Raw genomic sequence first — 57,671 nt, forward strand, 5'->3', positions numbered from 1 at the left:
CGGCTAAATACCCTCGCTAATATAGCCGCACTTCGAACGAGACAGCATTGAGTTGTCAGTTTTAAGTAGTCAACTAACGCTTAGTTTAGTTGCCCGAATAGCTCAGTCGGTAGAGCAGAGGATTGAAAATCCTCGTGTCCCTGGTTCGATTCCGGGTTCGGGCACCATTATTCAGCAGTATAAGCCGGCATAGCTCAGTTGGTAGAGCAACTGACTTGTAATCAGTAGGTCCCGAGTTCGACTCTTGGTGCCGGCACCATAAAAAACAAAAAAGCCACTCATTGAGTGGCTTTTTTGTATCTGGGATTTCAATCAAATCATATAACTCCACTCTAAGTCACAGCCAACCTACTCTCGATAATTGCAGCGGTTTCCAAGCTCGACTTTTGCTCCTGAAACCTTCAAACAAATATTGATTTACGGCTTTACACTTAACTTTGCCAATTTTCAAAGTTCGGAGGCAGAGACTAAGGTGTTATTCGCGCCTCCCACTATTTAATTGTATTAAGCCATTGATAGTTAGGCTAAGTAAGCTTTGCACATTCAAGTAAAGCAATAAATATTGCGCATTTTGTTTAATACTTGGCCAGTCGAATTAAAAGGGCTTGCACACTGAAAGCGTGCACTATATGATACGCGCACTTCGAACGAATGGGGTGTTAAACTCACGATTTGAAGTAGACAACTAACGCTTAGTTTAGTTGCCCGAATAGCTCAGTCGGTAGAGCAGAGGATTGAAAATCCTCGTGTCCCTGGTTCGATTCCGGGTTCGGGCACCATTATTCAGCAGTAAAAGTTAAGCCGGCATAGCTCAGTTGGTAGAGCAACTGACTTGTAATCAGTAGGTCCCGAGTTCGACTCTTGGTGCCGGCACCATAAAAAACAAAAAAGCCACTCTTTGAGTGGCTTTTTTGTATCTGTGATTTTAGCAATTTACTTTATCAGCTCATGCACTATCGGCCTATCCCCCGTTTGGACTTGATGCTGCAAGTGTCGCCAACCATGAGTTAACTCGCTTAGCGGCTCTTTTCGCTCAGGAAAGTGCGAAGATAATTTGTCGATCACTTCAATTTGCATTTTACACAATAACGACCAACGGTCTGCATTTGATAGGTACATAGCGTTTTCCTTAACGAAGGGGATGATATTTCCTTAATTGATTAACACTAGGTCATAAACCTAACGTTGCCAAATTAAAATTGCGTGTTAGCGCACTGTTAAACATTGCTACTCCAGAGTATCTTTATTCTATAAACATAAGATAGGAGACATCATGACAGCTACGATTTTTAAACTTATTTTTATCGCAATTGGTTTGTTTCTGGTTTATAAGCTGATATTTGGTGGTAAGAAGGGATCGACTATTTTCGAAATGCACTTTAAAGACGGCCGTATGACTCACCACAAAGGCAAAATCCCCGAGCGTTTCGAGAAGGAATGTCGACATCTTGCTAAAGCAGATAAACTCACTTGTACTATCAGAGCCGAGAAAAATACCGACGTCCGACTACATATATCTGCCAATGTAAATGACAATCTACAACAAAGGATCCGTAATCAATTTCCCTTTGAGTATTACGATAAGAAGACAGTGGATAATAGTCGTCAAGCGGGTTAATTTTCCGAATCATCAGCCCTTATGTCAAAGTAAGGGCTGCACAATCCACTCAAACTCTATTGAGATTGATCAATCTTAGAATTTAATCGGATCCTTTGGCTCTAGCTTTCCATCTTCGCGCGCATCACGAACACGGCGCTCATTATCTTGCACCATAGGATCGCTACTCGATTGATGAGGATCTGCTTGTTCCTCTGAAGTGTCTTCGAAACGAAAATCAATGTTAGAACAAGCTGTTAATGAAATACTTGCTAACACAGCCAGTAACATCCAATACTTTTTCATTATATGATTCACGATAGATTGCTTTGAGCCAGTCTAGAGCAGTCAGAGAGCGATTATTAGCCAAGCCATACCGTTAACCATGGCAGCAAGCCGCTTAATCTAGCTTTTGGATCACTAAAGTCACCTTAGCAACGGTAACCCCCCACTTAATAATGTCGCTTTTATTGATGATGGTATTGTCATTAACTAAAAACATCCAATCATCAAAATGCACTTGGTATTCATCACCATCAACAGGCAATAACATATCGTAGCGCCAGCGCAGCGCGCTTCCCCTCGCCTCACCTACTGCAGTACCAATAATATCGCCTGCCGTGCCGGTATATTGTCCATCACCTAGGGAGGTTATACGCCAGATACGGGTTTGGGTTTCACCGTCATCATAGACAAACCATTCATCGATAACACCTTCGTTCCCTTGCCAACTCGCCTCCATAGTGACATTGAATTTACGGATCACTTTGCCACTAAAATCCTCAACGATGCCCGATGCCTTAAGCGGGCCATTAAAGAATTTTTCCAATACTAATGGTGGATTTGTACCTTGATAATCAGCTACTTCAACCGAGGAACAACTAGATAACAGGCTGAGCATCAATAAACTTAAGATGACATTTTTAGTCCAATTTAACTTTAACAATTGCATGATTTTTCTCCTAGTAATTGCGCTCGTAAACTTGGACGACTGGTTTTAGTCGATAACCAAATCGCTAAAAAAGCCTGTGCAAATTGTGGTTCTTGGATAAGCCCGAGGGGTTGTTGATTAAAATAAAATTGACTCTGGTTTGCATCGATAATCTTAAAACTTAAATGATCACCTGGCGTGACATCAGGCCAAATACCCTTTAGTAAATTAAGCCAGCGACCAATATCACTATCGGCATAACCTAGATGTCGCCATTGGTCGGCTGTGGCTTCCAGTAAATCTGCAGCATCAATATCACGATAATATTCAATATCTAACAGTTGCGGATACTCCCCCTGCTGATACTGACCGGTTGGCGTCATCAGACGAGCTTTATATAAGTTGAACCACAGCCAATCCATTTCGCCGCGCCCAACCTCAACAAGATCCTGGGTCACCGAGTTATCGACCGTAGCGGTTGAATTTGCATATCCAGGAAAAAGGAGTAACAACCCAAAGATGGCGCTAAGATAGGTTTTAGTCGATAGCATAGACATCCGATTCCTCCACTTGAAAATTAACGATCGCACAAGCGACGATGTTCAAGCCCATAACGCCTAACTGGCCTATAACTACGGGATATTTTGATAAACAGCGGCAATAAGATAGCCCAAACAACAGCAAGGATAATCATGGAAATACTTTCGCCAAAAGGAAGCGTCACCGCATTAAATTGCGCGCCCGCAATGTAGCTAAGACTGCCAAAAACACCACCCAATATAACCTGCAAAATAATAGGTAAAGCACGCATAAAAATGAGGCTATGGTGCAGGCTCAAGGCAAAATGCAGCCATAGACAAGCTAGCCACCAAGGTAAAACGGTAAACTCAAATACCCCGAACAAAGTGAGCAAGGTATCAATCACGATACCCAGCAATCCCACCTTAATCATGGTACTGAAGTCCCGAAGCACAGCTTGTCGGTTTTCAACCAAAGTCAACAGTAAAAAATGAATCAATAACAATGAGATATTGAGTAACAACACTCGATTGCCCCATAAGATGCTACTCCACCAAACACACTGAAAGCTCAAGGCGTTGTAGATAATAACCCCTTGAAGCTTAGACATATTTTGAATGTATCTGACCATAGGGAGCATCTCTGCGCGACGTTAACTACGGTTAATCGTATTAGGTAAACGATACCCGGGACGTACAGCCACTAAATGCACAGTGCTTGTGGTGCGCTCTAAAAATCCGCCTTCGCAGTAACTGAGGTAAAACTTCCACATGCGAATAAAATCTTCTCCATAACCAAGGGCTTGGATTTGGGCAACGGAACGATCAAAGTTGTCGTGCCAATCCTTTAAGGTTTTGGCGTAATCTAAGCCCATGTCATCAATCGACCAGACCTGCATATCGGTGCGCTTCGCCAAATGGCCAACCATTTGGTGAACCGAAGGCAAACAGCCACCAGGGAAAATATATCGCTGAATAAAATCAACGCTTTTACGATAACTATCGTAACGCTGATCTGAAATAGTGATTGCCTGTAATAACATCCGCCCTTCGGGTTTGAGCAATGATTCCAGCTTTTTAAAGAATCCAGGCAAATATTCATGACCTACGGCTTCAATCATCTCGATAGACACCAATCTATCGTATTGACCGCTAAGATTTCGATAATCCTCGGTCAGCAAAGTCACACTATCGCTTAGCCCTTCACGTTCGACCCGCGCTTTAGCATAGGCATATTGGGCATCGGAGATGGTAGTGGTCGTAACGTGCACGCCATAATGTTTAGCTGCGTAAATCGCCAAAGCGCCCCAACCAGTACCGATTTCTAATAGGGTTTGCCCCGGCTTTAAATCGAGCCGTTCACAAATGGTTTTGAGCTTATGTAGCTGCGCATCAGCAAGGCTTGCCTCGCTATGGGGATACAAGGCACTGGAGTACAGCATTTCACGGTCTAAAAACTGCTCATACAACGCATTGCCCAAATCGTAATGGGCAAGAATATTACGCTTAGAGCCCTGTTGAGAATTACGGTTAAGCAAGTGCTTAAAGCGATTAATCGAGCCAGTAAGCCAACTAAATTTAGCTTCAATCTGGTCAAGTAACGGCAAATTTCGAGCAAAAAGTTGCACGACTTTGGTTAAGTCAGGGCTGGTCCAATGGCCTTGAATATACCCCTCACCTGCACCGATGGAGCCTGAAAACATCACTTGACGATAAAAGCTCGGATGCTTCACGACTAGCGTTGCATGTAGCTCACTGTGGTGCTCACCAAAACGATAGCTTTTATCCCCCTCGACTAAGGTTAAACATCCGTTAGGGAGATTTTCTAAGGCCTTGAGCAGTAGCTTACGGGCAAGACTGTCAGGCAATTTTGCCGTAACAACTGAAGATTGCGATGCAGTGTTTTCCATATTATTTCTCCATTTGAGCAGGATGTGGCACAAAAGGCACTCGTTTGTAGAACAGCTTTAACGCCTGCCAGTAAATCCCACCGAAAATTTTCAACGTCATAAAAGGAAAGCGAAACAACAGCGTCCTAAGTGATGTGGCATTAATGTCTTGGCGAGTCATCGAAAGCGTTGCATTAAATAAACGCTTGCCTGAATGATTCGGCAGATTTTCTATACCAATATTTAAGCGTTCAGTGGGGGGGGCAACATGCCACTGGTAGCGCATATCAAGATTCATAAAAGGCGAAACATGGAACACTTTATCCGTTGTTTCAGGAGCCGATAAATCCACTAAATAGCAGTGGCGCTGATCCCACGGGGTGTTACTCACTTCGGCAAGCATGTATAAAGGCTGTTGATTTTGATAACAAAAATAGAAATTTACCGGGCTAAAATACACGCCAAAATGCCGAATTTGCCCAACAAATAGCACTCGATTACATCGCTCTTCACCGCCCAATTCTGCCAGTTGCTGAAGCACTCGGCTCTTGAGGGCTGAAGCACTCGGCTCCTCTATATCGAGTTTGCGGTTAAGATTGTCCTTTGAGGTAAACGTAGTGAGATAGTCCGCAGGATTAAATCTCAGCAAGGCGCGGCGCTGACTAGCAAATATCCGCCCCATACGACTGATAGAATCAACTTCATCCAAATCAATCGCCAGCAACGCCATTTGGTAGCTAAAGTGATGTTTTATTGGGGTAAAGCGACTATGCGTCACTGTGCCGTAGTAAATACCACTATTGAGCTCACTCATAGGCTGATCCCAAAATGGTCGCAAACATCTAACGCACTACGTACACCATCTTCATGGAAACCATTGTGCCAATAGGCCCCTGCAAAATGGGTGCGGTTTTTGCCAGAAATCTCCTCCCGCCTTGCCTGTGCCTGTAAACTACGTTCGTTAAAGACTGGATGAGCATAGTTGAAACGACGCAGAATTTTCGACTCATCAATGAGCTCACTCTGATTAAGCGTTACGCAAAAGGTTGGCGCGTCGCTAGGTAGGCGCTGCAGAATATTCATATTGTAAGTCACAGAGGCAGGGCGTTTTTTATCGCCATCTAAGCGATAATTCCAACTTGCCCAAGCCGCTTTACGCTTAGGTAAAATGCAGGTGTCCGTGTGCAGCACCACTTCATTATTTTGATACTGTAAGTCGCCCAAAATGGCTTTTTCAGCGGAGGTAGCATCGGTTAGCATCCCAAGCGCTTGATCGCTATGGCAAGCGAGAATCACTTCATCGAACACATGCCACTCTCCATTAACCTGAAGCTTGACGCAATCATCATGGCGTTCGATGGCACTGACTGGACTGTTTAAATGGAGGTTATCTTTAAATGGTGCAATTAAATCAGGAATATAACTGCGAGAGCCGCCCTTCAGCACATACCATTGTGGTCTATCAGTCACATTTAACAGCCCATGATGCTCGAAGAAACGAATAAAAAAGCGCAACGAAAAGGCACGCATATCTTCAATGCTCGATGACCAAATCGCCGCGCCCATTGGCAGAATGTAATGCTCAGCAAAAAAAGCTGAAAAACCTTCTCTGTCGAGGAAATTACCTAGGTTGGCTTCAGGATATTGATCCTGCTGATAAATAGCCTTGCAGCTTTTATTAAACCGAACAATTTCATTTAAAAAAGCCCAAAAGCGCGGATTCAGAAGGTTACGCTTTTGGGCAAACAAACTCGCAAAATGATGGCCATTGTATTCAAGCCCAGTGAGCGCATTGTGCACGCTAAAACTCATCTCTGTCGGCAAAATACTGACATTAAGGCGGGCTAACAACCGCTCAAAACGGGGATAAGTTCTATCGTTAAATACGATAAACCCAGTATCTATCGCATAGGTTTTACCTTGATAATCCACATCCACAGTGGCAGTGTGACCACCGATATAATCATTAGCCTCAAATACAGTCACTTTGTGTGACTGGCTCAATAGATGAGCGCAGGTCAGCCCTGAAATCCCAGTACCTACAATGGCAATATTTTTCATCTTCCGGTGTCCTTTAGCGCTTTTGCTTGGCTATCTCTTTGGATCATTTTTTGCCATACAAATGCTGGTAAAAATGACATCAATTTCAACAAATAAGTAAATCGTTTTGGAAAATGGATCTCTGCGTCGCCGCGTTCGATACCAACACGAATCGCCAACGAAGCTTCATGCACATCAATTTGCATTGGCATGGCAAAGTCATTTTTGGCGGTTAAGGGGGTTGCTACAAATCCAGGGCAAATCACGCTGACACGAATATCATCTTGCGCAACATCGAGTGACAGACTCGCAGCCAAGTACTTAACGCCCGCTTTAGATGCGCCGTAAGCCTCGGCACGGGGAAAGGGTAAATAAATCGCGCTGGAACTCATCAAGGCTAATTTCGATCCTTTTGGCATTAGAGGCAAAAATGCCCCTAAACAGTAGCCCATCGAAATCAAGTTAGTGTGAATGACTCGCTCAAAGAGCTGATCATCAAAATGTTTTGCATCGTCGATATACTCACAACTACCGGCGTTGAGGATCACGATATCCAATAGACATTCACTGCTCGAGAGCATATCGCCTAGCTCAGTAGCAGCCTGCTGGACTTGAACACGATCGCTAATATCAAAACTCAAGCAAGTGGCGCCTATCAATTCCTTCTGCGCCAACAAATCAAGTTTTGAGGCGTCACGGCCACAGGCAATCACATGCCAACCCAAGGCCAGATAATCCTTTGCTAACTGCAAACCGATACCTGAACTTGCCCCAGTTATCAGCACTGTATTGATTTTTTTGGTGAGCAAAGAGGTCATTACTTAGCCGCCCTATCTTTAAGCAAGCGAATAAGTCCGCCCATACAAGGCAAATGTTCATACAGCATTTGCCCGAGGTCGAAATAGTCCCGATGAAAATAAATGCGCTGATGAAACTTAAGCTGGCTCATCCCATCAACCCGAACTATCTCTCCTTTATTGAGCTTAGGATGACGATATTGCATTTGCCAAAACAGCGATGCTTGAGTGTCATCCTGTAATACTTCTTTGATTTCAAAATGAATATAGCCGATATTTTGATAAAGCTTGGCAAAATACTGTGTCAACGCGTTTAAGCCATTCACTTGATGCATAGGATCGATAAAACAAATATTGTCATCATAGACCTCTGCAAGTAGATGCAGATTATCCTTATTTAACGCTTGATAGAGGCTGATAAAATCATCTACTAATCCGCTATGCTCAATCTTCGCTTGGTTTATCATCCAGACACTCCCTAAGGGATAAGTATTAAGGTTGAACTTGTGGTCTAAGCCTTTTTCAGCACACCCAGTACCGTCAGCGCTCTTGCTCTTGCCGCATTGTGCTCAACAATCGCATAGGGATAATCCGCTTGCGATGCAAATAATGGTGCTTCAAACAACGAAGGCGTTTTTTGCTGATTCGGTTGATGCAATCGCTTAACGCCCCAAGATGCGAGTTCTGGTAAGTACTTACGAATAAAGCGGCCATCTGGATCAAACTTTTCGCTCTGGCTCATAGGATTAAAAATCCGAAAATACGGCTGCGCATCACAACCGCATCCTGCCGACCACTGCCAACCGCCGTTGTTAGCCGCCAGATCGCCGTCGATAAGATGCTGGCGGAAATACCGCTCGCCCCAACGCCAATCAATGAGCAGATGTTTGGTTAAAAAGCTCGCCACCACCATGCGTAAACGATTATGCATCCAGCCCGTTTGATTAAGTTGCCGCATAGCCGCATCCACTATCGGATAGCCGGTTTTGCCCTCGCACCAAGCTAAAAACTCATCGCGATTGTTGCGCCACGGCACATGATCGGCTTGGCGATTAAAATTGTGTCCCTTGGATAAATCAGGAAAAGCCACCAGCAAATGACGGTAGAACTCCCGCCAAATCAGCTCATTTAGCCATGTACGCCCGGGGCTAGTGTCATCAACCATTACCTCAGGGAAACGTTGTAAAAGCGCCGCGACACATTGCCTTGGGCTGAGTACACCAATCGCCAGATAAGGGGAGATAACACTGGTGCCATCAATGGCGGGGAAATCTCTATCTTGCTTATAGTCTTGCACTTTTTGCTGAATAAATTGATTAAGCAGCCGCTTGGCTTGCCCCTCACCTGCCGCCCACTGTTCACTCGAGATAAGCGGGGTTGATATGGTTTGATTTAAACCTGTTTCTGATGGCGTAGTGCCCTTGTTAGTCGGAGAATCAGCAAAGCCGATATTTTTAAAAAATAATGGCTTAAGCTCCGATAAGATAGGACCAAGTGGTGCTGGCACACCCAGCGGCACAATAGGCTGCTTTGCGGCAACCTCTCGCCACTTGCGGCTAAAAGGAGTAAACACCCGATACATGTCACCGCTTAAATTGAGCACAGTTCCCGGTGGTAATAAGCAATGTTCATCACTAAGCACCAAAGGAATCCCCGCCTCAATACAAGCTTGATCGCGCTTTTGCTCATTGATCTCAGGTTCTCGTCCTGCAAATACCCGTCCAATACTATGCTCTTCACAATAACCCGTTAAAAATGCGGGAATATCTTTAAAGCTATCAAGTTGAATGAGTTCAAATTCAACCCCTAAACTCGCCAGTCCTTGGGCCAGTAGATTCAAATGCCGCTGAATAAAGTCGAGTTGAATTGGCGCGATATCATGCCGACGCCATTGACTTGGGGTGGCAATGTAAATCGCTTTAAGCTTGGCGGCGTGATGTTGCCTTACCCAATCACAGGCGGCCGTAAACGCCTGATTATCGGTAAGGCGCAGATCTTGGCGAAACCACATTAACGCCTGTTTCTCCAAACCGCATTGATTAATGCTCATCGGCGCTCTCTCCTTCAATCAGTGCAGCATTAGCCTGGTTTTTCTGTCTACGATACTGTTTTTTATGTTGTTGCTTTGCGGTCGTTATTTGCAGAATGATCTCAGTAACGCTAGGGGCGATATAGTCCGATAAAGTGGTTAGTGTCGGCGCGAAAGGGCCAACGAGATAGCAAGCGAGTGACTTAGTTTCCAGCAACATTTGCAGCTCTGTCTGCTTTGATAGTGAGTGATTCGCCTCTGGCAATAACACTAACGCATCAACCTTAAGCCTGTTATTGATTAGCCCAAGACTGCAGATATGTTGCACGCCTAAGTTGACCACTGAGACTCTTAAATCGGCAAGTTCCAGTAATAGTGCAAGGCAATACAAACGGTTAGTAAGGCTTGAACTGGGCGCAAGCGTAGGCTCTGTATTTTTTTGCGATGTAACATAAGGCAAACGCACTAACGCAATCTGGGGCGAACTTGCTAGCCCCGCTACGCTTAAACGCCCACCGATACGGCTAGCTAACTCACTGTCTAACCAAGCAAGTAGCAGCTCCACATCTAAACGCGGCTCCAATAAAGGCATTAATTGTGCAAACCAAGCTTGTAGCAGTTTTTGTTTAACCAATTGAAATGGATATAAGCCCAAGGCTTCATCTAAGATTTGGTGAAACTTGAGCTGATCTAACTCAAAAAATGCAGTATTTAACGCCAATATCTGCTCATGCCAAAAATCAGACGATTGAGATTGCACACTCGCGACATCTATCGCTTTAGCCGAACTCATCAATAATGGCTTAACCTTACTGATGGCAACGCCTTTTGCTAACCATGCATTAATCTCATGGATTTGTTGAATATTTTCGGCAGTATACAGCCTGTGCCCCTTGGGAGTGCGCTCAGGGATAACAAGCCCAAAACGCCGCTGCCATGCCCTTAATGTCACCGCATTAACGCCAGTAAGCCGCGACACCTCACCGATCGGCAGCAATTCGCTACTGCTGGGATTATCAGCTGCAAGCTCTAAATTATGATCTTCCATTTTTGTCTCTTAACTCATGAATCAGATTGGTTGGCCTAAGCATGTTGTGCTAAACCATTTCGCCAATCGTGGTTTGTATCTGCTAAGCCATTTTTATCAAACGCACATATCAGCAAAAACCTAGTAGGCATAACGCAGTTTTAACTCCTCCGGATGGGGATTTAAGTACACTTGATCTTCAATATATGGCGTTGGGAATTGTCTTAAGTAATGGTTAATCAAGGTGATAGGCACTAACAGAGGCAAGAGTCCTTGACGATATTTCATAATCATTTCAGACAGTTCTTGTTTTTGCTCCTTAGTTAAGTGCTTTTTAAAATAGCCCTGAATATGCTGCAAGGTGCTGGTATGATTTCTACGGGTCGCATTGATTTTTAAGGCGGTCATAAAGCCTGTAAAATAGCGGTCAGCGGTCGCTTCAATATCCTCAATATTGGCCACAATCGGTCCAAGCTCGCGATACCATTTAGGACTGTGGGCCATTAATAAGTACTTATAACTGGAGTGAAACTTCACTAACTTATGCTTAGTCAGCCCCTCGTGACGCATTGTATGCCAGTCGTGATAGGCGTAGACCCGAGTAAAAAAGTTTTCCCGCAGCACCATATCGTGCAAACGCCCTTCTTCTTCAACCGGTAAATGGGGATAACGCTCCATTAATTTGCGGGCAAATACGCCAATACCGGATTTAGAGCCGTTATTGGTGCCAATCTTGTACTCTGTCACACGTTCCATACCGCAGGTTGGGGATTTAGCACATAGTAGATAACCGCCTAAAAAATCTAACTCTTCTACTTTGCGCTCACTGAAATCATTGAGTTTTTCGGTGACATCTAAACTTCCATCCGCGCTCTGTACCCGTATTTGTTCACCATCGCGTACTAAACGAATACTTTTACGAGGTGCGCCTAGGCCAATCGCCATTTCTGGGCAGATAGGAACATAATCAAAAAATGGGGCAATTTCTTGATTACAATAGGAGGAATTTTTATGACCACCGTCAAAACGTACCTTCTCCCCTAACAGGCACGCACTGATCCCTATTTGAATACGTTGCGGATTAAACTTGTACATAATGAGATTCCTTGTATCAATTTAGATACTATTACGGACCACTCTTGTACAAGGATCAAGTTTTTGTACAATTTTTTATAAAAATATTTTTCTACTAAAAATCCAACGAAAGTCGCCAGAGTTTGGCCTTGATATTGCTTAATTTATTTGCCCTATTGGCGCGGCATCTGAAAGTGAAAATCGACGAGGAAAAATAAGGAAATGACTGTCATCAATCCCAATAGCTATGCGGCCATCGCGTTGAACCAAGTAAAATCGTTGCAAACTCAGCAAACGCAAGGTGTATCAAGCCCTGCGGAAAATCCGAGAGCTCAAATGACAGCCCCGCAAGATACAGTCACCCTATCTGGCGGCGTGACTCGAGATGCTGAAAGCAGTGATACCTATAGTCAGCTTGCGCCTAATGCCAAACAACATTACACCGCTAATGTGCAACATATTGCCGGTACGGCAGAGACTGAAAAGCCGCATAATAGATTAGAAGACGCAATGCAGGCGATTCTCGATAAACGCACAGGCATTGATAGGGATAAGCTTAAACAGCTAGATGCGGAGATAGCAAAAATAGCCGGTGATGACAGCTTATCCGAAGAGGAAAAAGCAAAAAAAATTGAATTACTTCAAGCTCAAAAAGTGGAGCTAATTAAAGAAGCTACTGAGAAAAATGAAGAACGACAACGCAATAACCAGGCTGAAGTGTATTTTAGTTAATAACGCGAGCGGTATGGCGAGCACAACAAGCCCAACTTAATCATCATGCAAAGCCATTGGTGAAATGATTATCCGCCCTATCAAAGGGCGGCTCGCTATCAGAATAAAAGCTTAAATAACCTTGTCGCCTTAATTAGCGCTTTTTACCACCTAAGGCGCGTTTTTTAGCCCGTTGTTTTTGAGCAGCTTTGCTATTGCGCCTTGGCTCGGAGACCATTTTGTTAAAATCGGGTTCAAAGCCAGGATACCACTGCTGTGGCAAACGCTTATCGAGCAGTACCTCGACCTCTTCAAGTAATAGCGCATCCTCTTGGCTAAAAAGCGTAATGGCCATCCCGGCACTGCCAGCCCGACCTGTACGACCGATACGGTGAATATAATCTTCAGCAATAAACGGTAATTCGAAATTAATCACATACTGTAGCTCAGCAATATCAAGCCCACGAGCTGCCACATCGGTGGCAACTAAGACTTGCACTTGTCCTTGTTTAAACTCCTGCAATACCTTTTCCCGCGCACCTTGGGACAAGTCGCCATGGAAAGCTTGCGTTGCCACCCCGAGTTGATTGAGCTGAGTGGTCAGCTTATCGACTCCCTGTTTAGTGCGACTAAATATCAACACTTGCTGCCAATTTTTGCTACGGACTAAATGGCTGACAAACTCAGTTTTACGATCGCTATCTATCGCATAGACTCGCTGCTCTATCTGGGCCGCGGTCGTATTACGTTTAGCCACTTCAATCAGCTTGGGATTACGCAGAAGGTTTTTGCTGAAACTAAAAATCGAATCATCCAAAGTGGCGGAAAATAGCAGGGTTTGTCGGTGAGCGGGCACTTGCTTAAGCACGGCTTTGATTTCATCCATAAATCCCATATCAAGCATCCGGTCGGCTTCATCAAACACCAGTGTGTTCAATTGGTTAAGATTGAGTGCACCCTGACGTAAATGATCAAGCAAGCGGCCTGGGGTTGCAATCAACACATCAATCCCGGCGTTAAACACCGCTTGCTGCGCCTCGATGCTGACGCCACCGTAGGCTATGCCCACACGAATATCTGTGCCTTTCGCATATTTTACAAAGCTTTGCTGAACTTGTAGTGCCAGCTCCCTTGTTGGCACTAAAACTAAGGCGCGGATTTCTTTTGGCGCCTTAAGGTTTTGGTTATCAGCCATTAACAACTGCAGAATGGGTAAAGCAAAAGCAGCAGTTTTCCCCGTCCCCGTTTGAGCCCCCGCCATCACATCCTGTTTTGCTAAAATGGCGGGAATGGCTTCGACTTGAATAGGCGTGGGTTGTTGATAACCAAGTTCAGCTAAGGTGTTAACTAATTGGGTATTTAAGGAAAGCGCGCTAAAAGACATGAAACATCACCAAAAACAATCATGCCGCAATGTTAGCAGACCGGACGGACTGCGACCAGTTTACGCTCGCGCCTTTAATATCATGCTTATCGGTCACAGCCACACTACTACTTAGGTTTGGTAAACAATTACGCTTCAGTAAAAAAGGCCTCAACATCCGCTGGTAATTGTGGGCGGCTAAAGAGATATCCCTGTGCTTGGTCGCAAAAATTTTGAGTTAAAAACTCGGCTTGCTCGGTGGTTTCTACCCCTTCCGCAACAATATCTAATTTTAAGGCATGGCCAAGGGCAATCACAGCTTTAGCTATCGCGGTATTGTTGGTATCGAAGGGAATGTCTCGTACGAAAGACTGGTCGATTTTAAGCTTATGAATTGGAAGTTTTTTCAAATAATTCAGTGATGAATAACCCGTACCAAAATCATCGACCGAGAGCTCAATGCCCAAATCACCTAACAATTTTAAATCACGAATCGCGACATCCGGATTATTCATCATCACACTTTCTGTCACTTCAAGCTCAAGGCAAGTTGCAGGTAAGCCTGTTTGCGTTAGGATACGTTTCACGTCCTCCACAAAGGAGCCACGTTGCAACTGCTGTCCTGCGACGTTAACCGCAATGCGGCCAAACTGTTTACCGTCAGCCAACCAACGCACACCTTGCTGGCAAGCCGTTTCAAGCACCCACAAACCAATATCGTAAATTAAGCCTATTTTTTCGGCGACGGGAATAAACATCCCAGGGGAAATTTGTCCTAAAATCGGATCGTTCCAACGCAATAGCGCCTCAACTCCAACGGTTTTACGGGTCACCAAATTTAATTTGGGTTGATACATCAAATACAGAGAATTTTGCTCAAGTGCACCATAAAGCGCACTCTGCAACTTTAAATGCTCGATCGATTCTTTAGTCAATGATTCAGTGTAAAAGGCATAATTATTTCGCCCCTCACTCTTAGCGCGATACATGGCGGCATCGGCATTGCGTAGCAGCGTATCAGCATTACTACCATCACTTGGGTAAAGGGAAATCCCCATACTGGCGGTAAGGCGTAAATGATCCCCGGTGCTTACCACAAAAGGTAGATCAAATACTTGGCGCAATTGGTTAATTGCCGCTGTAGCATCCTCATGGCCTTGAATGCCGGAAATCAGCGCCACAAACTCATCGCCACCAATACGTGACAACACATCTTGCTCCTGTAATTGGCTGCGAAGACGTTTAGCCAGTTCCACCAGCATTTCATCGCCAATACTATGACCAAAACTGTCATTAATGTGTTTAAACAAATCCACATCAATAAAGACTGTCGCTAATTGGGCATTGAGTCGTTTCGCATGTCTGAGTTCTTGCTTAAGCTGCATCATCAGCTTCATGCGATTCGGCAAATGAGTCAGTGGGTCAAAATAAGCTAAATGAGCAAGTTGCGCTTCACTCTGCTTTTGAGCGGAGATATCGGCAAAGACTGCGACAAAATAGCGGATCTCCCCAACCTCATCGTAGATGGCGCTAATAGTGATATTTTGCGGAAAAATAGTGCCATCTTTACGTCGATTCCAAATTTCACCATTCCACTTACCAGCATCGAGTAAATGATTCCACATGGTTTCAAAAAAAGCTCTATCGTGACGGCCGGAATTAAATAAGCGTGGATTTTGCCCAACTAACTCTTCCCGCGAGTAACCTGTAATCTCGTAAAAGGCACCATTAACATCGGTAATATTACCGTGCCTATCAGTCACGACTACACCTTCAAGGGAGTGTTTAAAGACATTGGTAGCGAGGGTAAGTTGTTCTTCCACTTCTTTATGTTTAGAGATATTACGGGTCATGCCTATCACGCCCGCCAGTTCACCCTCGGGCGTTAAGGCGGGGATTTTAAGGGTCTCTAGCCATAAGTGTTTATTTTGATTCTCACCATCTAAACATTCGGCAACAATAATTGGCGCCCCAGTCTCAATAGCAAGTTTGTCACCATTGAGAAAAATATCCGCAATCGCTCTGCCAAATAGCTCTTCGTCCGTCTTACCAATAATGTCACTACGGGGTAGCTCCCACGCATTTTCAACACTTTGGTTGCAAATGGTGTAAACACCGTCGGTATTTTTGACCCAAATATGCTCTTCAAAACTATCGATAAAGGTCTGCAAGTCAATAACATCCATCGACTTCGCATCACCGCGCAAGGCGGCCATTTGCAGTCGTTGAGCCCTGTGCAACTCACTCAAATTAAGCTGTAGGCTATTAACCGTTAGGGACGCGAGTTGCAGTGCCTTATCATCTAACTGTAAAGGAGTATGATGATATAAACAAAATACCCCGAAATGCGCTCCAGAATTCCAGATGATAGGCAAATAAATTAAGCTTCCAAGTCCGGTATCACGCCATTTTGGCGTTGATTTTACATCAGGGATCAAGGCTTGCTTGAATGCAGCAGCATGACGTACATCCAACGGAATATTAACCTGATGATGACTAAAGGTACTCGATTCGTTGAAGGGATCATGGGAAGCGGAGCGAGTGGATGGGGTATTAACTTTAGGTGTCGCGTGTTGATAGAGGTTTAAATGAGCTTTATGATTAAAATGCCGAACAAGAGCTTCTATATCAACAAGTTGGCATCGTTCAGACTGAATTAACTGACGATATTCACCCGCTGCATTCGCAGTTAAAATCACCGCATGCGACTGAGTGATATTGGCGACTAACTGTAAGTCGTTTGCCCAATCTGTTAACTGCTTTTGTGAAATTGCAAAATCAATCATAAGCTTGCTAACTATAGCCTCTACAATTCCATGTTAAATAAGGACAACAAGCGCCCCCCTAAAAAACACTACACCAACAACAATACCCACCCACTGTCTGAACAAAATCTGAGCCTAGGCTGAAGTACAAAACCAGTACAATCCCATGCTCAATTGACAGATATTACCGCAGACACTCAATCATCGTCATTCACTAATACATAATTATTTGAGTTATTAGCAGATTAGTTTGTTTCAGATAACGAAATTTAAACACCATTATCGCCAACAGACTCACTGTCGATAAAGGTTAGGCTCAAAGCTACTCAAAAATGAGTTCGTCAATAAAAGCTTAGCAATAAAACATTTGAATAAAAATCAAACATCTTCATCTTAGTTTTGCAAGCAAAAATTCACGCCAACAAACAGGGCCGAATCCCAAGGCATAGCCTCCTCGCATAAGGATTGTTTAAGTAGAAATTACCGTCTTTTCATTGACAATAACATTATCCTATTGTCTACAATGGAAATAATCAGAAAGAAAAACAAGGATTTTTATGCCTACCGTGCCGACAGCCACACCCGCTATCCCGCTAACGAGCCAGCAGCTTTACCGAAAGTCAGAACTTAAACAGCTTAATACTGAGTGCCAATCTACAGCCCAGCTCACGCCACTCGATGATATTGTTGGCCAAGAACGTGCCCAACAGGCGGTAGAATTTGCCATGGGGATAAAAGAAAAGGGCTATAACATCTATGCGATCGGCCAAAATGGTCTCGGTAAACGAACCATGATGCTGCGCTATCTCAATCGCCACGATCCCATAAAACCCGCGTTATTTGACTGGTGCTATGTGGTCAACTTTGACGATACCCGCAGCCCTAAAGTGCTAAAACTCACCGCAGGCACGGGGCAAGAGTTTAAGAAATCCATCGAGAAACTCATGCTCAAACTGGTAAGAGCATTACCCTTAGCCTTTGATAATGAAATGTATTATGCCAGAGCTGAAAAACTTAAAAGCCAACTGATACAAAAGCAAGAAACCGCACTCACAGAGCTCAGCGAAGAGGCCAAACAAAAAAATATTAGTCTGAGCTTAACCATGCAGGGAGATTATCAAATGATCGCCCTCAATGGTGATGAACCCCATGATGAAGCCAGCTTCAGCGCCCTCACGGAAGCCGAGCGTAGTCAATTCGAAAGCAATATCAATGGGCTAGAAGTAAAACTCAGGAGTATTATTCGCCAAAACACTGAATGGGAAGAAGAATTTAGTGATACTCAGCAGGAACATGATGAACAAGTTGCCAAGGATGTGTTGATCCACTTTTTTAAGCCATTGAAGGATAAGTACAAACATCAACCAGATGTCAGAGCATTTTTAACCGGAATGCAGGCAGATATCCTAAGTAATTTAGATATTTTCCTTGAAGAAAGCGAAGAACAACTCGCCCTAGCCTACGCTTCACTTGAAAAGAAAATGCCCCGCCGCTATCAGGTCAATGTACTTGTATGCCAAGGCGAACAGAAATTCCCCATCGTGGTCGAAGAAAGCCCAAGCTACCACAGCCTGTTTGGTTATGTTGAAAACGCGACCTTCAGAGGTACAGTGTTTACCGACTTTTCATTGATCCGCCCAGGAAGTTTACATAAGGCAAACGGTGGCGTGCTATTAATGGACGCGATCAAAGTGCTTGAACGCCCCTATGTTTGGGATGGGTTAAAGCGAGCATTGCGTTCACGCAAGTTGGATCTGAGTTCATTAGAGCGGGAAGTCTCACTATCTGGCACCATTTCATTAGCACCGGAACCGATCCCGTTGGATGTAAAAATTATCCTGTTCGGCGACCATGAAACCTACCAACTATTACAGCATTATGATCCTGATTTCAGTGAGTTATTTAGGGTAACTGCCGACTTTGAAGATGTCATGGATAGAACCGACGACTCCGAAGCCCATTATGCCCGATTTATTTCCAGTATTGTCCACGATAACAACATGCTGCACTGCGACCGTAGCGCCATTGCACGCATCATTGAATACAGCTCACGTGAGGCACAGGATCAACAGAAGCTCTCACTGCACTCTGCTAATATTGCCAACCTATTACGGGAATCCAACTTTTGCGCAAAAGCCGCAGCAAGTGAACAAATAGAAAAGCAGCATGTTGAACAGGCACTTAAAAATCAAGAGAAACGCGTCTCCCGCCTGCATGACAACATCATGGAAAGCTTCGTGAATGGCACCACACTAATTAATACTCACGATAAAGTCGTTGGTCAAATCAATGCGTTATCTGTTGTTTCTACTTCAGATCATCAATTTGGTCTGCCTAATCGCATCACCGCCACGACCGCGTATGGTAAAGGAGAAGTGCTGGACATCGAACATAGGGTCAAACTCGGTGGGCGAATACATTCTAAGGGCGTTTTAATCCTTACCGCCTATTTAGCCTCTGTGTTAGGTAAAACCGCGCAAATTCCTCTCACCACTTACCTCACCTTCGAGCAATCCTACAGCGGTGTCGATGGTGATAGTGCGTCAATGGCCGAATGCTGCGCTATTATCTCCGCTATCAGTGAGTTGCCCTTAAGACAAGATATTGCCATTACTGGCTCAATGAATCAGTTTGGCGAAGCTCAACCTATCGGCGGGGTTAATGAGAAAATTGAAGGCTTTTTCGATGTGTGTCAAATCAAGGGCAGAACCTCCAGTCAAGGAGTGATTATTCCCAAGTCGAATATTGCAAACTTAATGCTACGCCAAGATATTGTGGAAGCGGTTGAACGTGGTGAATTCCATATTTGGGCGATTAACCATGTTACTCAAGCGATGACTTTGCTATTAGGTAAAGCCGCTGCGATAGTGCAAACCGATGAGAGTAAACACACAGAGCACTATGCATCGGATTGCGTGTTCGGCATTGCCCAACACAAACTTAATGCTTTGAGAACACTCAGCAAAACGAATTCATAGTCTCGATTGAACAACAGATACAAAAAGCAAAAAGGGTTAGCTTAGCTAACCCTTTTTTACCAGCGTTGCAATCTAAACCTTAAATCAAGGTTGCTAACATCTCATCACTATAAGCCACCAGCTCCTCGCCTTTACGCACTTTAGCAACATAATCGGGGTTAGCGATAAAGGGGCGACCAATTGCAATTAAGTCAAATTTATTCTCAGCAATGGCCTTGCTCGCCGTCTGTGCACTATAACTGCCCACACCCACTAGCGTTTTGCCATAGTGTGCACGAACATAACTTGATGCAGAGCCGCCTAAGTAATCAAACTCCATACTGTCATCGAAAATACCGATATGCACAAAGGCCAGATCGCGTTTTTCTAACTCAGGAAGTAAATAATCAAAAACCGCACGGTCACGGCTATCGCTTGCCATATTGAAATAGGCGCCGGGGGAAATACGTAAACCCGTTCTGTCTTTACCAATACGTGCGGCAATTGCATCGACCACTTCTAAGGCAAACCGTGACATATTGGCTGGTGTGCCACCATATTCATCGGTACGACGATTACTATCATGGTGTAAGAATTCATCAATCAAGTAACCATTAGCACCGTGGATCTCAACGCCATCAAAGCCGGCTTCAATCGCATTCTCAGCCGCTTTTGCATAATCACGCACCAGCCCCTGAATATCTTCAACCGTTGCAGCTTTTGGCGTTACATAGGTCAATTCACGCATTCTTGGCACACTGCCTTCAATTTTCTGGGCAGAAGGAGCCAGCACATCACCACCACCGAAGAAATGTGGATGAGCAACACGGCCTGTATGCCATAATTGCACAAAAATCTTACCGCCATTGGCATGCACAGCATCTGTCACTTTGCGCCAGCCTGCAATTTGCCCTTGGGTAAAAATACCGGGAGTGTTTGGGTAGCCTTGGGCATCTGGGCGAATAATCGTGGCCTCGGAGATAATCAATCCGGCTTCAGCACGGCGTGCATAGTAAGCCACCATATCATCGGTAGGAACCAAGTCGGCATCAGCCATACAGCGCGTTAATGGCGCCATCAAAATACGGTTTTTTAAGGTTATCGTGTCATTAAGCTTATAGGTGTCGAATAGATTACCTACAGAATTCACTGCATTTTCAATCGTCATTGGTTAAACCCCATTCTTGAATGTACGTTCAAGATATTACTATTTGAATGATCATTCAAGAACATTTTTGAATGTTTGTTCAAAATTAGTTAGAATCTCCGGCAAGTATCGGTAAGAGGTAAGAATGCAATGCGAAACGCAGAGTTTGATAGGGCGCAAGTACTTAGGGGGGCAATGGCGGCCTTTATGCGTAAGGGATATACCAAGACCAGCATGCAAGATCTCACCCAAGCCACCGGATTACACCCTGGGTCCATTTACTGTGCTTTTAGTAATAAACGTGGATTACTCATTGCCGCTATCGAGCAATATCAACAGGATAGAAACGAGCAATTCAAGCTTATCTTCTCCAATAACCAGCCAGTGCTTAAAAATTTAAAAACTTACTTAGATAATGTCGTCGTCGAATGTATCAGCTGCGATAGCCAGCAAGCCTGTTTACTGACCAAAGCGTTAAATGAAATCGCCGAGCAAGACGATGAGATTCAACATATTATCAGTCAGAATCTCCACCTATGGCAAAACGCACTCACCGCACAATTTGAACTTGCAGCTTCTCAAGGAATGTTACAAGGGCAGCTCAATAGCGAGCAGAGAGCACAATATTTAATGATGGGAATTTATGGCTTACGAACCTTCGCCCACACCCATCCGCAGGCGGAGATATTGCAGCAATTAGCCAATAAACTGTTTGATGATGTTTGCAGATAACAGCCGAACCTGACGCTTATTTAACCGAACGCATAAAGCAAAAGGACGATAAATCAACTTATCGTCCTTTCAATATGATGTTTTGCCAGTATATTTTTTCTTAACCTATATTTGCCTGTGCAAAAACACGCTCACCGAGTGAGTTCAAAATCTTACACTCACCTTCTAATACGGCAATAATGGATTTTCCTTTGCGAAAACTTGCAGGAATCATCACACGACCTGACTCGCTAACAGGTAAACCTTGTAACACCGAATTGTGCATAATTAACCCAACGGGCGCATCATAATACAAAACTGTAACAGTCGCTTGTGTTGCTTGCATAACTTTTAACTCACATTAAGCAGAATCTACTGCTATCGATCAAAGTGGCAAGAGTCTCCGTTCATCTCTTATGAAAACAAAACTCAAAACTTTTTTTACCATTTAAAATCAACAAATTAAAAACTCAAAGCGATATAACTTTGTACAAAAGATAAAGACATCATCGCGCCATGAATATCACATCATTTAAGCACTTCGGCAAATAGATGCCAATCTATTTCTATTTTGTTAATCAAATCCGCGCAATCGATCACACTTAAGTAACAAGGGCAGATGAATATTTATCTACAAAATAAAAGCGTTAATTCTATATTAAACTACTGTTACTTCGCTTTAAACCCTACTCGAAAACCGCCCCAGTGTTTACCATTAACATAAATGGGTACTGACAAGTCATGCATAATCTCCCCGGTATCTCGCTTATAGGTTTGCAGTAAAACAGGATCCGTATGTGTCCCACAACGGCTGCCCGTTGGGTCATTAAATAAGCGTTTAGTGCGATTATGCACCATATCAACCTCAACTTTGCCCGTTAATGCTTGGCTAAAGCGTTTATTATGGGTTGGGAAATAACCTTTTTTATCAACGGCTCCAGCATAAATGATCTCACTATGCTTAGCTAAAATCGGTTCTTGAATCGCGGGAAAATGTTGATCGGTGAAACGGTCAAATGCTGTGGTATATTTCTGCGGCTGAGTATTGGCAATTGGCTGATATTTGGGACTAAACAACTCTGCTTCCGTAAAACTACGATTAGCTAATCCTTGCGCAAGTTTCTCTCCGCAAGCTTTTGCCGCTTCATTAGCGACTAATAGCACTTGTTGATCAAAGGTTTGAGTATCCCAATGAGACAATGCTTTAAATATACCCTCTGTCGTTAATGACAGGGTAAACGCCTGCTCAGAAACCGTCATGCTTTGTCTTCCTGTCGCAGTCAGCGAGTCACGGATCTGCGCTACCGAGTTGCTAATCTCATTGGTGGTATGATTGTATTGCTTAAGGGATTCTTCCATATCTCCAAGCGCATGCGCAGAACGAGTTACAGAGGTTGAGATATCAGTAAAGTGACCATCCAACTCCCCCATCGCACCGACAACATCAGCAGTTTGCAAAACCACTCGTTCCATTAACGCTGAACTTTTGTCTGTTTCAGCACGAATTTCGAGCAGCATCTTACCGATATCTTGGGTCGCTCCAGCCGTTTTTCCGGCAAGGCTTCGAACCTCATCAGCTACCACAGCAAAGCCTCGCCCTTGCTCTCCAGCTCTTGCCGCTTCAATAGCAGCATTTAATGCCAGTAAGTTTGTTTGTTCCGCAACCGAATTAATGACCTCGGTGATTTTTTGAATTTGTTCAGCTTTTGACTTTAAGGCCTGCACTTGCTGAGCGGCAGTGTTGATATCAGCATTTAATGATTCGATAGCAGATACGCCCTTTTGTGCTTGAGTTCTGCCTTGCACACTCAAGCGCTCAGCCTCTTGGGTTTGGACTAAAATGCTGCTGGCATTATCACCAAGCAAAGCAGTTGTATTACTCAATTGCGCCGCAGCCACCGCGATAGCACTCGCATGTTCACCATTGGACTCAATCGATTTATTCAATAAATCAATAAAATGTGAGACCTCAGCTGCACCAATTGCAATCTTACTGGTTTGGACGCTGATATCATGTTCAGGAGAGCTTAACCGATTGAGCCTAAGAGCATTTTCATCAGGATTTGGCGCCTTGATACTCAAAAAACGCTTAACAATCCATAATACCCACACACAAACTATCCCGCCTAAAACCAAGGCATGTGTAAAACCGGATAAGGAGATGGCATTAAGTAAAAGGCTGCCAAACACAACTAAGACTAAACTCAGTGCAATGACGATTTTATGTTGTAATTCCATATTTGTATCTCACCAAGAAAACGCACATGCAAAGTGAGAGAAGTGAGTATTCACTTGCTATCCATTGCTATTTGATTGGCCGCAGTAAGCAGAATAGACAAATTCAAACACTGCGTAGTGAGTCTATCCTTCTGACTAAATTGAACTATTCATCCTAAAACCTATAGTCTATCTTCAGCGCTCTAACGCGCTTATGGCATTAGACATTAGTATAGATTTCGCCGAATTACCCAATAAATCCTTCCTAAAATCCTCTGGCCATTTTTAGCTGACAAAATGTGGTGCTTATCGCTTTATTGACAAGAATTCCAACTCGAGTGACTGCACATACGGCAAGAAAACTGCTACTATCGGCGCAATTTTTTTGAGCTAACGAGATCAAGATGGGCAGAGCATATCAAAACCGTAAAGAATCCATGGCGAAAACAGCTGGCCAGAAAACCCGCCTTTACTCACGCTACGGTAAAGAAATTTACGTAGTCGCCAAACAAGGTGGTGTCGAGCCGGACGGCAACTTATCACTCCGTCGTTTAATCGAACGCGCGAAGAAAGATCAAGTACCAGCACACGTTATTGAACGTGCTATTGATAAAGCCAAAGGTGGTGGCGGTGAAGATTATGATACTGCCCGTTATGAAGGTTTCGGCCCAGGTAACTGCATGGTCATCGTCGACTGCTTAACCGATAACGTAAAACGTACTTTTACTGAAGTACGTCAAGCCTTCGTAAAAAACGATGCCAAACTTGGTACACCCGGTACAGTAGGCCATATGTTTGACCAATCTGCCGTGTTCGTTTTCCCCGGTGAAGATGAAGATGCCATCCTCGAAATTCTAATGATGGCCGATGTCGATGTGAATGACGTTGAAGTGGAAGATGGCATGATCAGTGTTATCGCACCACACACCGAGTTTTTCAAAGTTAAAACGGCACTGACAGATGCAATGCCTAACATCAACTTTGAAGTCGAGAACATCACTTTTGTGCCTCAAACTATGACCCCAGTTTCCGGTGAAGATGTGGCAGTATTCGATAAATTTATCGCCGCTTTAGAAGATTGTGACGACGTGCAAAACGTTTATCACAATGCAGAAATTCAAGATTAATTAAAATCTTACTTAACAAAAACGCAGCCAATGAGCTGCGTTTTTATTTGCGATCATGCATGAAATTCAATCGCAGCACACTTGGCCAAACGCGCGAGATCTCGTAGCGCGCTTCATGGAGGGACTCATCATCGCGATGGGCCATAATCATTATGGAAAATAGTTGCCACTGCCGAAAGCGGCGCCATATCCATACAATACCCACCGACCACTAACACCTGCGAGTAGTAAAGCGTTACCGCATCCGGCAATTGTTATCGCAATACCAAGGTTGCATTCCTACTTTCACTAACTCATAGGCTAACGACACCGCCACTCCCGCTTAATAAAAACAACGTAGCTTGATTTTATCAAAAACACTGCTCACATTGAGATAGGACTCTAATATATTGATTTAAAATAAATATATAACATCACCATATAGCTGGCGTTATTAGGCGTGGTTAATAATCCACATATCAGATAAAACTTCACAAACTGAATTAAATAAATAATTCAAATAACTTAGCGGATTAAGACTTTGCCTGCGTGATAGACATAGTCTCTTATGGAATACTTGCCTTAGAATGGATGATAAATTGTGATTGAAGGAAGCAAATAGGTGCAAGGAAATCGATTAACCAAAGCAGAAACGATGCTAATTGGTGCGGGTAGCCTCACTTGGGCACTTGTCGCTTGGCTGGGATTTAATCAAGATATTCAAGCCAAGCTACCCACGCTCAACAAAAGTTGCCATATAGCACTTTATGCATTGTTTATATTATTGTTTTTATTGCTGACAATCTTCGAACATCCTCGTAAAAGTCTCAAGATAAATAGGCTTTTAACCATAGTACTTGTTTGCTGTACCCTCAGCTTAATGCTGTTAAGTGAGCATTCTTTGTTACCCATCTTGCTCGTAATATGGGCGTCACTGTTACCCGAGTTCTTTAGCCGCAATGCCGCGATAGGACAAATCCTGTTAGCCAATCTTAGCTATTACTTCATTCTGCACTTACACACCTCAAACAGTATTATTTTTAATGTCCTTATTTATATGGGATTCCAGCTATTTGCATACAGCAGTAGTCAAGCGAGATTGTCCGAGCGCGAGTCTCGCCGGATACAGGAACATCTTAATCAACAACTTATCGCTACGAGAGCCTTGCTGAGTCAAACCAGCGAGCAGCAAGAAAGGTTGAGGATCTCACGGGATTTGCACGATATTCTCGGCCACCAACTCACTGCGTTATCATTGCAACTTGAGCTATTAAGTCATCAAGCACCTACGGAGCTCAAATCCACAGTCAATCAGAGTAAATCACTTGCCAAGGAATTATTAGAGAGTATCCGCGCCGTGGTTCGTGCGCAGCGGGTTAATATTGGCCTCGACTTAAAGCCTCCGCTTGATGCAATAGCAAGCCGTTTACCTAATGTTAGCTTGCGGTATAAATCATTAGTGCCGCTACAGTCGACTGAACTGGCTCAAGCCTTATTACTGGTATTGCAGGAAGGGATCAGTAATGGGGTGCGCCATGGCAAGGCCAATCAGTTCACGCTGTCGATGCAACTGCAACAAACCGAACTTATCATTCAACTTAACGATAATGGTCAAGGTATCAACCAAACCGCTTCAACAGGTATCGGGCTCAATAGCATGCAGGAAAGGTTATCAGCCTTTAATGGTAAGGTGTGTTTGCAGCCCAATGAAGATGCTAAAGGTTGTAGCCTTATTATCCGGCTGCCACAAAATACAACAATGTAAAAGACATCCCAACAAAACGGGTTACAAGGAATAAGTCGCTACTTATGGAAAAATTTCAATCGGCAATCACAACTGATAACCCATCCGCACCTCATACTATCAAGGTGGGATTAGTGGAAGACCAACAGTTAGTTCGTCAGGGGATCGCGAGCCTAATTGCCATTTCTCAGCATATCAAGGTGACTTGGCAGGCTGAGAATGGTCAAGAAGCACTTAGGCTGCTGGAAACTGAAGCCGTAGATTTGCTATTAAGTGATATTCGCATGCCAGTGCTCGATGGTATTAGTTTGCTAAAACAGCTTCGCGCCGTACAAAATCCCTTACCAGTAATAATGTTAACCACCTTTGATGACAGCGAATTGTTTTTAAATAGCTTACATGCCGGCGCAAATGGCTTCTTATTGAAGGATGTGTCTCTGGATAAGTTACTGCATGCCATTGAAACGGTTGCCAAAGGTGAGTATCTGATAGAACCTTCAGTACTTGAACAGATGCAGCACCGATCTCCTACATCTCTATCTCCTGCGCCTCTCAACATTGCAACTCAAGCGTTGTTATCAGCTCGCGAGCAAGAGATTTTACGCTATATGGCGGGAGGGTTTTCCAATAAAGAAATCGCCGATGCAGTATTTTTGGCCGAAGGAACCGTGAAAAACCACGTTTCAACCATTTTGGCTAAACTCAATTGCCGAGACCGTACTCAAGCAGTACTAAGAGGCTTACAAATCGGCTTAATTTAGAACGGGCCCACCAACGAAAAAGGGCCTTAAAGGCCCTTTTCAATGCAATCACTGCCGCGAAAAACTAGCGTAAATCCATCTCTTGGATAATTTCATGGGCAATAGGTGGCGTTGTGCAGGTCGGCTTTTCATGTAAATCGGCCTTTAACTGACCTTTACGGTGTTTTAGTGCAGCATCCAATTTTTTAGCTGCTGCAGCAATCGCGGGGTACATGATTTCATCCGTACCTGAGGCGGAGATGCGACTGCCTTCGTAATTTGTTCGAATTTCAACCTGAAACTCGCCATGCTCCTTAGCAATAATGATATCAAGCCCAATGAGAGTGGGGAAATGAGTGGCGATTTTTGAAAACTTTTCGTTAACGTGTTCTTTGACAGAATCAGTAACATCGACATGGTGACCAGAAAGATTAATTTTCATAGGTTGTCCCTTTTAGTGTCTTTACTTTTTTTTCGCTTCACTATTAGAGCTTGGGGCATGGCAAATAAAACACAAGCCCCCTAGACAAATATTTCGAATGAAACAGGTATTAGCAGCAGCTAAATGTGAGACTCATCAAAGAAATGGCACAATACGGGAACGTTAAAATAAATTAACTGGTTGATTTATAACCGACAAAAAATAAACCAACCAGTTGAATGCCAAGTGCTAATACTTACGCTGCACGCTTTGTTGCCAGAATTGCTGCGATAGGTGATGAGTTTTTGTCGATAAGCGCGAAACCTGCTCGCCCCTTGCCGCCGCATCTTGAGTCTGCTCTAAACTCTGCTGTGCCAAATCGCTGATCACATGGATAGCACGACTAATTTCCGCCGCTACAGATGTCTGTTGAGTCATTGCTGCGGCATTGTCATCACTTAAAGAGTTGATCCGAGCGATAGAGGATAACAACTCACCAAAAGCCACACTGGCATCCTGTGCTAAAGAGACTGAGCGCTTAACCTGCTCCTGTCCGGCCGTCATCGTCGATGTCGCTTTTTGCGTGCTATCTTTAAATCGACTGACAATTTGCTCAATTTGTGAAGTTGACTGACTGGTTCGGCTAGACAATTGCCGCACCTCATCGGCAACGACAGCAAATCCCCGGCCAGTCTCCCCAGCCCGTGCCGCTTCAATTGCCGCATTAAGCGCCAGTAGATTAGTTTGGTCGGCGATAGAGCGAATAACTTCTAACACTTGATAAATCGCTTGGCTATCCTGCTCTATGGTTTGGACGACATCTGAAAAATGGCTCACCTGCACACTCAGTTGATGGATAGCTTCGATAACAGTTTCAAGCCGTGAATGGCCGCGCTGTGCAGCCTCATGGCTGGAGACCATTTCAGATGCCGTGCGATGGATATTATCTGTTACCTCAGCAAAACTGGCACTCATTTGTTCCATTGCCGTTGCCGCCTGGGTGGTTTGCACACTCTGACTATCGGCATGCTCCCAGGTATTAGTGATGGTTTGTTTGAGATTGACGCTCTGCTCTTGTATTTCACTTGCTGAATCCGCCATCCGGCCAACAACCCCACCGATTTCAGTAATTAAAAACCGCAGAGCCAGATCAATTTTCCCGATTTCATCCTGTCTACCGGTATAAATCCCCATCGCGACGGGATCATCAATAATATGAGTAGCAACGCTAACTAATGCTTGTAATGGTTGCATAAGCTTGTACCACAATACCCAAGCAACTAAAGCCCCCACAAGTGCGGCTAATAAAGGGGAGTAACATGCCAAAAACGCCGTCGCCGTAATAGCTAAAAACATGGAGGAGAGAATTTTCCCCCGAAATCCTAAGCTATCTTTTTTTAATGCTTTAGGTTGTTTACCTTGATTAATGCCTTGATAAACATCTTCAGCCGCCCTGATTTGCTCAGGTGTCGCCTGGCGACGTACTGATTGATATTCATGAATTTTGCCATCTTCATATACAGGTGCAACATAGGCATTGACCCAATAGTAACCGCCAGTTTTGGTCTTGTTTTTGACTATGCCCATCCAAGGTTTGCCGCTTTTAATTCTATCCCAAAGCATTTTAAACGCAGCGGCAGGCATATCCTCGTGACGAACGATATTGTGAGGACTCCCTTGCAACTCAGTAACGCTATATTCACTTATCTGCGAAAAGGTTTGATTAACGTACTTAATATTTCCTTTCAAATCGGTCGTAGAGAGTAGGATTGCGTTTTCAGATAGGTGTTTTTCACCTTTTTTTGAATGTGTTTGCATAGGGATATCAAAATGACTCCAAGTGAAAGTTGCAGGGGATTTTGCCAAAATGACAGAACACCTACTTTGATTAAGTTCACACTGAAAGCAGAAAATTTAACCAAATGCTAAACAAGTAAGATCAATCTCATCAATAAAACCAAACATTTGTGACATATTGCACAGGGTTACGCATAACGCGAGCTAGCACTCAAAATGCGTTAAGGATATTTTGTGCACCGCCTCAATAAATGCAAATGATATTGTTTATCATTTAAGTCAACTGCGTTATAATCATCAAAACAATAGCCTGATAGCTCATCAGAATGCCCGCTGTATTCAGCTATGGCTGAATTGGCATTTGGATTAACCGTTTAATATTGACTGAAATAAGTAGCACTTATGTCACATATCCCAACATCAAATTCCCCCCTCTCAGCGATAGCTGTACGTCCTGTATCGGGTTATTTTCAAGCCGCCATTCGGTGGCTAAAACAAGAGCAAACTCAATTTGGTTTGCAGGTATTTGTTCGCGCGAGTGCTGCGTTATTGGCTGGCTATATTGCAGCGGCAACGCTGGCCTGTTTACTGACTCAAATACTGCCAATGTCTCGATTTGAGAGCACATTAACGGCCAATATGCTGGCATTCTTGTTTTATGCCATCGCCATTATTTATGCCTTTTGCGTGCGTAAAACCTGGCATGCGTGGCGGGATCTGATGTTATTTAGCCTCCTGTGTTTTACTCTGCTTAAGGTGTGTGGACAGTAAGATGAAAGAAACCTTTTTTAGAACCTTATCTTGGCTACACACTTGGGCGGGTTTACTCGTTTGCTGGGTATTATTGCTGATCTTCTTTGCAGGCAGCCTGAGTTATTTCCGCCATGAAATCAGCCTATGGGCTGAGCCAGAACTTCACCGCGGTACATTTCAAGACTATCAAGCAAATCAATTAATAAGCCAGCTTGATAAGGGCCAATACTATATCGAGAGTCATTCGCCGGCGGAAACACAACGCTGGTTAATAAACTTTCCGACCCAGCGCAGTCCTATGCTTAGCTTTGCTTGGCAACTGCCGCCTGAAAAAGGGCAACGTCGCGGCAAAATCGAGCAACATACGGCACTTGCTGATGGGAGTGGCGTCATCACTGACGTCCGCGATAGTCGTGGGGGTGACTTCTTCTATCGTTTACATTTCGACCTGCACTATATGCCCGCCATTACAGCGCGCTACATTGTGGGCGTCTGCACTATGTTTATGCTGATTGCCCTTATCAGCGGTATCGTTATCCATAAGCGTATCTTTAAGGATTTATTTAGTTTTCGTCAAAACAAGGGCGCACGCTCTTGGCTCGATGCCCATAATGTCAGTTCTGTTATTGCGCTGCCTTATCATCTGATGATCACCTATACCGGCCTTATTACCTTGATGCTGATCTATATCCCATGGACGGTAAGCACAGCTTATCCTGAGGATAATCAAGCCTTTTTAAAAGAACTCAATCCGGCAAGACAAACGGAGAAGGCCTCAGGCATTTATGCCGAGCAAGTACGTTTAAGCCAACTGTTACCCCAAGTTCAGGCTGAATGGGGCAATGCGCCAATCAAGCAGGTGATTGTTTCCTATCCTCAAGATAAAAATAGCCAAGTGACCTTCTATCAAAATACTGGCAAAGATGTCACCGATGAATCAACACTCCTCGTGTTTAACGGCGTGACAGGTGAACTCAAATACGCCAGTCCACACGAAGTGTCAGGAACGGTGGCAACCTACGACACTATGATGTCACTGCACACCGCGCGTTTTGCTGCGCCGTTGCTGCGTATTTTGTTCTTCTTCTGCGGCTTACTCGGCTGCGCCATGGTAGCGACTGGCACCTTAATGTGGGCAATTCGTTTGCGCCAGAAACAGCAAAAGACAATCGATAAAGGTGAGAAACCGAGCCGTGGCCTGCGCTTAGTTGAGGGATTAAACTTCATGTTTATCTTAGGCTTGCCCTTGGGTGCGGCTGCATTTTTCTATGCCAATCGCATATTACCCGCCGATTTTGCAACGCGTTCTGCTTGGGAAGTACATAGCTTCTTTATTGCTTTAGGTGCTATGGGCGTGTGGGCATTTTTCGGGCGCAGCAGACGCGATTGGCAAATAGCTCTGGTGCTGATTGGCACACTCTATTGTGCGCTGCCCATACTCAATGCACTCACATCGCCAAGCCACTTTATTGATAATATCCAGTCTCAACAGTGGGCTTTGGTTGGTTTTGATGTGTTAGCGGTTTTAATCGGTGTAGTAATGCTATTTGCCAGCACCAAACTCTCAGTGGTGGCAAAAACCCTGCAAAAACCGAATCGAAAAAATACTATTTCAGATAAAAAACCTATGCGAAAACCCGTTGAGACCACTTACGCAACCGAACTTACCTCATCGCCCTTGGAGGAAGCAAAGTCATGATGCCAGAATTTATCCCTATGCTCGGCATTCTCGGGCTTAGTTATCTCTCCCTTGCGCTGTTTGCGTTAGCTAAGTTTGGCCACTTTAAAGATGTGTTTAAACGCCCACCGTCACAATGGCAGAGCCGCCTGTTAACCCTGTTTGCTTGGCTGTTATTAATCATTAGCTTAAGCACCTGCGCCCACGGGCAAGGCTGGACCTATGGCAGTATTCTGTTTATGGGGATCATCTCACTAGCCGCCATGTTAGTGATTTTGACCCTAAGCTATAGCCCACGCCACCTTCCCATAGGGATAGTCACTGGCAGTGTATTGACTGGCAGCTTACTGTTAAGTGGTGGGATCTAAACCGTTTCACAGATGGCGCACTAAACTGTGCGCCCCATGCTGGAGAAGTCTTTTTAGCTAAGCTATAGTGCCCAGATGTCCTGCAATAAGGAGAAAAACATGGGCTTTAACTTAACAGTGAATTGGCAAACCTCGCCAGCAGAAGAAGGCGAATTTTGCCGTGATCACAGTATTACCTTTGGCAGCGGTCAAACGATTCAGGCATCCTCAGCCCCTGAATACAAGGGCAATGCACATTTTGTCAATCCAGAGGAAAGCCTACTCGCGGCGCTGTCTTCCTGCCATATGCTGACCTTCCTCGCTATTGCGCACCTCAAACGCCTCCCCGTCGTGTCCTATGTCGATGAAGCATCTGCGGAACTAGGAAAAAATGAAGCTGGTAAACTTGCCGTCACTAAAATGATCTTAAATCCTAAGGTCGTTTTTGCTGAAGGTGTGGAAGTCACTCAGGAAACACTTGAGAAAATTCACGAAAAAGCCCATGCAAACTGCTTTATCGCTAATAGCTTAGCAACGGATATTCAAATAAAGTTTTGATGGTTATAGGCAAGTTCATGCAGATAGACTTGCCATAGACCAATTACCTTGCCGCAAAAATAACGATGAACCGTTAACCAGCACCAAATCTATAGGCAAAAAAATGGGCGTGGTCTTGGGAACTACAAGACCACGCCCTAACATTGAACAGACTCAGCTTAGCTGAATTAGCTTAAATTTCGGTTAAAAATTTACGTTAAGCCAACTACTTAGCCTTTATATCTTCCGCCATACCTTTCGCTGGCATAGGTTGCGCCTTCAATGCTGGAATAGGCTGCTTAATCAATTCATCCTTAAGATAGCTAATGGCGGTTTCGAGCTGTGCATCGTGGCCGTTAAAGGTCGCAAAGGGTAAGTTATCCACCTCGATATCCGGTGTTACACCATGACCTTCGAGTACCCAGCGACCATCCATCGCATACTGCGGATATTCGGCGACCCGCGCCATCCCTTTATCTGTGAGTGAGTTACGACCCGATAACCACACGCCAGCACCCGCCGTTTGCTTACCGATGAGCGGAGCAATTCCCAGCGCCTTGATCCCCGCCGAGAAGGTTTCACCATCTGAGTAAGTCAGCTCGTCGGTTAACACCACTAAATGCCCACGGAAAGTTTGCTGCATATTGGTATTAGGCGTGCCATGGGTTGGCTGCCAAAATGCCCAAGCGCGGCGTAACAGTTTTTCGATAATCCAACTATCAATATTGCCACCACGGTTACGGCGAACGTCGATAATCAGACCGTCTTTATCATAATTGGTGTAAAACTCACGGGCGAAGCTCTCAATATCGCCGCCGCCCATGGCATATAAGTGCAGATAACCCATCTTGCCCTGGCTCGCCTTGGTCACGACCTCCGCATTATGGTTGACCCAATCTAAATAACGTAATTGGCCATCGACCAGAGTGCTCACAGGCATCACTACGGTTTTATGGCTTTGGCTACCACGTTTAAGCTCCAGTAACACTTGCTTATCCTGTTGATTACGCAATAAGCGGGTCACATCAGCCACATTCCCCACCGGCGTGCCATTGATGGCGAGTAGCACATCGCCCTCTTTGGCATCGACTTCGATACGGCTCAAAGGTGATGCTTGGCTCGGCAGTTCAGGATCATTTCGATAAATGTGAGCAATTTTCACCCCGTCGCTAGTTTGCTGTAATCGAGCGCCTAAACTCGCGCCCTTCGCCGCGTCAGGGTCCTTCGGAAAATCACCACCACGCACCTGCGAGTGCAACGAATCTAACTCGCCCATCATCTGCATAAAGATATCGTTTAGCTCATTACGATCCGTTAAACGTGCGAGTAATGGTTGGTACTTAGCCTTGGTTGCCTGCCAATCGAGACCGCGCATTTTTTTATCGAAGAAGGAATCTCTATGCATTAACCACGCATCTTCAAACATTTGTTGCCATTCTAAGCTTGGCGAAATCGCTAATTGCCATTGGTCAGTCTGTACCTTGGCATTGTCGGTATCGCCGAGTTTATCGCCCACATCAACAATCATCAGCGACTTTTCATCACTTTGTTTACGCAGTAACAACTTTTGACCATCGGCAGAGACACTGTAGTTCGCCACATCTTCAGCAAACACTTCGACTTTAGGGCGCTGTTCAGTGAACTTAACTGTCATGAGATTAGGTTGGCTTTCGTCACCAATCGCTTGGTCGAGTACATACAAACGACCATCAATGGCGGATAGCTGGCTGTAATTACCCGAATCAACAGGTACTTGCCATAAACGCTCGCTAATTCCCGCCCAATCAATTTTTACAGGCGTCGGTTTATCTTTTGAGTCAGCTTTTTCTGCCGCCTTTGCCACTAATTCCGTTGGTTTACTGAAGGGGAACTTGGCATTCTTCACTAAGGCAATCGCAAAAATCTGGCTGCGTTTATCAAACACTGGCCCCATATTGCGGTCGCCCCACGGTGAACTTGGCGTTGCGGTAAACTGGCGATTGGAGAGGAAATATAACCACTGGCCATCACTACTAAAAGTCGGTGAATAGGATTCATACTTGTCACTGGTGAGTGCTTGGGCCTTATTCTCATCCACCGAATAGAGTACGATTTGTGGTCTTTGCTTGCCGATTTCAGCTTTGGTTAGCGCAATAAAACGACTATCACTAGACCAGCGAATATCAGCGTAGGGACCGAGTCCCTCACCGTTGCTGATGATTTTTTGGTTTGTATTTTTCTTTAAATCCAATAGCCACACATTACCGTCGTTATCGTCATGGGCAAGATAACGACCATCGTTTGACTGACTCAGCGACATTCTAAAAGTATGACCATCTTTAGTAAGCTGTTTAGCACCACTGCTGCCATCGGCAGGAAATTGCCAAATTTCCTGTTGGCCGCTCATATCGCTGATGGCGTAAACCGACTTGCCGTCCTGACTCAGAATGGCATTGCGTACCCGATAAGTGCCAAGAAGCGCGACTTGCACTAACCGCGAGCCATCAGTCCCAGCAATCGCCACATGACTGCGGGCGGTAATCACCACTTTATCGCCAGCAAGGGCAAGATTAGCGGAGGTCGCATAATCCATCGGATCTTTTACCCAATGTTCGCGACGTTGGGCAAAATCGGAGGTTAATTCAATATCTAATAATGAGTCTTTAGCGGAGGCGATATCAAAAACATGAATATCTGCGCCCAACTGGAACACCACTTTGCCTTGATCCATACGGGCAGCGCGCATTTGCCAATCTTTATACTGAGTCAACTGTTTAGCATCACTGCCATCAAGCGCCATTGACCAGAGATTGTCATTACCATCGCTATCGCTAATAAAATAGAGTCTGTCTTGCCATAGCATAGGTTGGCGGACCGAGCCTTGGTGCTGCTTGCTAAGTAATTGTGCCTCGTCTTTACCACCCAGTTTAAAGCGCCATAATTCGCCCTTAGCGCCGCCGCGATATACTTTTGCATTATCGCCCGTCACCTGCAGGCCGAAACGGGTAAAATAGACATACTGATTATTGGCATCGATCACCCCTTCCACCGCATCGGCAAGTGGTAAGTCGGTCGTCGCCAAGGTTTCAGGGTTCACCAGTCGCAGCATCCAATTATTCGCGGGGCCAAAGCCAGTGTCGGTGGAATAAAGCACCTCTCCTTTACTGGTCCACCCTTGCACGCGCACTCGGCTATTTTCAAAACTCACTCGTTTTGCAACACCGCCCGTCACAGGAATAACATAGACCTCACTCGCACCTTCGTAATTGGCCACATAGGCCACCCATTTACCATCGGCAGACATTGCCGCGCCCAGTTCTTCAGCTGGCAAGGTAGTCAAGCGCGTCGCCGCCTTTTGGCCTAGGGTTTGCGTCCACAGATCCCCTTCAGCGGTAAACACTAAGGTCTGGTCATGCAACGCTGGCGCGCGGTAATAACCTTGATTGCTAGTCGATTGTGCTGCAAATACCTGCGCTGCAGACAAAGTGCCAAGGGCGAGCATGCAGCAGGCAACGGAGTGACGAAGTTTCATGTGTAATCTCTATCCTATTGTTATTGTTAGCAATGGACTTTCAAGTGGGCAAAATTCACCAATAATGACCCAAAGTCTAACCCAGTAACCCAACAAGCTAGCAGAAATTGATAGAGAGAGCAGTAACTTAAAATAAGAGATGTTTTAGCAAATGTGTCATAGACTTACCATTTTGCATACTCATTAGAATAGCGCTTATCTTGCTATATCAAACGTTAATAACCCAGCATACAAGCGATAAAATGGACCATGTTGATTGCTGATTTTCGATTGCTGTGCCAGCGAAATTTGCTGCCATTTATAGACAATTCGCGCAATTTCACCATTGATAGTTAACGCCTTAATGGCACGATTAAATTGCGCTAACTGTAGGGGAGACATACTCTGCTTACTTAGCATTAAGTGTATCGGATTATGGTCCAATATCGGTTTAAGTGCTGATAACCTGATCCCTTGGTGTTGACTTGCAATATAGGGCATCGCTATAGCATCCCCAATCATCAGATCCGCTCTGTCATAAGTGAGCATTTGCACTGATTTGTCGACATCAGGACTCAGTATCAATAAGTTTTCCAGTGCTAAACGTTCTCGAGTGTTCTCATAATCGGCACCATACCAACCACTGATTGGCACTAATAGCCGCAACTTTTGAGTAAAAATATCCTGCCATCGTTCTAACTTAACATTGTCTTTGTTTTCATCTAATACGAATAAGCGCACTTCTTCATCACGGTAGGGATCTGAAAAAAATGAATATTCTTCACGCTCGACGGTTTTTGTAGCACCCATCATTATATCTAGTGAGCCACTTTTCAGCATTTGATGTGAACGCTTCGCAGGGACATTGATAAAGTTAATCTCACATCCCAAAAACTCAGCAAACGCGCGCAGTAATTCAACATCCAGTCCTTGAGCCTCCCCCTGCATATCTTGCCAGGCATAGGGAGGCCAATCGTTATAACCGACTTTAATGGGATTCGAACAAGCGGAAGCATTCGCTTCGGATGGAACACTCCAAGCGGGGAAAATAAAAATATATAACAGCAAGATATGGCTAAACTGAAAAATGCACTTTGGCATTATCGTTGCCCCGTCGCGAGTTATTCTTCGATGATTTTACGGCTTAATGCTCAGTTTTTACGGCTTAATGCTATGTAAGCTACTACGGCTTATTTATGACTCGATCTAAGCTTAGTCGGCATCCCAACTTGATGCCATCAAGTTGCTCTGTACAGTCCATTGGTCGAACTAGCGTGAACAATAATAAAAACATCTATACAAAAGGAGTCAAACGACTCCCTTTGTATTTCATCAAGTTCCTGTTTATCGTCGTTTAAAAGATTAGGGCGTGTTGACGTTTCAGGGTTATTTTTGCAGCAATTTGGCTGATGTTTATGCAAGGCAAAGTCAGTGCTGTGTAGCATTCTACATAAACGGACGATAACGCAGCAGAAACTTCAGCCAAGTGCTGCCCAAAGGGTTCGTCTGGCAAGCACTTGCTCTTTGTCACTCGTCATTTGAGTAGAATAACTACACTTCATTCCTCGCTTCGTGAGCATGAGCTTGCCAGAACGAACAAAATTTAATCTCGAAACGTCAACATGCCCTATTTTAATACCGCAAATAAATGGTTTTTTAGCTGGGCAAAATCAGCTGGTAATTCAGCCGATAATATTGTTTTGTGCTCTACCGCTTTTAATTCAGGCGGAAGGGGTAAGTTAAGGGCAAGCTCCCTGTCGACCACATCCTTAAACTTAGCGGGATGGGCCGTACCTAAAAATATCCCCACTTCATCAGGCACTAAGTTAAGCGTTAACGCTTTAGCCGCAATCGCTGCATGGGGCTCAGATACATAACCTTTAGCATAAAGATCTGCCAACGCCTCCGAGGTTTGCACCTCTGACAGGCGAATCCCCACTAAGTCTGCCAATGGCCAACCGAGTTTCTCGCAAATAGCTTCAACACGCGGCCAGTTGCTTGGCTCACTCACATCCATCGCATTGGACATAGTGGCTTGAGTGGGATTAGGCTGCCAATCGCCACTCTCTAAATAGCGTGGCACAGTGTCATTCGCATTAGTGGCGGCAATAAAACGTTTAACGGGTAACCCCATGGCTTTAGCAAACAAACCCGCGGTGAGATTACCAAAATTACCACTGGGCACGGCAATCACAGGATCGGCCTTATGACGCTGTTTTGACTGAGCAACCGCTTCGAAGTAATAACAAATCTGTGCCAGTAAGCGACTGATGTTGATAGAGTTAGCCGAGTTTAAATGCAAACCATCTCGCACATCGCTATCTTCAAATGCCTGTTTGACTAAGTGCTGGCAAGCATCGAAATCTGACTCAACCGCGACTGTGTGGATGTTCTTGCCTAAGGTGGTGAACATCTTTTCCTGTAGCTCACTGATCTTGCCCTTAGGATAAAGCACCACAACATTGACTTTATCTAGGCCGTAAAAGGCATCGGCCACAGCCGCCCCTGTATCCCCTGATGTTGCCGTTAAAATGGTTAAGCGCGAGTCTTGAGCAAAAACATTGATGCATTGCGCCATAAAGCGCGCGCCAAAATCCTTAAATGCTAAGGTCGGCCCATGGAAAAGCTCGAGGCACGAGCGCTGCTCATCGACCGCGACCAAGGGCAAATCGAAATTAAAGGCACGCTCGACCAGTTTATCTACCGCGTCTTGTCCAAGCTCTGAGGCAAGCCAAGCGCCGAGCACTTTTTTACTGCGCTCGACAAAAGGCATCGCCAGCAGCGCCTCGATGTCGTGCAACACTGGGATTTGAGTAGGAAAAAACAGCCCTCTGTCTTTACCAAGTCCTAATTGCACCGCTTCTTTAAAGCTCACTTTCTGCGAAGGGTGTTTTAAATTATATAGTTTCATGCTCACTCGACCTTATCTGCCAAACCTTTAAGGCTTGGGCTTAATGCTTTTAAAAGTAAGAAAAATTAATCGACTCGGCGCGTGCCTTGCTCATCGAGGCGGCACACATGGGCAAAGCCCCCCGCTTCGGTCAGATAATGAGCCTCTAACCACGCCTTAGCGGCGTTAGCGATCGCGAGATCGTCAGTCACAGAAAACAGGGTTGGCCCACTGCCCGAGATGCCAGTGGTTAACATGCCTAATTCGGCGAGCGCCGCTCTGGCGTTGTCATAACCCGGTATCGCCGCCGCGCGGTAAGGTTCGGCCAACACATCCTTCAAGACTTGAATCGCAAGCTTGGCGTTTTGCTGATAAGAGGCGTGCACAAAGGCACTCAAATAACGCCCAAAATCGATTGCCACGGACTTATCGTATTGTTCTGGCATGAGTTTACGCATCATGGCCGTTGAGAGTGAAATCCCAGGATACGCCACCACCCAATACCATTGTTTAAAACTGGGAATCGGCTCACAGATAGCACCGGGCACATTGAGCATCAGCTGCATGCCGCCCAAATAACAGGGCGCGACATTGTCATAATGCACGCTTCCGCTGATCTTGCCCTCAAACTCGCCCATGAGTTCGAGTAGCGCTTGTTTATCGTACGGTCGTTCGAAATGCTCATTTAACGCGTAAAGAGCAGCAACCACAGAACTGGCGCTCGAGCCTAAGCCACTGCCGACGGGCAAGTTTTTCTCTAGGGTTAATGCCACGCCTTGGTTTTCTTTTCCAAGGGCTTTTAAGAAAAACACCGCACATTGATGAACGATATTATCCTCCGGATTGTTGGGTAATTTATGCGCCCAAGCACCCACTTGAGTAAGGCTCACTCCCGCATCCGCCGCTGCAATCGTGACCCTATCGCCCAGTAAACTGCCATCGATGGGCGCTAGTGCTGCGCCCAATAAGTCAAAGCCCACACCCACATTACCCATAGAGGCGGGAGCGTAAACGGTCAAACTCATACACTCACCTCACGAGTCCAATTTAAGGTTCTTAATACATCGGCAAAGGCGCCAGCCGCAGTGACCTCTGTACCCGCACCATAACCACGTAGCACAAAGGGAATCGGCTGATAATAACGGCTGTAGAATGCCAGGGCATTTTCACCGCCTTTTACGCTATAGAGCGGATCGGTGGCATCGACTTCGGTGATACGCACATAGCACGCACCTTCTTCAATCTGCCCCACATAACGCAGCACTTTACCCTGCGCTTTCGCCTCTGCCACTCGCGCCGCAATAGCGGCATCAGCCTCGGGTAAACGCGCCATAAAACTTTCCACATCGCCTGAATCATCAAAATCGTCAGGCAAGACTGAGTCGACAACGATATCACTTAGCTCAAGTTTCAAACCCACTTCACGGGCTAAGATCAGCACTTTACGCGCCACATCCATACCACTTAAATCATCACGGGGATCGGGCTCGGTAAAGCATTTTTCCCGCGCCAGTTTAGTCGCTTCTGACAGTGTCATACCCTCATCGAGTTTACCGAAGATAAAGGATAAGGAGCCTGACAAAATACCGTTAAACTTGTGCAACTTATCGCCAGCAAATAACAGTTTTTTCAAGTTATCGATAACGGGTAATCCGGCGCCAACGTTGGTCTCATACAGGAACTGACGACGTTGCTTTAATGCTGTTTGACGCAAAGCTTGGTAATAGGCGTAATCGCGAGTGTTGGCCTTTTTATTCGGCGTCACTACGTGCATGCCCGCGTTCATCACCTCTAAATACTGGTTCGATACTTGATCGCTTGAAGTACAATCCACCAGCACAGGGTTTAATAATTGTTGCTCTTTCACCCAAGCCAGAAGCGCCGGAAGATCGCTTGGCTGCTGACTGTCGGCAAGCAGGTTTTGCCAATTGTTTAAATCGATACCCGCACTATCGAGTAACATCTTGCTTGAATTGACTATGCCGCAGACACGTATGCTAATGTGCTGCTCTTTTAACACACTCGCCTGATGTTTGATTTGCTCGAGTAAGCCTGCGCCAACATTGCCACAACCCACTAAAAACACATCCAAATACTGCTGCACATCGAAAAAGCCTTGATGACAGGCGGCGACCGCATGTTTGGTCTTACGCTGTTCGATCACCGTTGAAATAGAACGCTCGGAGGAGCCTTGGGCAATCGCGATGATATTCACACTCGCCTGCGCTAACGCTTGGAAGAACCGTGCTGCCACACCTTTATGGGTACGCATTCCATCACCGATCAAGGAGACAATTGCCAAGTCATGGCGCATTTCGATTGGCTCGAGTAAGTCACTTTTGATTTCTAACTCAAATTCCTGCTCTAGCGCCGACTTCACCTTGGCGGACTCACTGGTCGCCACACAAAAGCTGATGCTGTATTCGCAAGAACTCTGGGTGATGAGTGACACGGAAACACCACTACGGGAAATCGCCGCCAGTGTGCGGCTCGCCATGCCGACCATGCCCTTCATGCCGGGGCCTGATACATCAAACATGGTTTGATTATCCAGATTAGAAATGGCCTTCACCTGCAAACCGCTTTCATCGGCCTGATTCGATACCAGAGTGCCGGGCGCATCGGGGTTAAAACTGTTCTTGATATAACAGGGAATATGAAACTGAGCGATAGGCGCAATGGTTTTAGGATGCAGCACCTTAGCGCCAAAGTAAGACAGCTCCATCGCCTCTTGATAACTTAGCTGTGACAACAACTTAGCATCGGTGACAACCCGAGGATCTGTGTTGTATACGCCGTCAACGTCGGTCCAAATCTCACAACTTGAAGCATCTAAACAAGCGGCCAGCACGGCAGCGGAGTAATCTGAGCCGTTACGGCCTAAGGTCACAACCTTGCCGTCTTCATCGGCGGCGGTAAAGCCAGGCATTACCCAAACGCGCTTCTCATCGAGGGCAAGATTTTTGAATCGCGGTTTACTGACGGCAATATCCACCACGGACTCGAGCGGACGACCACGGCCTAAAAACAGCTCACGTGGGTCCAGCTGCGCCGAAGTGATGCCTTTGGCCAGCATGACTTGCTCCATCAACGCAGCAGACAAACGCTCGCCCGCAACCACAATCTCGGCGCGAATACCATCAGGGCATTCCTGCAGCAGCGTAATACCGCGTAATCTGTCCTGCCAACGCGCAAGCTGCGCGCTTAGTCCGGCGAACAACACTTCGCTTTGACTGCTTGAGAGTCCAGAACTGACCGCATCTTGATAGAGCGAGGTAAACACCCGTTCAACATGTTGAATGACTGGCGAATAATCTTCCCCTTTCACCGCCACATCGACCATTTCTAGCAAGGCGTTTGTCACTGTCGCGGGCGCAGAGAGCACTGTAGCAACTGGTTCTGCTTTCGCCGCTTTGGCAACGATATCCGCCGCCATTGAAAATCGCTGCCAATTTGCAAGCGAGGTACCACCAAATTTCATAACTTTCATCTTGATCTCCTGTACCGCGCCCGACTAAGAAACATAAGCTAGAAACAAAAAAGCCCGCTTCTTTGTGGGAAGCGGGCTCGTCGTTAAATTCTTTAGGGTGTATCAGCCCGCCCCCACTCTGGTTGTAGTGGTGGTTGTAATAATGGTAATTACTACAAAACCTAGGCTATGCATACGTTTGGGCTAATCCATGTCAATGTGATGTAAAACAGAATTGCCTTTTTCACCTAATCTTGTCAACCCCCAAACTGGATTATTTATAAACAAATCTTTCACAGCCATAAATTGACACCTTAACATTCAATATTATCAAGTTTTCCTAGGGTAAAAATGCGATTTCATCAATAGAAAACTGTTAACGTAAACGTAATGCCGCACAAATACATCTGTTTTTAAACATTAAAATTCAATAAATTATATCAACCATATCGTAACGCCTTTAGATTAAGCGATGTAAACCCACTTTCGAGACCAACAAACCGCAAGCGATAACCATCAACAATTTGGCGTAAATTCTTCACCAAATGACTGTTCATCACGCCAACAAAAAGCTGTGCGATATCTAACATAAGCCACTTCAAATTATCGCCAGCGCCCCAAAAGCACGTTATTATGCGCGCACATTCCGAACCGGAGGCGATATGAAGATCACCCAACACAGCGCGGTAACCATTCATTACCGTTTATCAGATCAAGAAGGCAGACTTTTAGAAGACTCTTTTGATGCCGAACCAATGTTATATCTGCACGGTGCAGAAAACCTCATCCCAGGTTTAGAGGCTGCATTAGAAGGTAAAACCAAGGGCGAAACACTGGATGTGACAATCAGTGCTGAAGAAGCTTACGGTCCTTACCATGATGGTCTGCGTCAAGCCGTGCCATTAGAAGCGTTCGGTGATATCGAAGATATCGTTCCTGGCATGCGCTTTATTGCCGAAACAGAAATGGGTCAACGCCCAGTGCAAGTTGTCGAAGTCAAAGACGATGTCGTTATCGTTGATGGCAACCATCCTTTAGCGGGCCAAGCATTGAGCTTCAACATTGAAATTATCGATGTTCGCGCAGCAACAGCGGAAGAAGTTGCCCATGGTCATATCCATGCCCACGGCGGATGTGGCAGTCATGGACACAGCCATGAACATGACCATGGCGGCGGATGCTGTGGTGGCTCAGGTCATGATGTTGGTGGCTGCTGCGGGGGTTCTGATGACCATGGGCATCACCACCATGACCATGATCACGAAGCTTGTGACACACCTAAAGCGGGATGTGATGGCAACGGTGGCTGCGGCTGCCGCGGCTAATGTAGGTTCACAAGCCTAATAGCCCTCCCAGTGGAGCTGATAAAAAAGCACTTCCTTAAATAAGGAGGTGCTTTTTTTATCGCCAAATGATTATAATCAGCAGGTAAATAGGGAAGTTTAAAATCAAACAGCATTTTCAGCTAAGAAAAACAATATTTTCAAATCGATATAAACATCACGCAACGGAGTGCATATGTTAGCAAAACCAGTATATGAAGTTTTACCCTTTGGCTATATGGTACTAGGCTGTTTAAGCTTTATGCTGCTAGAACCTGATTATGCGCTGATTGCTGCTCTTGTTGTGTTTGTTTTGGGCGCCAGAATTTACAATTTACGTTCTCAAAATCGCCGCACCGATCCTGTAAAACGCCGAAAATCTGGATATATACCTAAGACAATTTACGATTTATTGCCTTTTATTTATCTCTTTTCTGCCTTAGCTATTTTTAAATTTTTCCCTAAAAATCTTTATCCTTTGCTGGCCATTATGTTACTCAGTTATAGTTTTTATATTCTCGTTAGACGCTCCATCCACCGCCGACATAAAATACCGACAACTCCCCAGTTTTAATCAAATATCTAGTCCAATGGAGCCCAAATAATTAACTGATAAGCTGTTGGATTTTATCCCTATGGCTGGGTGCCATATTCTTTAAATAGTTAGAACAACGGGTAATAGTCGCAATACTCACCTGATACTCGGCAGCAATTTGTCTCTGGCTCATTTCTCCATTTAGCAATAGCTGGAAGACTTTTAGCCGACCGGCAATAGCGCTGCGCTCTTCCTCGGTCAGCAATAAATGAAACAATACCGACAGCTCTTCATAATTCCCATGGCTCAAAATTTTTTCTAATACTAAGTCCCAATTGGCTCGCATAATCGCCCCATAAGTATTGTTTAAGCATTACAACGGCAGTTTAGCAGATTTACTCTGCCGGCAAATAACTTGTTACGTTTATCCCTCTTATCTAGACAAAAACTGACAAATTTGCTTCTAGTACATTGAGTTAATTTGTGTACAATAGCAGAGCAATGTCACACTTCGACGCTAATTTGTGAGAATACGATGAAAAAAATACTCCTAACTCTCGTTGCCGGTACCTTATTGGCTTCAACTGCTCAAGCACACAATTTTGAAGATGCAAAAGATGCGATTCAATATCGCCAATCTGGATTCAGCTTAATTGCTTATAACTTTGGTGATATGGGCGCCATGATGAAAGGTAAAAAGCCTTTCGATGCTGAAACCTTTGCGATGCGCGCAAAAAATGTCGCTGCGCTTTCACACATCCCTTTCGAAGGCTTTATTGAAGGTTCAGATAAAGGCGATACCGAAGCCCTAGCCAAAGTATGGCAAGACAAGGCTGACTTTGACGCTAAGATGAAAACCTTCCAAGAAAATGCTGCAATTTTAGCGACTGTTGCTCAGAAAGGTGACCAAGCTGAAATCAAGCAAGCCTTTATGGATACTGGCAAGAGCTGTAAAGGCTGCCATGACGTTTACAAAAAAGATTAATGTTCTCGTAATCTCTTGTAAAAAGCCTGCAATATGCAGGCTTTTTACTCCTAAGCATCAGCTAAAGCACTTGCACTACAGGCCACATCAAATAAGTAAATACAACCCCTGCGATGATTAACAGCAGAATTAATGCCAGCCACAGTGATTTAAAAACCAACTGAGACTCTAACTTTGCGTACTCAAGCTTAGATACACGCTTGTAACCGCTAACCATCGCACCGACTAACTTGTCACCTTTAAGCGCGTGCACAATAACTGCCAACACATGCACGGCAGTTAAGGCTAAGATCAGGTTAAAATTCATCTTATGTAACCAAGTGAGAAACGAAGCAGTATCAGAGCTTACATAACTGTACAGCGGACCTTCGGTAAACACATCATCGGTAGCAAAGAGTCCAGTGATTAGCTGTAAGCTAATAATGGCAATCAACACAATCACCATATAACCGCCCATCGGATTATGCCCTAAAACCACTGACACGCCCTTTGCGCGAACGTCTTTCAAATACTCAAACACCACCTTGGGATGATGCACGAAGTGACTAAACCTCGCAGTATCACTGCCAATCAAGCCCCATAAAAGCCGAAAGCCAATCAAAATCAACAAACTATAGGCAAAGATCTGGTGCCATTGCATTTCTCCCACTTCGGCGCTCCACCAGAGTAAGGCCATGAGGGCCACCATGCCCCAGTGAAAAAAGCGTGTGGGTAAATCCCAGACTTTAACTTTGATATGTTCGGTTTCCATAATACCTGCCACTCGACTGAGCAATGAAATAAGTGAAGGTATTTTATCGGGATCTAATGAAAAACTTAAAGTAAAGATAGGTAAATGATGGGAAAGACTGCGTAGTTATCCCATCAAATATGGCCTGTTCCGATAACCAATTCAAGCCTTTTCGACCAAGAATCCTCGAGATTTGTCTAAGCGATCAAATAACCAACGAACAGAACTGAACAGGGTAAAAAATGTGATTTAGATCTCGTTTTTAAGGGTGTAGATTGGTAATCTGAAATCGAAGGAAACAAATAGAAGGTGCAACATATGCTAAAGATTACGAGCAAACAACTAGAAGTCACTGCCCCAATCCGTGAACGCATTGAAAGCCGTTTTGACAAACTTTCTAGGCACGATGTGCAGTTGATTAATCCCCATGTCATCATCACAGAGGAGAAACCTGGTTTCAAAATTGAAGCATCGGTTGGCATCCCAAATGGAGAACTTTTTGCTCAAGCAAAACACGACAATCTTTATGCAGCCATTACGGCCATGGGTCAAAAATTAGAGAAACAACTCAATCGATTAACCCATAAACCTGAAGCACAACGTTTCGCATCCATTACTCATCCCGAAGACGCTGTTAATGTCGAGGATGATTACGAGGAGGAAGATGCAGCTTAAGTTACTGGATGTTAGTGCGAGACCACATCACTTCGAGAGCATAAAGTAGATAAGGTTTAAATAGGTCACATTTTTTAGCAAAAGTTTGATAGACCATTCTAATGGTCAGTAAAAAGAGTGTGAACCTTTAAATAACTACTACACTTTACTAAGTGACAGCAGAATCGAAGTGATGTGAATTTCAACTTAAAAGCGTTAAATATCACCATAAGAAGGAGTACGCCGCCACACAAAACTCATACTCAAAAATAGTGACACAGGCAGTTACATTAAGTCAGTTACATTAAGGCAGTCATCTTAAGACGGCCACATAAATTCGGTAACGCTAAGCTGTAGTATTTATGCGTTTTCCCTCTGATGATCAAATGAGATGCGAGGTTACTAAAAAATAGAGACCGATGACCAACAACTAACGAAAAACGCACTAAATGGGTGTTAACACACGAGTCGATCATAAGGAGTAACCTACTACATCATATTGCCAATTTTAGTCTTACAAACTCTTCAAGCCCAAATGTAACAATCAAGAGGAGGACGTTAGCCATAGAACCACATAGGTACCATGAAAGACCATTTTAGGTGAATTAGCTTCTTAACAGTCAAACAATATGAGGAGGTTAATAGCGTTATCGGTAATATGAGCAAGTGGACATATTACAAATAGTGAGTAAAAAAGAATTTAGATAACACGGAACAAGGCGAGCTGCTTAACAGCAAAATCCCCAGTACCTTTTTGAGTACTAATATCAGCCAGATTCCTTTATTTATATTCTATAGTGTAATCGTAAGTGAAAATGTAAGTTGAAATTGTAAGTTGAAAGTGAGTTAACCTGCTGAATAAACAAAATCTAATGCGATATGTGTTGTTTATTCACAAAGCGTCAATAAATCCTTTAATAACAATGCTCAATAACCTAGGAGGAATAGTTTGTTTGACCAGTCTTTCAACCAGCGCACCTTCGGGTGCGCTTTGCTTTTATATCCCCAGCCCCCATAGTCGTTCAACCATTACTCTTAGCCTTAAGCGAGTACTTAAGCTGTGCACATTTGCCACAGTAACGGTTTAAGCCACCCCCTGTCCCCGCCGTTCAATCTCCCGCGAAAAACCACAGTGCTAAGCGTTAACCCTGCTTGAGTTTTAGTGTAGACTTACCCGTTCGTCTATAACTTAAAGCAAGGCATTGAAATCATGACTCAAGCGCTGTTTTATTTACTGCCGCCGATGGACGTGAACACGGCCCATAATGACATGTATCAATTGGCTTGCCGCCTAGCCCAACAGGGATTTATAAACCAGCAGCAGGTCTATATTCACTGTCAGGACAAGAACATCGCCTTCGAAATCGACGAGTTACTATGGCAGTTTGAACCCAGTGCATTTGTCCCCCATAACCTCAAAGGTGAAGGCCCCACCACAGGCTCACCCGTTGAAATCGGTTTTGACAGACTCGGGCCAAACAAAAGTCGCCAACTTCTGATTAATCTTGCAGACCAAGTGCCTCCGTTTGCGGTAAACTTTGGTCAAATCTTCGATTTTGTGGCTAATGACGACCAACATAAAGCGATAGCACGTGAACGCTACCGCCAATATCGTGGCTTAGGGATTGAATTAACAACCCAAAATTTAGCAACACATCCACTTAATTTAGCTTGAGACAGATACGTTCCCATGGAAAAAACATACGATCCTCAGTCCATTGAGCAGACTCTTTACCAAAACTGGGAAGAGCAAGGTTACTTTAAGCCCCACGGCGATGCCTCACAGGGCAACTATTGCATCATGATCCCGCCACCCAACGTGACGGGTAGCCTGCACATGGGCCACGCTTTCCAAGATACCATCATGGATACTCTGATCCGCTACCAACGTATGAAGGGCAAAAACACCCTATGGCAAGTCGGTACTGACCATGCGGGTATTGCGACTCAAATGCTGGTTGAGCGTAAGCTTGAAGCCGAAGAAGGCAAGAGCCGCCATGACCTTGGCCGCGATGCCTTTATGGAAAAAGTATGGGAATGGAAAGCGCAATCGGGTGGCACAATCACTAAGCAGCTACGTCGTATGGGCGCCTCTGTGGATTGGGACCGTGAGCGTTTCACTATGGACGAAGGCTTGTCTAAAGCGGTTCAAGAAGTGTTTGTCCGTCTCTATGAAGACGATTTGATTTACCGTGGTAAACGCTTAGTGAACTGGGATCCTAAGCTGCACACCGCGATTTCAGATCTCGAAGTGGAAAACAAAGAAAAGCAAGGCCACATGTGGCATCTGCGTTATCCATTAGCCGATGGCGAACTGACTGCTGACGGTAAAGATTACCTCGAAGTCGCCACCACGCGTCCAGAAACTATGTTAGGCGATAGCGCGGTTGCAGTTCATCCAGACGATGAGCGTTATCAAGCACTGATCGGCAAATTTATTCTGCTGCCTATCGTTAATCGTCGCATCCCAATCGTTGCCGATGACTATGTGGACATGGCTTTTGGTACAGGTTGCGTGAAAATCACCCCTGCCCACGACTTTAATGACTATGAAGTTGGTAAGCGCCATAAGCTGCCCATGTTCAACGTGTTGACCTTAGATGCGGCCATTCGCGCATCAGCCGAAGTCGTCAATACCGATGGCACCATCAACACCACCTTAGATGGCAGCCTACCTGAGCGTTTCGCAGGTTTAGATCGTTTCAAAGCCCGTGATGCAATCGTGGCAGAGTTTGAAACCTTAGGTCTGCTCGAAAAAATCGCGCCACACAGCCTAAAAGTGCCCTACGGTGACCGCTCAGGCGTAGTTATTGAGCCGATGCTGACCGACCAATGGTACGTTGCCGTTGCGCCTATGGCGAAAACTGCCATCGAAGCCGTTGAAAATGGCGATATTAAGTTTGTGCCGCAGCAGTACGAAAACATGTACTTCTCTTGGATGCGCGACATTCAAGATTGGTGTATCTCTCGCCAATTATGGTGGGGTCACCGCATCCCCGCTTGGTACGATGCGAACGGTAAGGTTTATGTGGGCCGCACCGAAGCTGAAGTGCGTGCTAAGCACAATATCGATGATGCTATCGCCCTGCGCCAAGATGAAGACGTACTGGATACTTGGTTCAGCTCTGCCCTGTGGACATTCTCGACTTTAGGCTGGCCTGACAATGTTGAAGATTTAAAAACCTTCCACCCGACCGACGTGTTGGTCACGGGTTTTGACATCATCTTCTTCTGGGTTGCCCGTATGATCATGATGACCATGCACTTCATCAAAGATGAAGACGGTAAGCCACAGGTACCATTTAAAACCGTTTATGTGACTGGCCTTATCCGCGATGAAGCGGGTAACAAGATGTCAAAATCTAAGGGCAACGTACTTGACCCATTGGATATGATTGACGGTATCGATCTAGAAGCCCTCGTTGAAAAACGCACCGGCAACATGATGCAACCTCAACTAGCCGCCAAGATCGAAAAGAGCACCCGCAAAGAATTCGAAAATGGTATTGAAGCCCACGGTACCGATGCCCTGCGCTTTACCCTAGCGGCAATGGCCTCAACTGGCCGTGATATCAACTGGGATATGAAGCGTTTAGACGGTTACCGCAGCTTCTGTAACAAGCTTTGGAACGCGTCACGTTACGTGCTCATGAATACCGAAGGCCAAGATTGCGGCCCGAACTCACCGGATTACCAAGGCGGTGAGATGGAACTGTCACTGGCGGATCGCTGGATCATCGGTTTATTCAACCAAACCGTAAAAACCTACGACGACCACATGGCAAACTACCGCTTCGACCTTGCGGCTAACACGCTGTATGAGTTCACTTGGAACCAGTTCTGCGATTGGTACTTAGAGTTAACTAAGCCAGTGCTGCAAAACGGCAATGAAGCGCAAATGCGTGGCACCCGCCATACACTGGTCAATGTGTTAGAAGCGATGCAACGTCTGATGCACCCAATGATGCCGTACATCACTGAAACCATCTGGCAACGCGTTAAACCACTGACAGGCGCCCAAGGCGACACCATCATGCTGGCACCATTCCCAAGCTATGATGCTGCCAAAGTAGATGCGACCGCGATGGCCGATCTCGAGTGGGTTAAGCAAGTCATTGTTGCGGTTCGTAATATCCGTGCAGAGCTCAATATAGCGCCTTCTAAGCCATTAAATGCCCTACTGCGTGGCGTGAGTGCCCAAGACAAAGCCCGTGTTGAAGCTAACCAAGCCTTCTTCACAACGCTTGCGCGCTTAGAAAGTATGACAATTCTTGGTGAAGGTGAAACGGCGCCAATGTCGACCACAGGTCTGATTGGCGAAATGGAATTATTAATTCCGATGGCAGGTCTGGTGGATGTAGCGGCCGAAATGGCTCGTATCGACAAGCAGCTTGAAAAGCTGACTCAAGAGATTGCCCGTATCGAAGGTAAATTATCCAATGAAGGCTTCGTGGCAAAAGCACCGCCAGCCGTCATTGATAAAGAGCGCGCTAAGATGGCCGATCTCAGCCGTGATATGGACAAACTAAAAGAGCAAAAAGCCGAGTTTGCTAAGCTAGAAGCCTAATCACGACATCTACGCTAAAAAGGGCTGTATTTTACAGCCCTTTTTATTTCCCCTGTTCCATCCTAAATCGCGTTAACACTCTTCAAACCTCTCTCAGAACTCGCCCCCCTAAGACCCAAAGAAGCTCATCGATCCCTTGTTCCATGCTTATCTCCCCTTCTCTCTTTTACGGCAGATATTGCTAGCCCATTGCTATCTCTTTATCACACGTAAAATAGCAAGCCAGAGCGATAAACATCATCGCTTAAGGCGTTGGCATTTCAACAAGCATAACGTGGCGTAAAAGACGGGCTATCAATGCGTAAAGCTCAACAAGAGATAAGGATTGAAGCAATATAATCCAGAAAAATCCCATAAAAAAAGCCCTGCAATTGCTTGCAAGGCTTATCTAAATCTAACTAAGTAGATGGTGCGCGTGGAAGGATTCGAACCTCCGACCGCCTGGTTCGTAGCCAGGTACTCTATCCAGCTGAGCTACACGCGCTTGAATACTGGGTAAGTTGCCACCTTACCGACAGACTTGAGTCTAGAAGAAGCACTTAAGTCTCGCAAATTAAATCTATTCACTAGGAATAGAATGGCGGAGAAGGAGGGATTCGAACCCTCGATGGGAGATAAAGCCCATACTCCCTTAGCAGGGGAGCGCCTTCGGCCACTCGGCCACCTCTCCGCAAAATCTGCATTTGTAAGCTATTGCTTACTAAAATGGTGCGCGTGGAAGGATTCGAACCTCCGACCGCCTGGTTCGTAGCCAGGTACTCTATCCAGCTGAGCTACACGCGCATTTTTGCGTTTTGCTAACAAAGCAATTGCTCTGTCAGCTAATTGGTGCGCATGGAAGGAGTCGAACCTCCGACCGCCTGGTTCGTAGCCAGGTACTCTATCCAGCTGAGCTACATGCGCAGTTTTAACTGTTATCTCAACACATTCGCATTAAGATTAAATATGGTGCGCGTGGAAGGATTCGAACCTCCGACCGCCTGGTTCGTAGCCAGGTACTCTATCCAGCTGAGCTACACGCGCTTAAAACACTTACTTGAAGCACTAATTACAAAATTTCGTCTGAAATTCAAACCTGATGAGTTAAACATAACTGATGCAGAAATGGTGCGCATGGAAGGAGTCGAACCTCCGACCGCCTGGTTCGTAGCCAGGTACTCTATCCAGCTGAGCTACATGCGCGACTTGTATCTATCTTGCTTCAATAAAAAATGGTGCGCGTGGAAGGATTCGAACCTCCGACCGCCTGGTTCGTAGCCAGGTACTCTATCCAGCTGAGCTACACGCGCAGTTTTTTATTTGTAAGAAATGGCGGAGAAGGAGGGATTCGAACCCTCGATGGGAGATAAAGCCCATACTCCCTTAGCAGGGGAGCGCCTTCGGCCACTCGGCCACCTCTCCGTTTTCTTGGCGCACATATTACTGTTTGACGAAAATAAGTCAAACCCTTTTTCTGAAACCGATTCCATTTGAACTGTTTTTAATCACATTGCGGTTATATCAAGCCAATGTGTTGATTTACGCCAATCTTTCGGTTTCAAAAATAAAAAAGTCAGTTTAAAAACTGACTTTTTTATCTGACTAATACTCGCATAAGCTTCGTATTAAAAGTTACCGCCTTCTGAAGGCGTACCTGATTTTTCAGATTGAATGCGTTGATAGATTTCTTCACGGTGAACAGAAACCTCTTTCGGTGCATTCACACCGATACGCACTTGATTGCCTTTTACCCCTAGCACTGTAACTGTGACTTCATCACCAATCATCAGTGTTTCGCCAACACGACGAGTCAAAATCAGCATTCGATAGCTCCTTTATGTCTTAATTCAGCTTACACACGGCACTCATCCGGTAGATGGGCTTATTATAGGGTCAGCTGAGTACAAATTAATAGTATTCAATACTCAAACAGTTATTTAATTACACCTTATTTAGCTCGAATGCGTGATGCAACGCTCGAACTGCCTTGTGTAAGTCCCTTTCATCGATCACAGTTGACAATTTACTCTCCGATGTCGAAAGTAACTTAGCATGGATTGTTTCGTTACCCAATACATCTAACATCTTAGTCAATAATCCAACTTTTGCCTGTAAACCTTTGCCAACTAAGGACACTTTTGCACGTTGACGCTCAACATTCAATTGGCCTAGATCAAGACTTTCGCTTAAAACTTCAAGCTCATGCAATAAAACATCCACTTTCGTCTCGGCCAACATAAAGCTGACAGACTCCGCTGGTGACGTTTCATTCAATTTCAAAGGAGTAATAAACTCAACGTCTATCTCAAGCCGAGCCAAACAGGCTAATAAGGCTTGATAACGCTCACTGCTGGTAAATAACCCTTCAATGCTCAAGGTTGCTAAGGCCTTATTGATCGCTATTCCTTGTACGGATGCGGGCATCGCAAGCTCAGACTCATCACCAAATTGAATTAATGTGCCCTGACCAGCTTCAAAACTCGACAACACCCGCAGCGGTACTTTAAACCGTTGTGCATATTCGACCGAGTCAGGATGAAGCACCTTAGCACCGAGCTTAGCCATTTCGAGCATGACATCAAAACCAATCACATCGAGACGTCTAGCACTGCTGTCGATATTAGGGTCTGTCGTAAAAACGCCTGGTACATCGGTAAATATTTGACACTCATCGGCTCTTAGCGCCGCCGCTAGCGCCACAGCCGTCGTATCCGAGCCACCACGACCTAAAGTGGTGACATCGCCATTAGGATCGATCCCTTGAAATCCAGCCACAATAGGCACGATGCCTTGTTCCAGCAAGGAGGTTAAGTACTCCGTATCAACACTTTCAATACTCGCCCGACCAAATTGGCTATTTGTATGGATTTGCACTTGATCGCCAGTCAGGGATCTTGCTTTGATACCACGGCGTTGCAACGCCATCGCCATTAACGCAATACTGATTTGCTCACCCGTAGAGACAAGCATATCGAGTTCCCGCGCACTTGCGCGGGGATCGATTTGCGCCGCAAGCGCAAATAGCCTATTTGTCTCACCTGCCATAGCAGAAAGGACCAATACTTGCAGCTCACCACTGTGAGCGGACTTTGCAATCTGCTCAGCAACTACTTCGATGCGTTCAATCGAACCCACCGAAGTGCCGCCAAACTTCTTCACAAAAAGCTTGCTACCACTAAGCTTTCGTTTTTCGAGCACAGCAACCTCTTAAGCTAAACGCTCAGTAATCCAAGGTAATACTTGAGATAGAGCCGCATCCAGATTTTCTGGTTGGCTACCACCCGCTTGAGCCATATCTGGGCGACCACCACCTTTACCGCCCACTTGTGCAGCAACCATAGCAACCAGTTCACCAGCTTTGACTTTACTAACTAAGTCATTGCTCACACCCGCGATAAGGTTTACTTTGCCTTCCTGAGCAACACCGAGCAGGATAACGGCAGATTTCAGCTTTTGCTTTAACTCATCTTGCAGGCCGCGCAGTGCACCCGCCTCAACGCCTTCCAGCTTCTTAATCAGCACGTTAACGCCATTAACCACAACCGCATCACCCGCTAAATCCGCACTCGCTGCCGCAGCTAACTTATCTTTCAGTTGCTGCATGTCTTTTTCAAGCTGCTTCATTTTATCCAGCTGGGCTTTAAGCTTGGTCACAACGGATTGAGTATCGCCTTTAAGTAGTGCTGCCGCTTCCTCAAGTTGTGCCTGTTGCTGTGCCACATAGGCCATCGCTGCCGCGCCAGTTACCGCTTCGATACGGCGAACGCCCGCAGCGATACCCCCTTCAGAGGTAATTTTGAACAGACCAATGTCACCGGTACGGCCAACATGGGTACCGCCACACAATTCGATAGAGAAATCGCCCATGGTGACAACACGCACCTGAGCATCGTACTTCTCACCGAAGAGTGCCATAGCGCCTTTTTCTTTGGCTTCATCAATCGCCATTTCAGCGACTTTCAGCTCATGGTTGCGGCGAATTTGGGTGTTAACTAACTCTTCAACCTGTTTCAGCTCAGCAGGTTTGACAGCTTCGAAATGAGAGAAGTCGAAACGTAAACGCTCAGGGTCAACTAACGAACCTTTTTGAGTAACGTGAGTACCCAACACTTGACGCAGCGCAGCATGTAATAAGTGAGTCACAGAGTGGTTTAACTGAGTGCGGTGACGTAGCTTTTTATCCACTTTCGCTTCAAGTACTTGACCAACGCTTAAGCTACCAGCCATTAAGGTCCCTTTGTGGCCTGAAGCTTGGCCAAACTTTTGCGTATCGCTAACAGCAAACTCAATACCTTGAGCCACTAATACACCCTTGTCACCGACTTGGCCGCCCGATTCAGCATAAAAAGGCGTTACATCGAGCACCACTACGGCATCATCACCCGCATTGATCGCTGAAACAGACTCGCCGTTCAGGTAAAGCGCGGTGACTTTAGCATTGCCAGTAAGTTCTGAGTAACCACAGAATGCGGTTTCAGCATCGATCTTAAGTGCTGCGTTGTAATCGGCGCCGAAGTTACCCGCGGCTTGAGCACGGCTACGTTGTTCAGCCATCGCCGCTTCAAAGCCCGCTTCGTCGACGATAATGTTGCGCTCACGGCATACGTCAGCGGTTAAATCCACTGGGAAGCCATAGGTATCGTACAGTTTGAAGACTGTTTCACCGTCTAAGGTGTCGCCCTGCAATTCGTTTAACGCGCTATCCAGAATGCCTAAACCACGCTCAAGCGTACGGGCAAACTGTTCTTCTTCAGCTTTAAGGGCTTTTTCAACAATCACTTGAGTATCGGCTAAACCTTTAGCGGCATCGCCCATCACTTCGATTAGCGTCGGAACTAACTTGTAGAAGAAGGCTTCAGTTGCCCCTAACTTGTTACCATGACGCACGGCACGGCGAATAATACGGCGCAGTACATAACCACGACCTTCGTTCGATGGCATCACACCATCTGCAACTAAGAAGGCGCATGAACGAATATGGTCGGCAATCACGCGCAGTGACTTGTTAGATAAGTCAGTCACGCCGATGATTTCGGCTGCTTTGGCGATCAAGGCGCGGAAAATATCGATTTCGTAGTTTGAATGAACCCCCTGCATAATCGCAGCGATACGCTCAATACCCATACCAGTATCGACTGAAGGTTTTGGCAGCGGCAACATTTCACCAGAGGCTTGGCGATTGTATTGCATGAATACGATGTTCCAAATTTCGATGAAACGGTCGCCATCTTCCTCTGGGCTACCAGGACGTCCACCCCAAATGTGGTCGCCGTGATCATAGAAAATTTCGGTACAAGGGCCACAAGGACCAGTATCGCCCATTTGCCAGAAGTTATCTGAAGCGTATGGCGCGCCCTTATTATCGCCGATGCGAATGATGTTTTCAGCAGCAACACCAATCTTTTTATTCCAAATTTCAAAGGCTTCATCATCTGTTTGATAAACAGTTACACACAGACGCTCCTTTGGTAGCTTCAATACTTCGGTCAGGAAGGTCCAACCAAAACGAATCGCATCTTCTTTGAAGTAATCACCAAAGCTGAAATTACCCAGCATTTCGAAGAAAGTATGGTGACGCGCGGTGTAACCAACGTTATCTAAATCGTTGTGTTTACCACCCGCACGGACGCAGCGTTGGGCTGTGGTCGCACGTGTATAGCTACGTTTGTCCATGCCAAGAAACACGTCCTTGAACTGGTTCATACCGGCGTTGGTGAATAAAAGCGTGGGATCATTGCCTGGTACAAGAGAACTACTGTCCACAACTTGGTGACCATTGCTGCGGAAAAATTCGAGGAAAGCACTTCTAAGCGCTGCTGTCGTTTGATACATGAAATCGTCCTGAATTGGGTAAGCATGACCAGCTACACCATAAGGTAGCCGTATTTCTATTTGCCCAGCATTATAAGCAGACTGAAGAAAGACGACCAGCCTTGAATAGCGATATCACGCTTCGGAGTCTAATATTTTCGATGAGTTTTCATCTAATACAGGGCTTATCACAACAACCCAAGATGAAAGTGGTGAAAAAGGACTAATTCTGCGAGGGAGATGAACTGAGTTAAGAATGACAAGCACAAACTTACCAGGGCAAGTTTATATGATTACATTAGGGCGTGTTGACGTTTCGAGATTAAATTTTGTTAGTTCTGGC

Annotated in this window: 47 protein-coding genes and 12 tRNA genes; 21 read left to right on the top strand and 38 right to left on the bottom strand. The window is 45.2% G+C overall.

The genetic code is table 11. The annotated features are described in order from the left end of the window. Nucleotides 1-91: 91 nt before the first annotated feature. From IEY09_RS05310 to IEY09_RS05325, 4 genes are all read left to right on the top strand, one after another. Nucleotides 92-167 (top strand) — tRNA-Phe (locus IEY09_RS05310). 16 nt (nucleotides 168-183) lie between these two features. Further along, a tRNA-Thr gene (locus IEY09_RS05315) sits at nucleotides 184-259 on the top strand. A 444-nt stretch (nucleotides 260-703) separates the two neighbouring features. Next, a tRNA-Phe gene (locus IEY09_RS05320) sits at nucleotides 704-779 on the top strand. Nucleotides 780-800: 21 nt separating this feature from the next. After that, nucleotides 801-876: transfer RNA gene (locus IEY09_RS05325), tRNA-Thr, on the top strand. A gap of 57 nt (nucleotides 877-933) precedes the next feature. Here the strand turns inward: IEY09_RS05325 and IEY09_RS05330 are convergent. Then, a complete protein-coding gene (locus tag IEY09_RS05330; protein ID WP_037420841.1) occupies nucleotides 934-1,119 on the bottom strand; it encodes a hypothetical protein in 186 nt (61 codons plus the stop codon). Between the two features lie 154 nt (nucleotides 1,120-1,273). Here IEY09_RS05330 and IEY09_RS05335 point away from each other — a divergent pair, with 154 nt between their 5' ends. Then, complete coding sequence (locus IEY09_RS05335; protein WP_037420843.1) at nucleotides 1,274-1,618, top strand: DUF3634 family protein; 345 nt, start codon at nucleotides 1,274-1,276, stop codon at nucleotides 1,616-1,618. A 75-nt stretch (nucleotides 1,619-1,693) separates the two neighbouring features. On the opposite strand, the gene IEY09_RS05340 is transcribed toward IEY09_RS05335, so the two are convergent. The 12 genes from IEY09_RS05340 to IEY09_RS05395 all read right to left on the bottom strand — a co-directional run bounded on the left by IEY09_RS05340 (nucleotide 1,694) and on the right by IEY09_RS05395 (nucleotide 11,923). Next, the gene (locus IEY09_RS05340) at nucleotides 1,694-1,906 is read right to left on the bottom strand and encodes a hypothetical protein (RefSeq protein ID WP_181159889.1); all 213 of its coding nucleotides are present in this window, start codon (nucleotides 1,904-1,906) and stop codon (nucleotides 1,694-1,696) included. A 91-nt stretch (nucleotides 1,907-1,997) separates the two neighbouring features. Beyond that, nucleotides 1,998-2,549: a DUF3833 domain-containing protein gene (locus IEY09_RS05345; RefSeq protein WP_088586902.1), complete on the bottom strand. Its 552-nt coding sequence runs from the start codon at nucleotides 2,547-2,549 to the stop codon at nucleotides 1,998-2,000. Beyond that, nucleotides 2,537-3,085 carry a chalcone isomerase family protein gene (locus IEY09_RS05350; RefSeq protein ID WP_088586901.1) on the bottom strand — a complete coding sequence of 183 codons (549 nt, stop codon included), beginning with the start codon at nucleotides 3,083-3,085 and terminating at the stop codon, nucleotides 2,537-2,539. The genes IEY09_RS05345 and IEY09_RS05350 overlap by 13 nt, the downstream gene beginning before the upstream one ends. A 20-nt stretch (nucleotides 3,086-3,105) precedes the next feature. Continuing rightward, on the bottom strand, nucleotides 3,106-3,678 hold the full coding sequence (locus IEY09_RS05355; protein WP_229777708.1) for a DUF2878 domain-containing protein: 573 nt from the start codon (nucleotides 3,676-3,678) through the stop codon (nucleotides 3,106-3,108). Nucleotides 3,679-3,699: 21 nt separating this feature from the next. Beyond that, nucleotides 3,700-4,956 (bottom strand): SAM-dependent methyltransferase, encoded by a 1,257-nt coding sequence (locus tag IEY09_RS05360; protein WP_037420850.1) that lies wholly within the window; start codon nucleotides 4,954-4,956, stop codon nucleotides 3,700-3,702. Between the two features lies 1 nt (nucleotide 4,957). After that, the gene (locus tag IEY09_RS05365) at nucleotides 4,958-5,749 is read right to left on the bottom strand and encodes a DUF1365 domain-containing protein (protein ID WP_088586899.1); all 792 of its coding nucleotides are present in this window, start codon (nucleotides 5,747-5,749) and stop codon (nucleotides 4,958-4,960) included. Continuing rightward, nucleotides 5,746-6,996, bottom strand: coding sequence for an NAD(P)/FAD-dependent oxidoreductase (locus IEY09_RS05370; RefSeq protein ID WP_188870168.1), 1,251 nt, complete (start codon nucleotides 6,994-6,996; stop codon nucleotides 5,746-5,748). The genes IEY09_RS05365 and IEY09_RS05370 overlap by 4 nt, the downstream gene beginning before the upstream one ends. Beyond that, nucleotides 6,993-7,793, bottom strand: coding sequence for an SDR family NAD(P)-dependent oxidoreductase (locus IEY09_RS05375; RefSeq protein ID WP_099456815.1), 801 nt, complete (start codon nucleotides 7,791-7,793; stop codon nucleotides 6,993-6,995). The genes IEY09_RS05370 and IEY09_RS05375 overlap by 4 nt, the downstream gene beginning before the upstream one ends. Further along, entirely contained in the window at nucleotides 7,793-8,239 is a 447-nt protein-coding gene (locus tag IEY09_RS05380) for a nuclear transport factor 2 family protein (RefSeq protein WP_037428819.1), read from the bottom strand. The genes IEY09_RS05375 and IEY09_RS05380 overlap by 1 nt, the downstream gene beginning before the upstream one ends. A 44-nt stretch (nucleotides 8,240-8,283) precedes the next feature. Then, complete coding sequence (gene phrB, locus IEY09_RS05385; protein ID WP_188870170.1) at nucleotides 8,284-9,822, bottom strand: deoxyribodipyrimidine photo-lyase; 1,539 nt, start codon at nucleotides 9,820-9,822, stop codon at nucleotides 8,284-8,286. Then, nucleotides 9,812-10,849, bottom strand: coding sequence for a MerR family transcriptional regulator (locus IEY09_RS05390; protein WP_188870171.1), 1,038 nt, complete (start codon nucleotides 10,847-10,849; stop codon nucleotides 9,812-9,814). Before IEY09_RS05390 ends, phrB begins: the two co-directional genes overlap by 11 nt. A gap of 120 nt (nucleotides 10,850-10,969) precedes the next feature. Continuing rightward, on the bottom strand, nucleotides 10,970-11,923 hold the full coding sequence (locus tag IEY09_RS05395; protein ID WP_188870173.1) for a YbgA family protein: 954 nt from the start codon (nucleotides 11,921-11,923) through the stop codon (nucleotides 10,970-10,972). 201 nt (nucleotides 11,924-12,124) lie between these two features. Between IEY09_RS05395 and IEY09_RS05400 the strand changes: the two genes are divergently transcribed. Continuing rightward, complete coding sequence (locus IEY09_RS05400) at nucleotides 12,125-12,634, top strand: hypothetical protein (RefSeq protein WP_188870175.1); 510 nt, start codon at nucleotides 12,125-12,127, stop codon at nucleotides 12,632-12,634. A 133-nt stretch (nucleotides 12,635-12,767) separates the two neighbouring features. Here the strand turns inward: IEY09_RS05400 and IEY09_RS05405 are convergent, their stop codons facing one another. Continuing rightward, nucleotides 12,768-13,997, bottom strand: coding sequence for a DEAD/DEAH box helicase (locus IEY09_RS05405; RefSeq protein WP_188870177.1), 1,230 nt, complete (start codon nucleotides 13,995-13,997; stop codon nucleotides 12,768-12,770). 128 nt (nucleotides 13,998-14,125) lie between these two features. Beyond that, entirely contained in the window at nucleotides 14,126-16,762 is a 2,637-nt protein-coding gene (locus IEY09_RS05410; protein WP_188870179.1) for a bifunctional diguanylate cyclase/phosphodiesterase, read from the bottom strand. 536 nt (nucleotides 16,763-17,298) lie between these two features. Here IEY09_RS05410 and IEY09_RS05415 point away from each other — a divergent pair. Beyond that, a complete protein-coding gene (locus IEY09_RS05415; protein ID WP_188870181.1) occupies nucleotides 17,299-19,719 on the top strand; it encodes a Lon protease family protein in 2,421 nt (806 codons plus the stop codon). 79 nt (nucleotides 19,720-19,798) lie between these two features. On the opposite strand, the gene IEY09_RS05420 is transcribed toward IEY09_RS05415, so the two are convergent. Continuing rightward, complete coding sequence (locus tag IEY09_RS05420; protein ID WP_037428790.1) at nucleotides 19,799-20,866, bottom strand: alkene reductase; 1,068 nt, start codon at nucleotides 20,864-20,866, stop codon at nucleotides 19,799-19,801. Between the two features lie 129 nt (nucleotides 20,867-20,995). On the opposite strand from IEY09_RS05420, the gene IEY09_RS05425 reads away from it, so the two are divergent. After that, nucleotides 20,996-21,577 carry a TetR/AcrR family transcriptional regulator gene (locus IEY09_RS05425; protein WP_055647802.1) on the top strand — a complete coding sequence of 194 codons (582 nt, stop codon included), beginning with the start codon at nucleotides 20,996-20,998 and terminating at the stop codon, nucleotides 21,575-21,577. Between the two features lie 100 nt (nucleotides 21,578-21,677). Here IEY09_RS05425 and IEY09_RS05430 read toward each other — a convergent pair whose 3' ends face one another. Then, a complete protein-coding gene (locus IEY09_RS05430) occupies nucleotides 21,678-21,902 on the bottom strand; it encodes a TIGR02922 family protein (RefSeq protein ID WP_037420886.1) in 225 nt (74 codons plus the stop codon). A gap of 323 nt (nucleotides 21,903-22,225) precedes the next feature. Further along, nucleotides 22,226-23,794 carry a methyl-accepting chemotaxis protein gene (locus IEY09_RS05435; protein WP_188870183.1) on the bottom strand — a complete coding sequence of 523 codons (1,569 nt, stop codon included), beginning with the start codon at nucleotides 23,792-23,794 and terminating at the stop codon, nucleotides 22,226-22,228. A 383-nt stretch (nucleotides 23,795-24,177) separates the two neighbouring features. On the opposite strand from IEY09_RS05435, the gene IEY09_RS05440 reads away from it, so the two are divergent. From IEY09_RS05440 to IEY09_RS05450, 3 genes are all read left to right on the top strand, one after another. Beyond that, on the top strand, nucleotides 24,178-24,900 hold the full coding sequence (locus tag IEY09_RS05440) for a YebC/PmpR family DNA-binding transcriptional regulator (protein WP_037420892.1): 723 nt from the start codon (nucleotides 24,178-24,180) through the stop codon (nucleotides 24,898-24,900). A gap of 601 nt (nucleotides 24,901-25,501) precedes the next feature. Further along, entirely contained in the window at nucleotides 25,502-26,644 is a 1,143-nt protein-coding gene (locus IEY09_RS05445) for a sensor histidine kinase (RefSeq protein ID WP_088586889.1), read from the top strand. Between the two features lie 44 nt (nucleotides 26,645-26,688). Next, the gene (locus IEY09_RS05450; protein WP_188870185.1) at nucleotides 26,689-27,384 is read left to right on the top strand and encodes a response regulator transcription factor; all 696 of its coding nucleotides are present in this window, start codon (nucleotides 26,689-26,691) and stop codon (nucleotides 27,382-27,384) included. A 64-nt stretch (nucleotides 27,385-27,448) separates the two neighbouring features. Here IEY09_RS05450 and hpf (IEY09_RS05455) read toward each other — a convergent pair whose 3' ends face one another. Beyond that, nucleotides 27,449-27,805 (bottom strand): ribosome hibernation-promoting factor, HPF/YfiA family, encoded by a 357-nt coding sequence (hpf, locus tag IEY09_RS05455; protein ID WP_023266557.1) that lies wholly within the window; start codon nucleotides 27,803-27,805, stop codon nucleotides 27,449-27,451. Nucleotides 27,806-28,033: 228 nt separating this feature from the next. Continuing rightward, the gene (locus IEY09_RS05460; RefSeq protein WP_188870187.1) at nucleotides 28,034-29,602 is read right to left on the bottom strand and encodes a methyl-accepting chemotaxis protein; all 1,569 of its coding nucleotides are present in this window, start codon (nucleotides 29,600-29,602) and stop codon (nucleotides 28,034-28,036) included. A 381-nt stretch (nucleotides 29,603-29,983) separates the two neighbouring features. Here IEY09_RS05460 and IEY09_RS05465 point away from each other — a divergent pair, with 381 nt between their 5' ends. From IEY09_RS05465 to IEY09_RS05480, 4 genes are all read left to right on the top strand, one after another. Further along, entirely contained in the window at nucleotides 29,984-30,352 is a 369-nt protein-coding gene (locus IEY09_RS05465) for a DUF3649 domain-containing protein (protein ID WP_037420902.1), read from the top strand. A gap of 1 nt (nucleotide 30,353) precedes the next feature. Beyond that, complete coding sequence (locus tag IEY09_RS05470) at nucleotides 30,354-32,033, top strand: PepSY-associated TM helix domain-containing protein (RefSeq protein WP_188870189.1); 1,680 nt, start codon at nucleotides 30,354-30,356, stop codon at nucleotides 32,031-32,033. Then, the gene (locus IEY09_RS05475; RefSeq protein WP_037428781.1) at nucleotides 32,030-32,380 is read left to right on the top strand and encodes a DUF3325 domain-containing protein; all 351 of its coding nucleotides are present in this window, start codon (nucleotides 32,030-32,032) and stop codon (nucleotides 32,378-32,380) included. The genes IEY09_RS05470 and IEY09_RS05475 overlap by 4 nt, the downstream gene beginning before the upstream one ends. Before the next feature lie 99 nt (nucleotides 32,381-32,479). Continuing rightward, a complete protein-coding gene (locus IEY09_RS05480; RefSeq protein WP_055647797.1) occupies nucleotides 32,480-32,917 on the top strand; it encodes an OsmC family protein in 438 nt (145 codons plus the stop codon). Between the two features lie 205 nt (nucleotides 32,918-33,122). Here the strand turns inward: IEY09_RS05480 and IEY09_RS05485 are convergent, their stop codons facing one another. From IEY09_RS05485 to thrA, 5 genes are all read right to left on the bottom strand, one after another. Beyond that, nucleotides 33,123-36,407, bottom strand: a complete 3,285-nt coding sequence (locus IEY09_RS05485) for a S41 family peptidase (RefSeq protein ID WP_188870191.1) — start codon at nucleotides 36,405-36,407, stop codon at nucleotides 33,123-33,125. A 195-nt stretch (nucleotides 36,408-36,602) separates the two neighbouring features. After that, the gene (locus tag IEY09_RS05490) at nucleotides 36,603-37,487 is read right to left on the bottom strand and encodes a substrate-binding periplasmic protein (protein WP_055647795.1); all 885 of its coding nucleotides are present in this window, start codon (nucleotides 37,485-37,487) and stop codon (nucleotides 36,603-36,605) included. A gap of 526 nt (nucleotides 37,488-38,013) precedes the next feature. After that, complete coding sequence (gene thrC / locus IEY09_RS05495) at nucleotides 38,014-39,297, bottom strand: threonine synthase (protein WP_188870193.1); 1,284 nt, start codon at nucleotides 39,295-39,297, stop codon at nucleotides 38,014-38,016. Nucleotides 39,298-39,362: 65 nt separating this feature from the next. Further along, on the bottom strand, nucleotides 39,363-40,301 hold the full coding sequence (thrB, locus tag IEY09_RS05500; protein ID WP_188870195.1) for a homoserine kinase: 939 nt from the start codon (nucleotides 40,299-40,301) through the stop codon (nucleotides 39,363-39,365). Further along, the gene (gene thrA / locus IEY09_RS05505; RefSeq protein ID WP_144344778.1) at nucleotides 40,298-42,766 is read right to left on the bottom strand and encodes a bifunctional aspartate kinase/homoserine dehydrogenase I; all 2,469 of its coding nucleotides are present in this window, start codon (nucleotides 42,764-42,766) and stop codon (nucleotides 40,298-40,300) included. The genes thrB and thrA overlap by 4 nt, the downstream gene beginning before the upstream one ends. Nucleotides 42,767-43,407: 641 nt before the next feature. On the opposite strand from thrA, the gene slyD reads away from it, so the two are divergent. Both slyD and IEY09_RS05515 read left to right on the top strand, forming a co-directional pair. Continuing rightward, entirely contained in the window at nucleotides 43,408-44,070 is a 663-nt protein-coding gene (slyD, locus tag IEY09_RS05510) for a peptidylprolyl isomerase (protein ID WP_188870197.1), read from the top strand. A gap of 193 nt (nucleotides 44,071-44,263) precedes the next feature. After that, the gene (locus IEY09_RS05515) at nucleotides 44,264-44,641 is read left to right on the top strand and encodes a hypothetical protein (RefSeq protein WP_188870199.1); all 378 of its coding nucleotides are present in this window, start codon (nucleotides 44,264-44,266) and stop codon (nucleotides 44,639-44,641) included. A 31-nt stretch (nucleotides 44,642-44,672) separates the two neighbouring features. Here the strand turns inward: IEY09_RS05515 and trpR are convergent, their stop codons facing one another. Next, entirely contained in the window at nucleotides 44,673-44,948 is a 276-nt protein-coding gene (gene trpR / locus IEY09_RS05520) for a trp operon repressor (RefSeq protein WP_011073277.1), read from the bottom strand. Between the two features lie 189 nt (nucleotides 44,949-45,137). On the opposite strand from trpR, the gene IEY09_RS05525 reads away from it, so the two are divergent. Further along, a complete protein-coding gene (locus tag IEY09_RS05525; RefSeq protein ID WP_188870201.1) occupies nucleotides 45,138-45,587 on the top strand; it encodes a c-type cytochrome in 450 nt (149 codons plus the stop codon). 61 nt (nucleotides 45,588-45,648) lie between these two features. Here IEY09_RS05525 and IEY09_RS05530 read toward each other — a convergent pair whose 3' ends face one another. Beyond that, complete coding sequence (locus IEY09_RS05530; protein ID WP_188870203.1) at nucleotides 45,649-46,338, bottom strand: cytochrome b/b6 domain-containing protein; 690 nt, start codon at nucleotides 46,336-46,338, stop codon at nucleotides 45,649-45,651. Between the two features lie 297 nt (nucleotides 46,339-46,635). Between IEY09_RS05530 and hpf (IEY09_RS05535) the strand changes: the two genes are divergently transcribed. The 3 genes from hpf (IEY09_RS05535) (at nucleotide 46,636) to IEY09_RS05545 (ending at nucleotide 51,538) form a co-directional block, all read left to right on the top strand. Beyond that, nucleotides 46,636-46,992: a ribosome hibernation-promoting factor, HPF/YfiA family gene (gene hpf, locus IEY09_RS05535; protein ID WP_011716231.1), complete on the top strand. Its 357-nt coding sequence runs from the start codon at nucleotides 46,636-46,638 to the stop codon at nucleotides 46,990-46,992. A 1,189-nt stretch (nucleotides 46,993-48,181) separates the two neighbouring features. After that, on the top strand, nucleotides 48,182-48,646 hold the full coding sequence (locus IEY09_RS05540; protein ID WP_188870205.1) for a DNA polymerase III subunit chi: 465 nt from the start codon (nucleotides 48,182-48,184) through the stop codon (nucleotides 48,644-48,646). 15 nt (nucleotides 48,647-48,661) lie between these two features. Then, nucleotides 48,662-51,538: a valine--tRNA ligase gene (locus IEY09_RS05545; protein ID WP_069453317.1), complete on the top strand. Its 2,877-nt coding sequence runs from the start codon at nucleotides 48,662-48,664 to the stop codon at nucleotides 51,536-51,538. A gap of 407 nt (nucleotides 51,539-51,945) precedes the next feature. Here the strand turns inward: IEY09_RS05545 and IEY09_RS05550 are convergent. The 11 genes from IEY09_RS05550 to alaS form a co-directional block, all read right to left on the bottom strand. Then, nucleotides 51,946-52,022, bottom strand: a tRNA-Arg gene (locus IEY09_RS05550). A gap of 94 nt (nucleotides 52,023-52,116) precedes the next feature. Further along, nucleotides 52,117-52,208: transfer RNA gene (locus IEY09_RS05555), tRNA-Ser, on the bottom strand. Nucleotides 52,209-52,244: 36 nt separating this feature from the next. Then, nucleotides 52,245-52,321 (bottom strand) — tRNA-Arg (locus IEY09_RS05560). A 43-nt stretch (nucleotides 52,322-52,364) separates the two neighbouring features. Continuing rightward, nucleotides 52,365-52,441 (bottom strand) — tRNA-Arg (locus tag IEY09_RS05565). A gap of 43 nt (nucleotides 52,442-52,484) precedes the next feature. Next, nucleotides 52,485-52,561: transfer RNA gene (locus tag IEY09_RS05570), tRNA-Arg, on the bottom strand. A gap of 82 nt (nucleotides 52,562-52,643) precedes the next feature. Then, nucleotides 52,644-52,720 (bottom strand) — tRNA-Arg (locus IEY09_RS05575). Nucleotides 52,721-52,750: 30 nt separating this feature from the next. Then, nucleotides 52,751-52,827 (bottom strand) — tRNA-Arg (locus IEY09_RS05580). Nucleotides 52,828-52,847: 20 nt separating this feature from the next. Continuing rightward, nucleotides 52,848-52,939: transfer RNA gene (locus IEY09_RS05585), tRNA-Ser, on the bottom strand. 203 nt (nucleotides 52,940-53,142) lie between these two features. Continuing rightward, nucleotides 53,143-53,340, bottom strand: coding sequence for a carbon storage regulator CsrA (gene csrA / locus IEY09_RS05590; RefSeq protein WP_006082602.1), 198 nt, complete (start codon nucleotides 53,338-53,340; stop codon nucleotides 53,143-53,145). A gap of 118 nt (nucleotides 53,341-53,458) precedes the next feature. Next, on the bottom strand, nucleotides 53,459-54,715 hold the full coding sequence (locus IEY09_RS05595) for an aspartate kinase (protein ID WP_037426201.1): 1,257 nt from the start codon (nucleotides 54,713-54,715) through the stop codon (nucleotides 53,459-53,461). 9 nt (nucleotides 54,716-54,724) lie between these two features. Next, on the bottom strand, nucleotides 54,725-57,349 hold the full coding sequence (alaS, locus tag IEY09_RS05600) for an alanine--tRNA ligase (RefSeq protein ID WP_172589574.1): 2,625 nt from the start codon (nucleotides 57,347-57,349) through the stop codon (nucleotides 54,725-54,727). Nucleotides 57,350-57,671: the final 322 nt, after the last annotated feature.

It is taken from the genome of Shewanella xiamenensis (genome assembly GCF_014647135.1).
In the GTDB taxonomy this organism is placed as follows: domain Bacteria; phylum Pseudomonadota; class Gammaproteobacteria; order Enterobacterales; family Shewanellaceae; genus Shewanella; species Shewanella xiamenensis.

What these genes read in the sequence shown, in the direction of transcription:
- IEY09_RS05530 (WP_188870203.1), bottom strand. Translation starts at nt 46,338, where the DNA reads ATGGAAACCGAACATATCAAAGTTAAAGTCTGGGATTTACCCACACGC.
- IEY09_RS05450 (WP_188870185.1), top strand. Translation starts at nt 26,689, where the DNA reads ATGGAAAAATTTCAATCGGCAATCACAACTGATAACCCATCCGCACCT.
- hpf (WP_023266557.1), bottom strand. Translation starts at nt 27,805, where the DNA reads ATGAAAATTAATCTTTCTGGTCACCATGTCGATGTTACTGATTCTGTC.
- IEY09_RS05485 (WP_188870191.1), bottom strand. Translation starts at nt 36,407, where the DNA reads ATGAAACTTCGTCACTCCGTTGCCTGCTGCATGCTCGCCCTTGGCACT.
- IEY09_RS05525 (WP_188870201.1), top strand. Translation starts at nt 45,138, where the DNA reads ATGAAAAAAATACTCCTAACTCTCGTTGCCGGTACCTTATTGGCTTCA.
- IEY09_RS05335 (WP_037420843.1), top strand. Translation starts at nt 1,274, where the DNA reads ATGACAGCTACGATTTTTAAACTTATTTTTATCGCAATTGGTTTGTTT.
- IEY09_RS05380 (WP_037428819.1), bottom strand. Translation starts at nt 8,239, where the DNA reads ATGATAAACCAAGCGAAGATTGAGCATAGCGGATTAGTAGATGATTTT.
- IEY09_RS05345 (WP_088586902.1), bottom strand. Translation starts at nt 2,549, where the DNA reads ATGCAATTGTTAAAGTTAAATTGGACTAAAAATGTCATCTTAAGTTTA.
- IEY09_RS05405 (WP_188870177.1), bottom strand. Translation starts at nt 13,997, where the DNA reads ATGTCTTTTAGCGCGCTTTCCTTAAATACCCAATTAGTTAACACCTTA.
- IEY09_RS05480 (WP_055647797.1), top strand. Translation starts at nt 32,480, where the DNA reads ATGGGCTTTAACTTAACAGTGAATTGGCAAACCTCGCCAGCAGAAGAA.
- IEY09_RS05540 (WP_188870205.1), top strand. Translation starts at nt 48,182, where the DNA reads ATGACTCAAGCGCTGTTTTATTTACTGCCGCCGATGGACGTGAACACG.
- IEY09_RS05435 (WP_188870183.1), bottom strand. Translation starts at nt 23,794, where the DNA reads ATGGAATTACAACATAAAATCGTCATTGCACTGAGTTTAGTCTTAGTT.
- IEY09_RS05430 (WP_037420886.1), bottom strand. Translation starts at nt 21,902, where the DNA reads ATGCAAGCAACACAAGCGACTGTTACAGTTTTGTATTATGATGCGCCC.
- IEY09_RS05420 (WP_037428790.1), bottom strand. Translation starts at nt 20,866, where the DNA reads ATGACGATTGAAAATGCAGTGAATTCTGTAGGTAATCTATTCGACACC.
- IEY09_RS05370 (WP_188870168.1), bottom strand. Translation starts at nt 6,996, where the DNA reads ATGAAAAATATTGCCATTGTAGGTACTGGGATTTCAGGGCTGACCTGC.
- IEY09_RS05365 (WP_088586899.1), bottom strand. Translation starts at nt 5,749, where the DNA reads ATGAGTGAGCTCAATAGTGGTATTTACTACGGCACAGTGACGCATAGT.
- IEY09_RS05410 (WP_188870179.1), bottom strand. Translation starts at nt 16,762, where the DNA reads ATGATTGATTTTGCAATTTCACAAAAGCAGTTAACAGATTGGGCAAAC.
- thrB (WP_188870195.1), bottom strand. Translation starts at nt 40,301, where the DNA reads ATGAGTTTGACCGTTTACGCTCCCGCCTCTATGGGTAATGTGGGTGTG.
- alaS (WP_172589574.1), bottom strand. Translation starts at nt 57,349, where the DNA reads ATGTATCAAACGACAGCAGCGCTTAGAAGTGCTTTCCTCGAATTTTTC.
- IEY09_RS05425 (WP_055647802.1), top strand. Translation starts at nt 20,996, where the DNA reads ATGCGAAACGCAGAGTTTGATAGGGCGCAAGTACTTAGGGGGGCAATG.
- hpf (WP_011716231.1), top strand. Translation starts at nt 46,636, where the DNA reads ATGCTAAAGATTACGAGCAAACAACTAGAAGTCACTGCCCCAATCCGT.
- IEY09_RS05460 (WP_188870187.1), bottom strand. Translation starts at nt 29,602, where the DNA reads ATGCAAACACATTCAAAAAAAGGTGAAAAACACCTATCTGAAAACGCA.
- IEY09_RS05330 (WP_037420841.1), bottom strand. Translation starts at nt 1,119, where the DNA reads ATGTACCTATCAAATGCAGACCGTTGGTCGTTATTGTGTAAAATGCAA.
- slyD (WP_188870197.1), top strand. Translation starts at nt 43,408, where the DNA reads ATGAAGATCACCCAACACAGCGCGGTAACCATTCATTACCGTTTATCA.
- IEY09_RS05440 (WP_037420892.1), top strand. Translation starts at nt 24,178, where the DNA reads ATGGGCAGAGCATATCAAAACCGTAAAGAATCCATGGCGAAAACAGCT.
- IEY09_RS05350 (WP_088586901.1), bottom strand. Translation starts at nt 3,085, where the DNA reads ATGTCTATGCTATCGACTAAAACCTATCTTAGCGCCATCTTTGGGTTG.
- thrC (WP_188870193.1), bottom strand. Translation starts at nt 39,297, where the DNA reads ATGAAACTATATAATTTAAAACACCCTTCGCAGAAAGTGAGCTTTAAA.
- IEY09_RS05395 (WP_188870173.1), bottom strand. Translation starts at nt 11,923, where the DNA reads ATGTACAAGTTTAATCCGCAACGTATTCAAATAGGGATCAGTGCGTGC.
- trpR (WP_011073277.1), bottom strand. Translation starts at nt 44,948, where the DNA reads ATGCGAGCCAATTGGGACTTAGTATTAGAAAAAATTTTGAGCCATGGG.
- IEY09_RS05465 (WP_037420902.1), top strand. Translation starts at nt 29,984, where the DNA reads ATGTCACATATCCCAACATCAAATTCCCCCCTCTCAGCGATAGCTGTA.
- IEY09_RS05415 (WP_188870181.1), top strand. Translation starts at nt 17,299, where the DNA reads ATGCCTACCGTGCCGACAGCCACACCCGCTATCCCGCTAACGAGCCAG.
- IEY09_RS05545 (WP_069453317.1), top strand. Translation starts at nt 48,662, where the DNA reads ATGGAAAAAACATACGATCCTCAGTCCATTGAGCAGACTCTTTACCAA.
- IEY09_RS05355 (WP_229777708.1), bottom strand. Translation starts at nt 3,678, where the DNA reads ATGGTCAGATACATTCAAAATATGTCTAAGCTTCAAGGGGTTATTATC.
- IEY09_RS05515 (WP_188870199.1), top strand. Translation starts at nt 44,264, where the DNA reads ATGTTAGCAAAACCAGTATATGAAGTTTTACCCTTTGGCTATATGGTA.
- phrB (WP_188870170.1), bottom strand. Translation starts at nt 9,822, where the DNA reads ATGAGCATTAATCAATGCGGTTTGGAGAAACAGGCGTTAATGTGGTTT.
- IEY09_RS05470 (WP_188870189.1), top strand. Translation starts at nt 30,354, where the DNA reads ATGAAAGAAACCTTTTTTAGAACCTTATCTTGGCTACACACTTGGGCG.
- IEY09_RS05390 (WP_188870171.1), bottom strand. Translation starts at nt 10,849, where the DNA reads ATGGAAGATCATAATTTAGAGCTTGCAGCTGATAATCCCAGCAGTAGC.
- csrA (WP_006082602.1), bottom strand. Translation starts at nt 53,340, where the DNA reads ATGCTGATTTTGACTCGTCGTGTTGGCGAAACACTGATGATTGGTGAT.
- thrA (WP_144344778.1), bottom strand. Translation starts at nt 42,766, where the DNA reads ATGAAAGTTATGAAATTTGGTGGTACCTCGCTTGCAAATTGGCAGCGA.
- IEY09_RS05360 (WP_037420850.1), bottom strand. Translation starts at nt 4,956, where the DNA reads ATGGAAAACACTGCATCGCAATCTTCAGTTGTTACGGCAAAATTGCCT.
- IEY09_RS05490 (WP_055647795.1), bottom strand. Translation starts at nt 37,487, where the DNA reads ATGCCAAAGTGCATTTTTCAGTTTAGCCATATCTTGCTGTTATATATT.
- IEY09_RS05400 (WP_188870175.1), top strand. Translation starts at nt 12,125, where the DNA reads ATGACTGTCATCAATCCCAATAGCTATGCGGCCATCGCGTTGAACCAA.
- IEY09_RS05475 (WP_037428781.1), top strand. Translation starts at nt 32,030, where the DNA reads ATGATGCCAGAATTTATCCCTATGCTCGGCATTCTCGGGCTTAGTTAT.
- IEY09_RS05375 (WP_099456815.1), bottom strand. Translation starts at nt 7,793, where the DNA reads ATGACCTCTTTGCTCACCAAAAAAATCAATACAGTGCTGATAACTGGG.